This is a genomic window from Gordonia polyisoprenivorans NBRC 16320 = JCM 10675, from assembly GCF_000241325.1.
GTDB classification, from domain to species: domain Bacteria; phylum Actinomycetota; class Actinomycetes; order Mycobacteriales; family Mycobacteriaceae; genus Gordonia; species Gordonia polyisoprenivorans.
The window spans coordinates 1-57,065 of record NZ_BAEI01000064.1 but is presented as its reverse complement, the minus strand read 5'-3'; the positions used below and the strand labels follow the sequence as shown (position 1 = coordinate 57,065).

50 protein-coding genes, 1 tRNA gene and 1 pseudogene are annotated in these 57,065 nt (G+C 66.6%); 29 read left to right on the top strand and 23 right to left on the bottom strand.

Translation table 11 applies throughout. The features are described 5' to 3' along the window. Positions 1-167 precede the first annotated feature (167 nt). From GOPIP_RS29140 to GOPIP_RS16550, 5 genes are all read left to right on the top strand, one after another. The gene (locus tag GOPIP_RS29140) at positions 168-308 is read left to right on the top strand and encodes a hypothetical protein (protein WP_168436289.1); all 141 of its coding nucleotides are present in this window, start codon (positions 168-170) and stop codon (positions 306-308) included. A gap of 629 nt (positions 309-937) precedes the next feature. Then, positions 938-2,083, top strand: a complete 1,146-nt coding sequence (locus tag GOPIP_RS16565; protein ID WP_035728255.1) for a TIGR03364 family FAD-dependent oxidoreductase — start codon at positions 938-940, stop codon at positions 2,081-2,083. Positions 2,084-2,145: 62 nt separating this feature from the next. Beyond that, positions 2,146-2,829 (top strand): phosphonatase-like hydrolase, encoded by a 684-nt coding sequence (locus tag GOPIP_RS16560; RefSeq protein WP_006370888.1) that lies wholly within the window; start codon positions 2,146-2,148, stop codon positions 2,827-2,829. Between the two features lie 380 nt (positions 2,830-3,209). Then, a complete protein-coding gene (locus GOPIP_RS16555; RefSeq protein ID WP_006370887.1) occupies positions 3,210-4,586 on the top strand; it encodes an MFS transporter in 1,377 nt (458 codons plus the stop codon). A gap of 88 nt (positions 4,587-4,674) precedes the next feature. Next, positions 4,675-5,424: a GntR family transcriptional regulator gene (locus GOPIP_RS16550; RefSeq protein WP_170320222.1), complete on the top strand. Its 750-nt coding sequence runs from the start codon at positions 4,675-4,677 to the stop codon at positions 5,422-5,424. 22 nt (positions 5,425-5,446) lie between these two features. Here GOPIP_RS16550 and GOPIP_RS16545 read toward each other — a convergent pair whose 3' ends face one another. Further along, the gene (locus GOPIP_RS16545; RefSeq protein ID WP_035728253.1) at positions 5,447-6,604 is read right to left on the bottom strand and encodes a nucleoside triphosphate pyrophosphohydrolase; all 1,158 of its coding nucleotides are present in this window, start codon (positions 6,602-6,604) and stop codon (positions 5,447-5,449) included. Between the two features lie 304 nt (positions 6,605-6,908). Here GOPIP_RS16545 and GOPIP_RS16540 point away from each other — a divergent pair, with 304 nt between their 5' ends. Beyond that, a complete protein-coding gene (locus GOPIP_RS16540) occupies positions 6,909-8,051 on the top strand; it encodes a M48 family metallopeptidase (protein ID WP_035728234.1) in 1,143 nt (380 codons plus the stop codon). Here the strand turns inward: GOPIP_RS16540 and mfd are convergent. Continuing rightward, entirely contained in the window at positions 8,048-11,623 is a 3,576-nt protein-coding gene (mfd, locus tag GOPIP_RS16535; RefSeq protein WP_006370883.1) for a transcription-repair coupling factor, read from the bottom strand. The two genes, GOPIP_RS16540 and mfd, sit on opposite strands and share 4 nt — an antisense overlap. A gap of 90 nt (positions 11,624-11,713) precedes the next feature. Here mfd and GOPIP_RS16530 point away from each other — a divergent pair, with 90 nt between their 5' ends. Beyond that, entirely contained in the window at positions 11,714-12,508 is a 795-nt protein-coding gene (locus tag GOPIP_RS16530) for a dioxygenase family protein (protein ID WP_035728232.1), read from the top strand. Between the two features lie 176 nt (positions 12,509-12,684). Here the strand turns inward: GOPIP_RS16530 and GOPIP_RS16525 are convergent, their stop codons facing one another. Continuing rightward, positions 12,685-13,380: a TetR/AcrR family transcriptional regulator gene (locus GOPIP_RS16525; protein WP_006370881.1), complete on the bottom strand. Its 696-nt coding sequence runs from the start codon at positions 13,378-13,380 to the stop codon at positions 12,685-12,687. Between the two features lie 281 nt (positions 13,381-13,661). Here GOPIP_RS16525 and GOPIP_RS16520 point away from each other — a divergent pair, with 281 nt between their 5' ends. Genes GOPIP_RS16520 through GOPIP_RS16505 form a run of 4 tightly spaced genes read left to right on the top strand, consistent with a single transcriptional unit; the run spans position 13,662 to position 17,414 of the window. Then, positions 13,662-14,306, top strand: a complete 645-nt coding sequence (locus GOPIP_RS16520) for an ABC transporter permease (protein WP_006370880.1) — start codon at positions 13,662-13,664, stop codon at positions 14,304-14,306. Further along, positions 14,303-15,610: an ABC transporter ATP-binding protein gene (locus GOPIP_RS16515; protein ID WP_006370879.1), complete on the top strand. Its 1,308-nt coding sequence runs from the start codon at positions 14,303-14,305 to the stop codon at positions 15,608-15,610. Before GOPIP_RS16520 ends, GOPIP_RS16515 begins: the two co-directional genes overlap by 4 nt. Beyond that, positions 15,607-16,410 carry an ABC transporter permease gene (locus tag GOPIP_RS16510; RefSeq protein WP_006370878.1) on the top strand — a complete coding sequence of 268 codons (804 nt, stop codon included), beginning with the start codon at positions 15,607-15,609 and terminating at the stop codon, positions 16,408-16,410. Before GOPIP_RS16515 ends, GOPIP_RS16510 begins: the two co-directional genes overlap by 4 nt. After that, on the top strand, positions 16,410-17,414 hold the full coding sequence (locus GOPIP_RS16505) for a glycine betaine ABC transporter substrate-binding protein (protein ID WP_006370877.1): 1,005 nt from the start codon (positions 16,410-16,412) through the stop codon (positions 17,412-17,414). The genes GOPIP_RS16510 and GOPIP_RS16505 overlap by 1 nt, the downstream gene beginning before the upstream one ends. A gap of 12 nt (positions 17,415-17,426) precedes the next feature. Here GOPIP_RS16505 and GOPIP_RS16500 read toward each other — a convergent pair whose 3' ends face one another. After that, entirely contained in the window at positions 17,427-18,104 is a 678-nt protein-coding gene (locus tag GOPIP_RS16500) for a TetR/AcrR family transcriptional regulator (protein WP_006370876.1), read from the bottom strand. 99 nt (positions 18,105-18,203) lie between these two features. Here GOPIP_RS16500 and GOPIP_RS16495 point away from each other — a divergent pair, with 99 nt between their 5' ends. Both GOPIP_RS16495 and GOPIP_RS16490 read left to right on the top strand, forming a co-directional pair. Beyond that, entirely contained in the window at positions 18,204-19,727 is a 1,524-nt protein-coding gene (locus tag GOPIP_RS16495) for an MFS transporter (RefSeq protein WP_006370875.1), read from the top strand. A 327-nt stretch (positions 19,728-20,054) separates the two neighbouring features. Then, the gene (locus GOPIP_RS16490; RefSeq protein ID WP_006370874.1) at positions 20,055-21,266 is read left to right on the top strand and encodes a serine/threonine-protein kinase; all 1,212 of its coding nucleotides are present in this window, start codon (positions 20,055-20,057) and stop codon (positions 21,264-21,266) included. 27 nt (positions 21,267-21,293) lie between these two features. Here the strand turns inward: GOPIP_RS16490 and GOPIP_RS16485 are convergent, their stop codons facing one another. From GOPIP_RS16485 to GOPIP_RS16455, 7 genes are all read right to left on the bottom strand, one after another. Continuing rightward, positions 21,294-21,578 carry a hypothetical protein gene (locus GOPIP_RS16485; RefSeq protein ID WP_006370873.1) on the bottom strand — a complete coding sequence of 95 codons (285 nt, stop codon included), beginning with the start codon at positions 21,576-21,578 and terminating at the stop codon, positions 21,294-21,296. 159 nt (positions 21,579-21,737) lie between these two features. Then, on the bottom strand, positions 21,738-22,184 hold the full coding sequence (locus GOPIP_RS16480; protein WP_006370872.1) for an SRPBCC family protein: 447 nt from the start codon (positions 22,182-22,184) through the stop codon (positions 21,738-21,740). A gap of 87 nt (positions 22,185-22,271) precedes the next feature. Next, complete coding sequence (locus GOPIP_RS16475) at positions 22,272-22,940, bottom strand: O-methyltransferase (RefSeq protein ID WP_035728251.1); 669 nt, start codon at positions 22,938-22,940, stop codon at positions 22,272-22,274. 67 nt (positions 22,941-23,007) lie between these two features. Then, a complete protein-coding gene (locus tag GOPIP_RS16470; RefSeq protein ID WP_006370870.1) occupies positions 23,008-25,644 on the bottom strand; it encodes an ABC transporter ATP-binding protein/permease in 2,637 nt (878 codons plus the stop codon). Continuing rightward, entirely contained in the window at positions 25,641-26,606 is a 966-nt protein-coding gene (locus GOPIP_RS16465; RefSeq protein ID WP_006370869.1) for an ABC transporter permease, read from the bottom strand. The genes GOPIP_RS16470 and GOPIP_RS16465 overlap by 4 nt, the downstream gene beginning before the upstream one ends. Continuing rightward, complete coding sequence (locus GOPIP_RS16460) at positions 26,603-28,210, bottom strand: ABC transporter substrate-binding protein (protein ID WP_035728249.1); 1,608 nt, start codon at positions 28,208-28,210, stop codon at positions 26,603-26,605. Before GOPIP_RS16460 ends, GOPIP_RS16465 begins: the two co-directional genes overlap by 4 nt. Before the next feature lie 122 nt (positions 28,211-28,332). Then, the gene (locus GOPIP_RS16455; RefSeq protein ID WP_006370867.1) at positions 28,333-29,223 is read right to left on the bottom strand and encodes a LysR family transcriptional regulator; all 891 of its coding nucleotides are present in this window, start codon (positions 29,221-29,223) and stop codon (positions 28,333-28,335) included. An 83-nt stretch (positions 29,224-29,306) separates the two neighbouring features. Here GOPIP_RS16455 and mqo point away from each other — a divergent pair, with 83 nt between their 5' ends. Then, positions 29,307-30,809, top strand: coding sequence for a malate dehydrogenase (quinone) (gene mqo, locus GOPIP_RS16450; RefSeq protein WP_006370866.1), 1,503 nt, complete (start codon positions 29,307-29,309; stop codon positions 30,807-30,809). A gap of 24 nt (positions 30,810-30,833) precedes the next feature. Here the strand turns inward: mqo and GOPIP_RS16445 are convergent, their stop codons facing one another. Continuing rightward, positions 30,834-31,097: a hypothetical protein gene (locus GOPIP_RS16445; protein WP_006370865.1), complete on the bottom strand. Its 264-nt coding sequence runs from the start codon at positions 31,095-31,097 to the stop codon at positions 30,834-30,836. A gap of 225 nt (positions 31,098-31,322) precedes the next feature. Between GOPIP_RS16445 and GOPIP_RS16440 the strand changes: the two genes are divergently transcribed. Then, positions 31,323-32,183 carry an HpcH/HpaI aldolase/citrate lyase family protein gene (locus GOPIP_RS16440; protein WP_035728248.1) on the top strand — a complete coding sequence of 287 codons (861 nt, stop codon included), beginning with the start codon at positions 31,323-31,325 and terminating at the stop codon, positions 32,181-32,183. A 93-nt stretch (positions 32,184-32,276) separates the two neighbouring features. Here the strand turns inward: GOPIP_RS16440 and GOPIP_RS16435 are convergent, their stop codons facing one another. Genes GOPIP_RS16435 through GOPIP_RS16425 form a run of 3 tightly spaced genes read right to left on the bottom strand, consistent with a single transcriptional unit; the run spans position 32,277 to position 35,799 of the window. Then, on the bottom strand, positions 32,277-33,656 hold the full coding sequence (locus tag GOPIP_RS16435; RefSeq protein WP_244421165.1) for an MFS transporter: 1,380 nt from the start codon (positions 33,654-33,656) through the stop codon (positions 32,277-32,279). A 50-nt stretch (positions 33,657-33,706) separates the two neighbouring features. Then, on the bottom strand, positions 33,707-34,675 hold the full coding sequence (locus GOPIP_RS16430; RefSeq protein WP_006370862.1) for a PDR/VanB family oxidoreductase: 969 nt from the start codon (positions 34,673-34,675) through the stop codon (positions 33,707-33,709). After that, positions 34,672-35,799, bottom strand: a complete 1,128-nt coding sequence (locus GOPIP_RS16425) for an aromatic ring-hydroxylating dioxygenase subunit alpha (protein WP_006370861.1) — start codon at positions 35,797-35,799, stop codon at positions 34,672-34,674. The genes GOPIP_RS16430 and GOPIP_RS16425 overlap by 4 nt, the downstream gene beginning before the upstream one ends. Positions 35,800-36,023: 224 nt before the next feature. On the opposite strand from GOPIP_RS16425, the gene GOPIP_RS16420 reads away from it, so the two are divergent. Further along, the gene (locus GOPIP_RS16420; RefSeq protein WP_006370860.1) at positions 36,024-36,734 is read left to right on the top strand and encodes a hypothetical protein; all 711 of its coding nucleotides are present in this window, start codon (positions 36,024-36,026) and stop codon (positions 36,732-36,734) included. A gap of 355 nt (positions 36,735-37,089) precedes the next feature. Here GOPIP_RS16420 and GOPIP_RS16415 read toward each other — a convergent pair. Beyond that, positions 37,090-37,161 (bottom strand) — tRNA-Gln (locus tag GOPIP_RS16415). A gap of 126 nt (positions 37,162-37,287) precedes the next feature. Further along, entirely contained in the window at positions 37,288-38,043 is a 756-nt protein-coding gene (locus GOPIP_RS16410; protein ID WP_006370858.1) for an SDR family oxidoreductase, read from the bottom strand. Positions 38,044-38,253: 210 nt separating this feature from the next. Here GOPIP_RS16410 and glmU point away from each other — a divergent pair, with 210 nt between their 5' ends. The 5 genes from glmU (at position 38,254) to asnB (ending at position 44,424) form a co-directional block, all read left to right on the top strand. Further along, on the top strand, positions 38,254-39,756 hold the full coding sequence (gene glmU, locus GOPIP_RS16405; protein WP_006370857.1) for a bifunctional UDP-N-acetylglucosamine diphosphorylase/glucosamine-1-phosphate N-acetyltransferase GlmU: 1,503 nt from the start codon (positions 38,254-38,256) through the stop codon (positions 39,754-39,756). 78 nt (positions 39,757-39,834) lie between these two features. Further along, the gene (locus GOPIP_RS16400) at positions 39,835-40,812 is read left to right on the top strand and encodes a ribose-phosphate diphosphokinase (protein ID WP_006370856.1); all 978 of its coding nucleotides are present in this window, start codon (positions 39,835-39,837) and stop codon (positions 40,810-40,812) included. A gap of 118 nt (positions 40,813-40,930) precedes the next feature. Next, positions 40,931-42,184 (top strand): MFS transporter, encoded by a 1,254-nt coding sequence (locus GOPIP_RS16395; RefSeq protein WP_006370855.1) that lies wholly within the window; start codon positions 40,931-40,933, stop codon positions 42,182-42,184. Beyond that, entirely contained in the window at positions 42,117-42,458 is a 342-nt protein-coding gene (arsC, locus tag GOPIP_RS16390; RefSeq protein ID WP_035728230.1) for an arsenate reductase (glutaredoxin), read from the top strand. Before GOPIP_RS16395 ends, arsC begins: the two co-directional genes overlap by 68 nt. Positions 42,459-42,582: 124 nt before the next feature. Then, the gene (asnB, locus tag GOPIP_RS16385; RefSeq protein ID WP_006370853.1) at positions 42,583-44,424 is read left to right on the top strand and encodes an asparagine synthase (glutamine-hydrolyzing); all 1,842 of its coding nucleotides are present in this window, start codon (positions 42,583-42,585) and stop codon (positions 44,422-44,424) included. A gap of 28 nt (positions 44,425-44,452) precedes the next feature. Here asnB and GOPIP_RS16380 read toward each other — a convergent pair whose 3' ends face one another. From GOPIP_RS16380 to GOPIP_RS16370, 3 genes are read right to left on the bottom strand one after another with little or no spacing between them, the layout of a single operon-like run. Next, the gene (locus tag GOPIP_RS16380; protein ID WP_006370852.1) at positions 44,453-44,863 is read right to left on the bottom strand and encodes a DUF2752 domain-containing protein; all 411 of its coding nucleotides are present in this window, start codon (positions 44,861-44,863) and stop codon (positions 44,453-44,455) included. Between the two features lie 39 nt (positions 44,864-44,902). After that, the gene (locus GOPIP_RS16375; RefSeq protein ID WP_006370851.1) at positions 44,903-45,325 is read right to left on the bottom strand and encodes a TM2 domain-containing protein; all 423 of its coding nucleotides are present in this window, start codon (positions 45,323-45,325) and stop codon (positions 44,903-44,905) included. Positions 45,326-45,352: 27 nt separating this feature from the next. Then, positions 45,353-45,808 carry a limonene-1,2-epoxide hydrolase family protein gene (locus GOPIP_RS16370; protein WP_006370850.1) on the bottom strand — a complete coding sequence of 152 codons (456 nt, stop codon included), beginning with the start codon at positions 45,806-45,808 and terminating at the stop codon, positions 45,353-45,355. 269 nt (positions 45,809-46,077) lie between these two features. Between GOPIP_RS16370 and GOPIP_RS16365 the strand changes: the two genes are divergently transcribed. From GOPIP_RS16365 to GOPIP_RS16355, 3 genes are all read left to right on the top strand, one after another. Further along, a complete protein-coding gene (locus GOPIP_RS16365) occupies positions 46,078-46,704 on the top strand; it encodes a 50S ribosomal protein L25/general stress protein Ctc (RefSeq protein ID WP_035728247.1) in 627 nt (208 codons plus the stop codon). 9 nt (positions 46,705-46,713) lie between these two features. After that, the gene (gene pth, locus GOPIP_RS16360; protein ID WP_006370848.1) at positions 46,714-47,280 is read left to right on the top strand and encodes an aminoacyl-tRNA hydrolase; all 567 of its coding nucleotides are present in this window, start codon (positions 46,714-46,716) and stop codon (positions 47,278-47,280) included. Positions 47,281-47,355: 75 nt separating this feature from the next. Next, a complete protein-coding gene (locus GOPIP_RS16355) occupies positions 47,356-48,426 on the top strand; it encodes a beta-ketoacyl-ACP synthase 3 (protein WP_006370847.1) in 1,071 nt (356 codons plus the stop codon). An 83-nt stretch (positions 48,427-48,509) separates the two neighbouring features. Here GOPIP_RS16355 and GOPIP_RS16350 read toward each other — a convergent pair whose 3' ends face one another. Then, entirely contained in the window at positions 48,510-48,878 is a 369-nt protein-coding gene (locus GOPIP_RS16350) for a hypothetical protein (protein ID WP_244421164.1), read from the bottom strand. Positions 48,879-49,126: 248 nt separating this feature from the next. On the opposite strand from GOPIP_RS16350, the gene GOPIP_RS29710 reads away from it, so the two are divergent. Continuing rightward, complete coding sequence (locus GOPIP_RS29710; protein ID WP_280110122.1) at positions 49,127-50,842, top strand: PQQ-binding-like beta-propeller repeat protein; 1,716 nt, start codon at positions 49,127-49,129, stop codon at positions 50,840-50,842. A 49-nt stretch (positions 50,843-50,891) separates the two neighbouring features. Here the strand turns inward: GOPIP_RS29710 and GOPIP_RS16340 are convergent, their stop codons facing one another. Together GOPIP_RS16340 and GOPIP_RS16335 are read right to left on the bottom strand one after the other, a co-directional pair. Further along, the gene (locus GOPIP_RS16340) at positions 50,892-51,653 is read right to left on the bottom strand and encodes an ABC transporter permease (protein ID WP_006370844.1); all 762 of its coding nucleotides are present in this window, start codon (positions 51,651-51,653) and stop codon (positions 50,892-50,894) included. After that, a complete protein-coding gene (locus tag GOPIP_RS16335) occupies positions 51,650-52,663 on the bottom strand; it encodes a daunorubicin resistance protein DrrA family ABC transporter ATP-binding protein (protein ID WP_006370843.1) in 1,014 nt (337 codons plus the stop codon). Before GOPIP_RS16335 ends, GOPIP_RS16340 begins: the two co-directional genes overlap by 4 nt. Before the next feature lie 259 nt (positions 52,664-52,922). Between GOPIP_RS16335 and GOPIP_RS16330 the strand changes: the two genes are divergently transcribed. The 4 genes and pseudogenes from GOPIP_RS16330 to GOPIP_RS16310 form a co-directional block, all read left to right on the top strand. Beyond that, positions 52,923-53,939 carry a beta-ketoacyl-ACP synthase III gene (locus GOPIP_RS16330; protein WP_014359290.1) on the top strand — a complete coding sequence of 339 codons (1,017 nt, stop codon included), beginning with the start codon at positions 52,923-52,925 and terminating at the stop codon, positions 53,937-53,939. An 85-nt stretch (positions 53,940-54,024) separates the two neighbouring features. Further along, a complete protein-coding gene (locus GOPIP_RS16325; RefSeq protein WP_006370841.1) occupies positions 54,025-55,635 on the top strand; it encodes a peptide chain release factor 3 in 1,611 nt (536 codons plus the stop codon). 9 nt (positions 55,636-55,644) lie between these two features. Further along, on the top strand, positions 55,645-56,319 hold the full coding sequence (locus tag GOPIP_RS16320; protein ID WP_035728228.1) for a hypothetical protein: 675 nt from the start codon (positions 55,645-55,647) through the stop codon (positions 56,317-56,319). Positions 56,320-56,737: 418 nt separating this feature from the next. After that, a pseudogene (locus GOPIP_RS16310) lies at positions 56,738-57,065 on the top strand (HNH endonuclease); the annotation flags it as partial.

The following is a 57,065-nucleotide window of genomic DNA, read 5'->3' as shown; positions in this document are numbered from 1 at the left end:
ATGCGCTCGCCGCCTTCGCCCGATTCGCCCACCGCACCTGAGCTCTCGATGCCTGAGCACTCCGTGTCCGGGGTCCGGCACCCAGGATCGTCGATGTCCACGCGCACGCACTGCCCGACTGATACGTCCAGACGACCATCGCCTCGGGACACCGTGTCCCCGATGCGATGCCGGGTTGGCCGGACTGGTCACCGCGTGCGCATCTGGACATGATGGAGTCGGTCGGCATCGGCCGGTCGGTGCTGTCGATCTCGTCACCCGGTGTGCATTTCGGCGACGACGCGCAGGCCCGTGACCTGGCCTGGTAGGTCGGTGACTTCATGGCTCCGCTGCATGCCGAACACCCCGACCGATTCGATTACTTCGCGTCTTTGCCGTTGCCCGATGTGGGTACGGCGATCGCTGAGACCCGCCACACCGCCGGCCTCGACGGCTGTGCGGGCGTGTGCATCGAAACCAATGCGCACGGAACCTATCTGGATGATCCGGGCCCGTTGCCGCTACGGAACGAGCTCGACCGCCGCCGGAGTGTGGTGTTCATTCACCCCACCTCGCCTGCGGGTTTCGATCCGACGCAGATGGGGATGCCCAAGCCGCTACTGGAGTTCCTGTTCGATTCGACCCGGACCGTTATCGCACTGGCCGCTCGACGCCGTTCGCTGAGCCCTCACTCCCTCACCACGTGCGGTGCGCCTGCGCGGCCGTATCGTCGACGACGGCCTCTACGGCGACGACCGTCCGGAGCCGCACCGCCGCTACCCCGATCTCAAAGCCTGACTGGGCGTCGGCTCCTCCTGACACGTCCGCCGTCCAGCGACGGATGTTCCCGATCTCGTAACCCCACGCTTACCGCATGTAGCCCCGCCGAAACGTTAGTTGTATACCTTTCTTCTCAGTAAGTATTGACATCGCAGGGCACCAGCGGGAAGCTATGACCATGATCACACCACGCACCTCCTACGACGTCGTTGTCGTCGGAGCCGGCATCGTCGGCCTCGCCCACGCTTATCACGCACTACGACGCGGGCTCTCGGTCGCCGTCGTCGAGCACAATGATCGAATCGCAGGCGCGTCGGTCCGCAACTTCGGTCACGCATGCATGACCGCCCAGTCCGGGCAAGCACTGGACTACGCGCGTGCCGGACGCCGCCACTGGCTCGACCTCGCCGGGAAGGCCGGATTCTGGGCGGCGCCGACCGGCACCACCGTCCTGGCCCGGCACGCCGACGAACTGGCCGTGATGAATGAGTTCGCACAGGCACGCGGGGAGTCCGCAGCGGTGCTCCTCGACCGCGACACGGTCCTCGACCGGGTTCCGGCCGCCGCCAACGGCGTGGTCGGCGGCATGCACCTGCCGGCAGATCTCCAGGTCGACCCACGTACCGCCGCCCCACAACTCGCCGCATGGCTCGAGACGCAGGGCGTCAGCTTCTTCTGGCGCACCGCAGCAACCTCTTTCGACACCGGACTGGTCCGCACCTCCCGGGGTGAACTGCGCGCCGGTACCACCTTCATCACGGTGAATCACGACATCGATCGACTCTTCCCCGAGGTCGCCGAAGACATCAACCTGCAACGGTGCCGCCTGCACATGATCAAAGCCGCTGTGCCGACCCGCTTCCCGCTGACCACGCCCCTGTTCACCGGGTGGTCGCTGTTGCGCTACAGCGGTTTCGAGACCATGCCGTCGCTGCACCGGGTCGCCCAACGGCTGCACACCGCCCACCCCGAATACACCGCACTCGACCTCCACCAGATGTACACGCCCCAACCCGACGGCACCCTGTTGATCGGCGACACCCACCTCCGCGAGGTCACCGAATCGCCGTTCCAGGGCGAGGACGGATTCACATGCCTCCTCGAGGTCACCCGAGAGTTGTTCGGGGTCAACAGCATCGACGTGATCGAGCGCTGGCAGGGTGTGTATGCGAGCGCACCCGGCCGCGAATTCCTGCTGCGCGAACCACTTCCCGGCACCCACATCGTCACCGTCACCACCGGAATCGGCATGACCACCTGCATGGGTCTCGCCGAGTCCAGCGTCACCGCCGCATTCGATCCGTCGACCAGTTTCGCCGTCTGAGCCTCAGCACCGACCACGACCGGCACTTCGCCGGCCCTCGAAAACAAAGGAGCAATACCCACATGTCCACTCTCCCCACCGAACTCATCGTCTTCGACATGGCGGGCACCACCGTCGCCGACGAAGGACTCGTGATCGCGAGCTTCCGCGCCGCCGACGAGCACGCCGGGCTGTCGCGCACCGACGCGGACCGCGCGGCGATGCTCGACTACGTCTCCGAGACCATGGGGCAGTCGAAAATCACCGTGTTCCGCCACCTCACCAAGGGCAACGAGGAACAGGCGCAGTCGGCGAACAAGGAGTTCGAACGGACCTATGCCCAGCTCGTCGGCGAGGGCCGGTGTTCACCGATGCCCGGCGCCGAGGAACTGTTCTCACAGTGCCGTGAGATCGGCGTGAAGATCGCTCTCACCACCGGTTTCGCGCAGCAGACCCAGGAAGCCATCCTCGAGGCACTCGGCTGGAACGACATCGCCGACGTCGTCCTCTGCCCCGGCGAGGAACTCCGTGGCCGCCCCCACCCCGACATGCCGCTGGCCGCCCTGATCAAGACCCGCACCAGCGCCGTCGAGGCCATGATGGTGGTCGGCGACACCGCGTCCGACGTCACGACCGGACTCCGCGCCGGCGCCGGCCTCGTCGTCGGAGTGCTCTCCGGGGCCCACGACGCCGAGGCACTGCGAGCCGCGGGCGCGCACGAAGTCGTCGACAGCGTCGCCGATCTGGGAGGTCTGATCCGCCGGTAACACCTCGACGCTTCGCAGAAGCACGCAGACCCTCCCGACGACCTGTCGTCGGGCTTCCCCAACCAGTTCCGAGTTTGACCGCCTGGACCACGAGTCCACGAAGGGTGTTCCCTTCCTTGATCGGGCCGCCTACCGCGGCCGGGATCCCGAGGGCGGGTTCGCGGTTTCCCGCCGACGAACCCGCCCGGGACATCCATCCCACGCCGGTCTGATCGCCGCCCGTCCGCGCGGCATCCCGGCCCACCCACGGCACCTGTCGACGCATCGTCGTCGCTGCGTCGATATCGCGCACAGCGCATCTCCCGATTTCTCACGCGTTCAGCGTGCCACCCACCTTGGCGTGCGCACCATGTGTTCGCCCCGTCCACCCGAAGGACGCCATGTCTCCCACCCCACGCTCGACCACCACCGGATCACAGTCTGTGGCCGACACCACGATCACCGCAACCACCGACATCACCGGAAGCTACCGGCGTTGGCGCATCCAGATCTTCGCGATCACTTGGATCATCTACGCCGGGTTCTATTTCACCCGCCAGGCGTTCTCGGTCGCCAAACTCGGCATCCTCGAGGACCCGATTCTCTCGACGAGTCTGTCCAAGGAGGTACTGGCCAACCTCGACGCGGTGTATCTCACTGCCTACGCCTGCGGCCAATTCGTCTGGGGCGCCTTGTCGGATCGCATCGGCCCGCGTCGTGTGCTACTCGGCGGACTCGTCGCCTCGGCGTTCGCCGCCGTCTTCATGGGACTGCTTCCGGCGCTGCTGTTCCTCGTGCCGTTGATGGTCATGCAGGGTCTGGCGCAATCGACCGGTTGGTCGGGAACCCTGACCAACATGGCCAAGTTCTTCACCATCGCCGAGCGCGGACGGATTCTCGGATTGTGGTCCACCAACTACGCTTTCGGCGGTCTGGCCGCGGCACCGTTCCTGGGGTGGATCGCCTACAGCATCTTCGACAGTTGGCGGGTGGCGTTCTTCGCCGGCGCGGTGGTCGTCCTCATCGTCGCCGTGGCAACCTGGCGGCTGCAGCGCAACGCGCCGTCGGAGGTGGGACTGCCCGAGATCGAGGAATTCCGCTCCGCCATGGGAGAACCCGCCCCGGTCGGTGAAGTCACCGACGACGAACACGAGATGGCGCGGGAGATCTCCTCGTCGGGATGGCAGAACTACCGCGCCGTGCTCGGCAACTCGATGGTGCTCACCCTCGGCGCCACCTACTTCCTACTCAAGCCCGCTCGGTACGCAATCCTGTTGTGGGGCCCGGTGATCGTCGCCGAGCGCCTGACCCACGCGTCCAACCTGGAGGCCATCACCATCCCCGTCGCCTTCGGGGTTGCCGGTGTCGCGGCGCCGATCCTGTTCGGATTCCTCTCCGACCGGGTCTTCCACGCCAAGCGAATTCCGGCCTGCGTGCTGTCGCTGTGCATCCTGATCGCCGCGCTGGTCCTGTTCACCCCGCTCACGGCCACCGGGAACGTGTGGATCATGGTCGCCGTGCTCGCCGTCATCGGCCTGACCCTCTACGGCGCCGACGCCATGGTGTCGTGTGTCTCGGCCGTCGACTTCGGCACGTCCAAGCATGCCGGGGCCGCAACCGGGATCATCAACGGATGCGGTTCGGTGGGCGCCATCTTCGGCGGCCTGTTACCCGGGTACCTCGGGACGACGGCACTGTTCTACGGATTCGCCGGCGCTGCCGCGATCGCGGCGGTCATCCTGGCTCGGCACTGGAATCGCGTTCCCAGCAACGAGTGATCCGTCGGGGCCGCCGCCGCATACCGCAATCCCGAAAATAAGGTAGGTACACAAGTCGAGAAGTAGTACAGTGCCCAGGAACGGTGCAGTGTGGTCACAAGCGGAGGTGGCGGTGTCCCCGAGATATCAAGAGATCTACGAGGCGCTGCGCCACCAGATCGTTGACGGCACCTATCAACCCGGCGACGAGTTGCCGCCGGAGACCGTTCTGATGGATCAATGGCAGGTCTCGCGCGGCCCGATTCGGCAGGCGCTCTACAAGTTACGGACCGAGGGGTTCATCTACACGACCCGCGGACGACCGGCGCGCGTACGACGACCGCACTCCCCGACGCAGACATTGTCGTCGTTCACCCCGTTCTCGCAATGGGCGCTGACCACCGGCCGGGAACCGGGTAACCACACGATCAGTGTGGCCCGCACCCGGGTGACCGCCGAGATCGCCGAGGCGTTGCAGATCGGGGTCGACGACTTCTTGATCGAGGTGGTCCGCCTGCGCACCCTCGACGGCATTCCGGCACTGCTGGAGCGCAGCCGCTTCACCACCGATGTCGGGGCGAGCTTGTTCGACTTCGATCCCGACAAGGGGTCGATCACCGATCATCTCGTGGACGAGGGAGTGCAGTTCGCCTCGATGCGTCACGAACTCGACGCCGTTGCCGCCGATGCCACCGACGCCGAAGCACTCCAGATCGATTCGGGGGCACCGCTCCTGCGAGAGCGGCGCACCAGTTACGACCCGCAGGGCCGACCGTTCGAGTACTCCGACGACCGTTATCGCCCCGACCAGGTGACGTTCTCGATCATGAACACGATGACCGGCGACGAACGCGGGTGAGGCCGGCCGGCGCGCGCGGCGGTCAGTGCGTGGGGGGTTCGGTCGTGTCGACGACCTCGACGTCGATGATCTCCTCCTCGGAGACCTCGACGGCGACGCGCGCACCCGACGGGCCCGATTCATCGGGCGCCACCGATTCACCTACCTCGTCGTCGGCGGACTCGGTCACCACCGGTATCTCGTCGGTGATCTCCGTCCGGGCCTCGGCGGGGGGTTCGCGGCGCGATTCCTGTTCGGCCACATCCGCATCGCCGGATTCCGGTACGGCCGTCCCGTCAAGCCCTGCCGTCTCGTCGAGGACGGCCGCCCAGGAGACCGGGCCGTCGAGGGTCACGCCGTCACGTGCCGCTTGCTCCTCGACAGCGCGAACCTGGGCCATCAGGTCCAGCGTGCGGCGACGCGCCTGGTCCTCGACGCTGTCGTCGCCGGCCGTCACGGTCACCGAGAGTACGGCCGGGTCAATACGCTGCACCGGATATCCGGCGGCGGTGAGCCTTTCGAGGACCTTCTGGGTCAACGCCAGCGCCGGCGCCGTGGTGGCGATCCCGTCGAGTACCGATCCGCGGTTCTTCTCGGCGGCTTTGCGCTCCTCCCACTCGCGGATCTGTGTCTCGAGGTCGGCATGGGCACCGGACAGCACACCGGGCGTGCGGCCGCTGACCTTCTCGGTGAAACTGCGTGCCACCGCATCGATGTCGAAGGGATCGGTGGGATGATCGGCGGCGATCCGGGCATGAAAGAGGACCTGTAGCAACAGGTCTCCCAGCTCCTCCCGCAGGCTCGCCTGATCCCCCGCGTCGATGGCGTCGAGGAGTTCGTAGGCCTCCTCGAGGAGATAGCGTCGCAACGAGGCATGGGTCTGTTGACTCTCCCACGGACCGTTGCGGCGCAACGTGTCCATCAGTGCGACCGCGGGCAGCAGGTCGCTGCCGCTCGGGATCGTCGCGGCGATCACCTGGTCTCCCTGCGCGATTCGCGCGGCCACCAGTGGATGGTGCCGATCCGTGGACAGCAGCGTCCCGGCGATCTCGTCCTCGGTGAACACCGGCTCGAAGTGATCGAGGTCCCACAGCACGGTGGTCGGGACGTCCTCGGTGACGTAGACGGTGCCGGACAGGTGGGCGCGGGCGCGTACGGGGATCATGTCCGGGCGGAGCGGATCGAGCAGGACCACCGTCATCTCCAGGTGCCTTTCGTCTGCGGGCTGCGACAACAGCACACGGTAGGGAACAACATCGCGGTAGCTCACCGACAACATCACAACGGTAATCGCTGCACAAGCGACATCGTGGGACGTCACCGAGCGGGTCTCGCAGGACGACGACAGTCGTTTGCGCCCACCGAGGTAACCGCTCGATCAGCTCCATCCCCGCAGTCGTCCGACCACATGAATGTCACGCGCCATTGCCGATGATCAATAGCTGATTCGCTACCCTATACCCTGTCCGAATCGTCGGAGATCCGTGTCGTGGGAGGGAAGCCACATGTCGAGTTCCACCGAGGTCGTCGCGTCGCGAGCGCAGTTCCCCGGGATCAGTTCGCGCACCTGGGAGCACCCGTCCGACCGCACCGCGCTGACGGCGCTGCGCAAGCTCAAGGGATTCGACCAGGTCCTCAAGACGCTGTCGGGGCTGCTACGAGAGCGTCAGCATCGGCTCCTGTACCTGGCCACGTCGGCGCGCGCAAGCGACAAGCAGTTCGCCGACCTCGATACGCTGCTCGGTGAGTGCGTTGCCACGCTCGATGCCCCGACGACACCCGAACTGTTCGTCACACAGTCGCCGATCGTGAACGCCTACTGCATCGGCATGGACACGCCGTTCATCGTGGTGACCTCGGCGATGTACGAGCTGATGGATCACGACGAGATGCGCTTTGTGATCGGACACGAACTCGGACACGCACTTTCCGGCCATGCGGTGTACCGCACGATGCTCATGCACCTCACCCGGCTCGCCGCGTCCATCGGTTTCATCCCGATCGGTGGATGGGCCCTGCGCGCGGTGGTCGCCGCGTTGATGGAATGGCAACGCAAGTCCGAGCTCTCCGGAGATCGCGCCGGCCTTTTGTGTTGCCAGGACCTCGACGTCGCGCTACGGGTCGAGCTCAAGCTCGCGGGTGGCAAGCACCTCGAGCAGATGGACACCCAGGCCTTCGTGGCGCAGGCCCGGGAGTACGAGCGCACCGGGGACCTGCGCGACGGCGTGCTCAAACTGTTGAATCTCGAGTTGGCGACCCATCCCTTCTCGGTGCTGCGCGCAGCCGAACTCACCCGCTGGGTCGACCGCGGCGAGTACGGCCGAATCGTCTCCGGCACATACCCGTTGCGCACCGATGACGACACCGCAAAGTTCTCCGACGACGCCGGGGAGGCCGCCCGCACCTATCGCGACAACTTCGACGAGTCGCAGGACCCACTGGTCAAGGGGCTGCGCGACGGACTCTCCGGCGTGGTCGACGGCGTCGGGCAGGCCGCGGCCGACGTCGCGGTCACCGTCAACCGCAAGTTCTCCCAGTGGCGGACGAACGCCCAGCAGAAGTACGACGAGACCAACCAAACCCCGCCGGCCCCCGACTCTGAGGCCACCGACTCTGACACCCCCGACTCTGACGCCACCGACTCCTAGGCTGCCGGCGTGGGCTTGAGCTGAGTCAGGAACGTCGTCAGGTAGTCGATGAGTTCGTTGTCGCGCAGACGCGCGGATCCGACCCCACCGGTGCGCGGGATCGGCAGCGTCACGACCGACGTGGTGGCGCGGTAGGACGCCGCCGAATACAGCCGCTTGAGTCGGACCTGTTCACTGTCGAGCAGATGCAGCGGCGAGATCTTGACGTTGGTGCCGACCGCACCGATCTCGGCGACACCCCGTTCTCGGCACCGCAGACGGAGTTTCGCGATCGCGGCGAGTCGCCGGGTTTCCTCCGGCGGTTCGCCGTACCGGTCGAGCAACTCCGCGAGCACCGCAGACACCTCGTCGTCGTCGGTGGCCGAGGCGAGTTTGCGATACGCCTCGAGACGCAGACGATCGGAGTCGACGTATTCGACCGGGATGTGGGCGTCGACCGGGAGATCGATGCGCACCTCCGTCGATTCCTCGGTGGTGACCGGTGTGCCGTCGGCCGCGGCCCGGTAGGCCTCCACCGCCTCGCCGACCAGACGGACGTACAGATCGAAACCGACGCCCGCGACGTGTCCGGATTGCTCTGCGCCGAGGACGTTTCCGGCCCCGCGCAGCTCGAGGTCCTTGAGCGCCACCGCCATTCCGGCGCCGAGCTCATTGTTCTGCGCGATGGTCGCCAGGCGGTCGTAGGCCGTCTCGGTGAGCGGTTTCTCGGGACTGTAGAGCAGATAGGCGTATCCGCGTTCACGACTGCGGCCGACGCGTCCACGCAACTGATGCAGCTGCGACAGGCCGAGATTCTCGGCGCGGTCGACGATCAGGGTGTTCGCGTTGGAGATGTCGAGTCCGGTCTCGATGATGGTGGTACACACCAGCACGTCGTATTCGCGGTTCCAGAATCCGGACACGGTGCGCTCGAGCTGATCCTCGTTCATCTGTCCGTGTGCGACCACCACCCGCGCCTCGGGCACCATGTCGGCGATGTCCTTGGCGGTCTTGTCGATGGTCGAGACCCGATTGTGGACGTAGAAGATCTGCCCGTCACGCAACAGTTCTCGGCGAATCGCCGCGGCAACCTGCTTGCGCGCGTAGGCGCCGACATAGGTCAGCACCGGGTGACGTTCCTCGGGCGGGGTGAGGATCGTCGACATCTCGCGGATGCCCGCCATCGACATCTCCAGGGTGCGCGGGATCGGCGTCGCCGACATCGTCAGCACGTCGACATGGGTGCGCAGCGATTTGATGTGTTCCTTGTGCTCGACCCCGAAGCGCTGCTCCTCGTCGACGATCACCAGACCGAGGTCCTTCCAGACGATCCCGGTCTGCAGCAGGCGATGGGTGCCGATGACGACGTCGACCGAACCCTGTGCCATCTGCTCGATGATCTCCTTGGACTCCTTGGCGTCGGTGAAGCGCGACAGGCCACGCACCCGCACCGGGAACCCGGCCATCCGTTCGGTGAAGGTCTGCAGATGTTGTTGCGCCAGAATGGTTGTCGGGACCAGCACGGCAACCTGCTTGCCGTCCTGGACGGCCTTGAACGCCGCGCGCACCGCGATCTCGGTCTTGCCATAGCCGACGTCACCGACGATGACGCGGTCCATCGGGACCGCCTTTTCCATGTCGTCCTTGACCTCGCCGATCACCGTCATCTGGTCGACGGTCTCGGTGAAGTCGAAGGCGTCCTCCATCTCACGCTGCCACGGCGTGTCGGGACTGAAGGCGTAGCCCGGGGCGGCGTGGCGGGCGGCGTACAGTTGCACGAGCTCACCGGCGATCTCGCGAACCGCCTTGCGCGCCTTGCGTTTGGTGTTCTGCCAATCCGACCCGCCGAGTTTCGACAGGGACGGTTGCTCACCGCCGACGTAGCGGGAGAGCTGGTCGAGGGCATCCATCGGCACGTAGAGCCGGTCGCCGGGTTGCCCGCGTTTGCCCGCCGCGTATTCGAGCACGAGGTACTCCCGCCGCGCACCCGAGACGGTGCGTTCGATCATCTCGACGAACTTGCCGATGCCATGCTGGTCGTGCACCACGAGATCACCGGCGGTCAGCGCGAGCGGATCAACCTGGTTGCGCCGCTTGGCCGGGAGCCGTCGCCCGTCACGCACGGCCGCGACCCGCGCTCCGGTCAGGTCGCTCTCGGTGACGATCACCAGTCCGGCCGACGGCGCGATCACGCCGCGCCGCAGGGTGCCGCAGTACACGCTCACCTCCCCGGCGACCGGTGGCGCGCCGGCGTCGGCGAGCTTGTGCGGAACCTCGGCGTCCGACAGCCGTTCGGCGATGCGGGTTGCGGTTCCCTTGCCCGCCACCACGATCGCCGCGGGTTTGCCGGTGGCGACGTGCGCGCGGAGCATCGCGAACGTCTGCGCGATCTCGTCGTCGCTGCCGTGCGGAGTGGGCCCCGGGGTCAGGTCGAGGTCGAATTCGGCGTCGAAACCCGACGACAGCGGGCTCATCGTCCACCAGGACCGCCCGGCCTCGACCGTGGTGTCGAGAACCTCGTCGAGCGGCCGATACGCGCTGGCCTGCAAGTCGATTCCGGCGGAACCGCCGCGGGTGTCGACCGGCGCCGAGGCACCCAGTGCGGCGGCGTTCCAGGACGCCTCGAGGAACTCCGCACCGGTGGCGGCGAGGTCGGCGGCGCGGGTCCGGACCTTCTCCGGATCGAGGATCAACACCCGCGACCCGTCGGGCAGGACCTCGGTGAGCAACTGCATCCGTCCGTCGACCAGCGCCGGGATGAGGGCCTCCATCCCCTCCACCGGAATGCCCTCGGAGAGTTTGGTCAGCATCTCCGACAACGCCTGATCTGCGGAATGTTCGGCGGCGAGATCGGCCGCCCGGTTGCGCACCTGATCGGTCAGCACGAGTTCACGGCACGGGTGGATCTGTACCACCGAGGCGTCGACCTCGGGCTGGCTGCGCTGATCGGCCACCGAGAACGCCCGCATCTCGGTGATCTCGTCGCCCCAGAACTCCACTCGGACCGGATAGTCCGCAGTCGTCGGGAACACGTCGAGGATGCCTCCACGGACCGCGAACTCACCCCGACGACCGACCATGTCGACGCGCTCGTAGGCCATCTCGACGAGGTCGGCGAGCAGCTTGTCGAAATCGATCTCGATGTTCTCGCGCAGCGTGATGGTGCGGACCTCACCGAGCCCCGGCGCCATGGGCTGGACCAGCGAGCGCACCGTCGTCACGATCACCCGTAGCGGCGTCTTTCCCGGCTCGGCGAGTCGATGCAACACCGCGAGACGGCGACCGACGGTGTCGGCGCTCGGTGAGAGGCGTTCGTGCGGCAGGGTCTCCCACGACGGGAACTGCGCGACCGCGTCGGGATCGTCGAGCAGTTCGGCCAGTTCGGCGGTCAGGTCGTCGGCTTCGCGACCGTTGGCCGAGACCACCAGCAGCGGCGCGGTGCCGTGCGCGAGGGCGGCCACCACGAAGGGGCGCGCGGCGTCGGGTCCGGTGATGTCGAGACGGGGGGTGTCGCCCTTCTCGCGCAGGGCGGACAGCGATGCGTCCGAGCACGTGACCGCGGCGAGCCCGGCGAGGGCAGGTGAAGAGGACACTCGTGTGATTGTAGGTCGTGTGCCGGAGGCCACCATCGCGCGGGCGGATCGCCGCGAAATGAAACGGACCGCGGTTCTGTTTCGTATCGTATGACCATGTCAGAAGTACCGTCGCGTGCGCCCGTCCTGTTCTTGAGCCACGGCGCCCCGCCACTCGTCGACAGCGCGCTGTGGGTGGAGCAGTTGCGTGCGCTGGCGGGGCGACTCCCCCGACCGCGCGCGATCCTCGTCGTGTCGGCGCATTGGGAGGCCGCGCCGCTGACGATCGGCTCCACCGACTCGCGCACGCCGCTGACCTACGACTTCTGGGGATTCGACGAGCGCTTCTACCGCACCACCTACGACTCGCCGGGCGCTCCTGACCTCGCCGCCCGGGTCGAGGCACTGATGCCCGACGGCACCCCGGTCGCCCACGACGCCCGCCGACGTCTCGATCACGGCGCCTACGTTCCGTTGACCGTGATGTACCCCGACGCGCAGATCCCCGTCCTGCAGGTGTCACTGCCGACGCTCGAACCCGAGGCACTGCTGGCGCTCGGCAGGCGACTGGCCCCCTTGCGTGACGAGGGCGTGCTCGTCATCGGCTCCGGCTTCACCACTCACGGGCTGCCGTACCTGACCGATCGGCGTCCCGACGCGGCGGCGCCGACGTGGTCGGCCGAGTTCGACGCATGGGCGCATGAGTGTTTCGCCGCCGGGGATGTGGAGTCGCTCATCGACTTTCGGCGCCGGGCCCCGGGAATGCCCTACGCGCACCCCACCATCGAGCACTTCGCACCGCTGTTCGTCGCACTCGGCGCGGGCGACGATCCCGAACAGCGGCCCGACGAGGCGATCGACGGTTTCTGGATGGGACTGGCCAAACGCAGCGTCGTGCTGACCTAGGGCGTGTCTCCCAATTCCTCTGCGATGGATTTGCGAGGTCGATGGTTTCCTGGCAAGGCGGAGGAGGGAGCGATAGCGGAGCTATCGTGACCGACGACAACGCCGCCAGGGGGCCATCGAGCCGCAAAGACGCGCAAAGGGAATTGGGAGACATGCCCTAGCGAACCTGGCGGTTCTCAGTCCGCCTCGGGGGTGCGGTGATCGGGTTCGACGTAGTCGGGTCCGACGAGTTCGGGATGCGGGTCGAGGCGGGTCAGCCCGTTCCAGCACAGATTCACCAGATGGGCGGCGACCACCTCTTTCGACGGCTCGCGCACGTCGAGCCACCACTGCGCGGTCACCGAGACCATGCCGACGAGCGCCTGCGCATAGAGGGGCGCGAGCGTCGGCTCGAAGCCGCGCCGCTCGAAGTCGCCGGCCAGGATGTGTTCGACCTGGCTGATGGCGTCGTTGAGCAGGCTGGAGTAGGTCGCCGTCTCGCTGCTGTTGGTGGAGTCGCCGCGCACCAGGATCCGAAATCCGTCGGTGCGCTCCTCCATGTAGGTCAACAGCGCCAGCGCCACCTGCTGGATGCGATACAGCGAGCGGTTCTTGCTCAGTGACGAGGTGACCATCTCCAGGAGTGTCTCCATCTCCCGGTCCACCACGACGGCATACAGCCCCTCCTTGCCGCCGAAATGCTCGTAGACGATCGGTTTGGACACCCCGGCGCGCTGCGCGATCTCCTCGATCGAGGTGGCCTCGAAACCACGCTCGGCGAACAATCCTCGCGCCACCTCGATGAGTTGCAGCCGCCGCTGCGCACCGGTCATCCGGGCCCGCGGAGCGCGCTGGACCTCGTCGGACTTGTCGGTGGGACGACTGACTGCCATGCCGACCAGCTTACGACCTCGATGAAACCCAGGGCATCCGCCGAACGGACCCCGGGTGACCCGCCGCCCCCACCTGCGACACCGTCGATCCGATCATCGGGAATCTTTGTGACCTCATCGATATCTATGCAGGTCAGCGGCGGCGTACGGAGACCGATTCGACGACCCGGGGAGACCTTTGCGCGCGAATTGCGCCACCGCGCCGCACATTCCGCCGTAAGGTGATCCAAGGTCGATTGCGTCTACCGCGCAAGTGCCCCATGCGTGAAGGGATGTCGGACGTGCACCTTTGGGACTACATCTCGCAGCACGCAAGCACTCTGACGTTCCTGACGTACCAACACGCCTCCCTGGCTTTTCAAACCGTCCTGGTGGGAACGGCGATCGCCATCGTCGTCGCCGTTCTGGTGTACCGGCTGCCACTGGCCTCGGCGCTGACCCTGACGTCGAGCCGCGTGGCCCTGACGATTCCGTCACTGGCCCTGTTGGCGCTGCTGATCGTGCCCTTCGGACTCGGTGTGGTGCCCTCGTTCCTCATGCTCGCGTTCTTCGCGACGATGCCGGTGATCGGCAACGCCGTCGTCGGACTGCGCTCGGTACCGGGCACAGTCGTCGAAGCCGCTCGCGGAATCGGGTTGTCGCGGTGGCGAATACTGCTCACCGTCGAGCTGCCGATCGCGTGGCCGGTGATCCTCACCGGTATCCGGGTCTCGACCCAGATGATCGTCGGTGTCGCCGCGATCGTCGCCTACGTACTCGGTCCCGGTCTGGGATCGCTCATCTTCAGCGGGCTTTCGCGCCTCGGCGGCGCGAACGCATTGGAAATGGCTCTCACCGGAACGATTCTCATCGTCATCGTCGCCCTGGTCTTCGATGCCCTACTCGTTCTGCTCGGCCGACTCACCATCTCGAGGGGACTGAAATGACCCAGCCAGCCGACGCCACCGTCTCGGCGGCCGCCAGCGACCGCACCGTCACCGGCGCGTCGATCACCCTCGAGGGTGTCGTCAAAAGGTATCGGGGACAGGACAAACCCGCTGTGGAGCGTCTCGACCTCGACATCGATGCCGGGCACATCGTGGCGTTCGTCGGGCCGTCCGGATGCGGCAAGACGACGACCCTGAAGATGATCAACCGACTGATCGAGCCGACCGAGGGTCGGATCTACATCGGTGGCCGCGATGTCACCAAGGAGAACCCCGACAAGCTGCGGCAGTCGATCGGATACGTCATCCAGTCCGGCGGGCTGTTCCCGCACTGGGACGTCGCCAAGAACATCGGGGCGATTCCCCGGGTCCTCGGCTGGAACAAGAAACGCATCGCCGAGCGCACCGAATACCTACTCGATCTCGTCGGCCTCGACGCCGACGCATTCGCCCACCGGCTCCCCAAGGACATGTCCGGCGGTCAGCAGCAGCGCGTCGGTGTGGCCCGCGCGCTCGCCGCCGACCCGCCCGTCCTGCTCATGGACGAGCCCTTCGGCGCGGTCGATCCGATCACCCGGGTCCGCTTGCAGGACAGCCTGATCGGCATCCAGAAGGAACTCGGCAAGACGATCGTGATCGTCACCCACGATTTCGAGGAGGCCACCAAACTCGGTGACAAGGTGCTCATCCTGTCGCAGGGCGGCCACGTCGAGCAGTACGCCACCCCCGAGGAGATCCTCGCCAACCCGGCCACACCCTTCGTCGAGGAGTTCATCGGATCCGGTGCGACACTGGCTCATCTGACGCTGTCACGGGTCCGCGACGTCGCCCACGACGAGGTGACGACCGTCCACGTGGGCGAACCGGCCGCCGACGCCCTCACCCGGGCCCGCGCAGCCGGCCACAAATGGGTGGTCGTCGTCGACCAGGCGGGCCACCCACGTGCGTGGCCGTCGCTGGAGGAACTCGCGAGCAAGAAAACCGTGTCGGACTATGTCGACCAACGACTTCCGGTGGTGGCATCCTCGTCGACCCTCAACGACGCACTCGACACGATGCTCGCCGCGAGTCAGGGCGGAACACTGGTGACCGATCGACGGGGCGCGGTGATCGGGTCCCTGGGCATCAAATCGGTCATGGACATCATCCAGGCCCAGCTCGCCGAGGCGAGAGAGGAAGAGTCGCACACCTCCTACATCGAACACGCCGACGGTACCGGGCCCATCGAGACACCGATCGTGGCCGCCACCGACGACGGTGAGGACGACGTGGACGCCGGCGAGCGAACGGCGTCGGGCGCATGACGAGCGTCGAGGCGGCCGGCGCCACCGGGATCGCGGCCGAGCGGCCCGGGGCGATGAGTTCGGCGCTGCAACGGTTTCGGCGGTTCCCGATGGACGTGTGGTTGGAGCCGCTGCTCATCGTCGTCATCGGTGTCGGCTACATCATCTGGTATCAGTCCACGACGTTCACCGAGACCGAGAGCGCCGCGCTGTCGTGGTCGACCCTGCAGACCACGATCCTCGATCACATCAAACTGACCCTGGTGGCGACGGTGATCGTGGTGGTCATCGCCATCCCCCTGGGCATCCTGCTGACCCGCCCGTCGATGCGCTGGCTCAACCCGATCGCGGTGAACATCGCCAATATCGGTCAGGCCGCCCCCGCCGTGGGCCTACTCGTGCTGTTCACCTTCTGGCTCGGGACCGGATTCCGTACTGCGGTGGTCGGTTTGGTCGTGTACGCGATCCTGCCGATCCTGCAGAACACCATCGTCGGTCTGCAACAGGTGGACCGCCGCACGATCGAGGCCTCGCGAGGCATCGGCATGTCCGCGGCCCGCACGCTCGTGCTCGTCGAACTGCCGCTGGCCGTGCCGGTGATCCTCAACGGCGTGCGCACGGCGCTAGTCATCCTGGTCGGTACCGCAACCCTGAGTACCTTCATCGGTGCCACCAGCCTGGGGACACTCATCACCACCGGTATCACGTTGTTCTTGCCGAAACTGCTGATCTCCGGAGCGATCCTGGTGGGTCTGCTGGCCCTGATCATCGATTGGCTCGGCCGGCTCGTCGAGCTGGTGGCCACACCGCGAGGGATCTGATGTCGACCCTGAATCGTTCGAACCGCTCCGGACGCCGCCCGCTCTCGGCGCTGCTGATCCTCGCCGTGAGCGTCCTGGTCATCGCCGGGTGCGGCTTGGTCAGCTCGTCGGGCACCTTCCACAAATCCTCGCTGCCCGACGGCAAGACACCACTCGCCGGGGCCGAGATCACGGTCACGTCCAAGAATTTCACCGAGAGCATCCTGCTGGGCAAGATCGCCGCCACCTATCTCGCGGCGGCCGGCGCCGATGTCACCGACCTCACCAACGCACCCGGGTCGGCCTCGAGCCGCCAGGCGATGCTCAACGGCGCCGCGGATCTGGCGTGGGAGTACACCGGTACCGCGTGGGTGACCTACCTGCACGAGACCAAGGTCATCCCCGACCCCCAACAGTTGTGGCAGCAGGTCCACGACGTCGAACTCGCCCAGAATCATCTGGCGTGGTTGCCGCCCGCGAATTTCAACGACACCTACGCGTTCGCGGCGTCGTCGTCGACGGCCAAGCGGCTCAACGTCACCACGATGTCGGACATCGCCCGCCTGCCCGTCGATCAGCGCACCTTCTGTGTCAACGACGAGTTCTTCTCGCGCCCAGACGGATTCCTGCCCATGCTCAAGACCTACGACATGCCCTACAACGCGCCCAACGGGGTGCCGTCGGGCAACGTCACGCAGATGGATTCCGGCGTGGTCTACACCTCCACCGCCAAGAGTTCACCGTGCAATTTCGGCATGGTGTACACCACCGACGGCCGCATCAAGAATCTCGACCTCAAGGTGCTCGTCGACGACAAGAAGTACTTCCTGCCCTACAGCGGGACCGTCGTGGTCCGTGAATCCGTCCTGAAGGCGCATCCGGAGATCGCGCCGCTGATGGCCACGATCTCGGAGCGTCTGACCGACGAACTCATGCAGGAGCTCAACGGCCGCGTCGACATCGACGGTCAGGATCCCTCCGACGTTGCCTACGACTGGCTCAAGAGCGAGAAACTCATCACCTAGTCGCCCGGGTCCTCACCGTCCGGCCTTGTGCGCCTTCTGCATCTCGCGGATCTGCTCCGGGGTCATCGGCGGCGCACCGAGCGTGGTGCGGGACGGTTCGGCGCTGACGGCGTCGAGGATGAGGTCGAGGTAGCGACGCCAGGTGCCCGGCGCGCACTGCTCGGTGACCTCGGAGACCGCCTTGAGCATGGTGAACAGCGCGTAGAAATCGGTGGGGGTCAGATCCGGCCGGAGCACACCCGCGGCCATCGCGCGGTCGAAGATCTTCTCGATGCGCTCGGACAGGGTGGCCTTGAGGGCCTCGATCTCGGGATTGCTGTGGTCGATCGTCATGATGATCGCGGCCAGACCCCGATCCTCCGACATCACCTGACACATCCAGGTCATCAACCCCACCACGGCATTCCACGGGTCCTCGTCGTCGATCGCCTCACCGGTCCGGGCGACCACCGATTTCAGGTGTTCCAGGAAAACGCCGAACACCAGGTCGTCGCGATTGGCGAAGCGCCGGTACACGGTGCCCACCCCTACGCCGGCGGCCTCGGCGACGTCGTCGAGCGACACGTCGAGTCCACGCTCGGCGAAGAGCCCCCGCGCCGCGGAGATGATCCGCAGCCGGTTGCGTTCGGCGTCCGCGCGCAGCGGTTTACCCGACGAAGCGGACGTATCCGACGCAGATGCAGTGGTCATGGTCACAGATTAGCAAACGGAGGAATCATCTCCAGTTGGGTGCCGTTGTCACCCAGGTAACCGGAGGCATGTCCTCCACCTAGTCCACAGGGAGTCCCCATGACAACAACTCTCGAAAAGTCCGGAGACGGCGAACTCGCGGTTCCCGCCGAGTCGGCAGCCGACCGGCACCATCGCCTGCGGTGGGTCATTCTCGGCGTGCTCGGCCTCGCCCAGCTGATGGTCGTGCTCGACGCCACCATCGTCAACATCGCACTGCCGCACGCACAAACCGCCCTGCAGTTCGGCGACGCCGACCGGCAGTGGATCGTCACCGCCTATGCCCTCGCCTTCGGCAGCCTGCTGCTACTCGGCGGCCGCCTCTCCGACCTGCTGGGCAGGCGGACCACCTTCATCATCGGCCTCGTAGGATTCGCGGTCATGTCGGCGGTCGGCGGTGCCGCGGTCAACTTCGACATGTTGGTCGCCGCACGTGCCGGTCAGGGTGTCTTCGGCGCACTGCTGGCTCCGGCCGCTCTGTCGCTGCTCACCACGACGTTCACCGATCCGTCCGAGCGCGGCAAGGCCTTCGGCATCTTCGGAGCGATCGCCGGCGGCGGTGGCGCCCTGGGCCTGCTGCTCGGCGGCATGCTCACCGAGTGGGCCGACTGGCGCTGGTGCCTCTACGTCAATCTGGTGATCGCCGCGATCGCGCTGGTCGGTGCCGTCCTGTTCATCGGTCCGCATCGCGCCGAGGTCCGGCCCAAGCTGGATCTCCCCGGCGTCGTCACGGTATCGGCCGCCCTGTTCTCCATCGTCTACGGCTTCTCCAACGCCGAGACCAACGGCTGGAATGACTGGGCGACCATCACCTGGCTGGTGGCCGGTGCCGCCCTGCTGGCCCTGTTCGTGTGGCTGCAGTCGCGCACCCCGCACGCCCTGCTCCCCCTGCGCGTGATCCTCGACCGCACTCGCGGTGGCTCCTACCTCGCGGTGTTCATCGTCGGTATCGGGATGTTCGGCATCTTCCTGTTCCTCACCTACTACCTGCAGCAGAACCTGCAGTTCAGCCCGGTCCGCACCGGCCTGGCGTTCCTGCCGATGATCGGCGCCCTGATCGTCACCGCGACGACCTCGACCGCGGTGCTGCTGCCCCGCTTCGGCCCGCGCTGGTTGATGACCATCGGTTTGTCGATCGCAGCGGTCGGCATGGTGTTCCTCACCCAGCTCGACGACTCGAGCACCTATGCGGCCAACATCCTGCCCGGCCTGCTGATCATGGGCGTCGGCCTCGGCGCCTCGATGGCGCCGGCCATGCAGGGCGCGATCTCGGGGGTCTCACCCGAGGACGCGGGCGTCGCGTCGGCCACGGTCAACACCATGCAGCAGGTCGGCGGTTCGGTGGGGACAGCCCTGCTGAGCACCATCGCCTCGAGTGCCGCAGCCTCCTATGCGACGTCGAACGCCGCTCACGCAACGAGCCTCGAGCAGCTCAAGATGATGGCCGCCGTGCACTCCTACACCGTGGCCTTCTGGGTGGCGGCCGGCGTGTTCGCGCTCGGCGCGCTGATCGCAGCGGTCGTCATCCGCAGCGGACCGCTGCCGGTGACCGAGGGTGATGAGGTCATGGTGGCCGCCCACTAGGAGTGCGACTCGAGCCGTAGCGGCTCGATGCGCCGTCCACACCCGGCCCGGTCCCCCGTCAGGGGTGGCCGGGCCGTCTGTATGACCGACCCCGCCTCCCCGCACGGATTCGGCCGGTGCGATCGACGGGTCCCGACGAATGATGTTGGCGCCCTGCGAGTTCGGACCCGATTGGAGGACCGGACGAAACACCCGGAACGGCGGTTGGGCGCTGGTTGCGCGAGTCCTGCCCGCGGCCGCGACACCGAACGGGTAGCGTACCGCGAGAAGACGTCCCGCCGGAACGAATCCGCTCGGCGCCCGGGCGAGCAGGAGGACCACCGCAGCATGCACGACCCCGCCGACCGCAGCGGCTCCGTTCTGGGTGACTACACCCTGCAACGGTTGCTGGGCCGTGGTGCCATGGGCGAGGTCTACGAGGCCCGCGACTCCCGTCGCGGGCGCACCGTCGCATTGAAGTTGCTGTCTCCGCAGTTCGCCGGCGATTCCCTGTTCCGCGAGCGGTTCCTGCGCGAATCGCGGATGGCGGCGCAGTTGAGCGATCCCCACGTGATCCCCATCCACGACTGGGGCGAGATCGACGGATTCCTGTTCCTGGACATGCGAATCGTGGCCGGCGGCAGCGATCTGCGCAAGCTTCTCGGCGCGGGCCCGCTGGCACCCGACCGCGCCGTGTCGATCATCGAGCAGATCGCCCACGCCCTCGACACCGCGCATGCGGCCGGACTCGTGCACCGCGACGTCAAACCCGACAACATCCTCATCGACAGCAACGATTTCGCCTATCTCGTCGATTTCGGGTTGGCCCAGACCACCACCGATCCGCGGCTCACCGACACCGGCGCAGCAGTCGGATCGTTCGCCTACATGGCACCCGAACGCTTCGGTGCGGGCAACATCGCCACCCCCGCCACCGACATCTACGCGCTGACCTGTGTTCTCGTCGAATGCCTCACCGGCTCGGCGCCTTTCGGCGCCGGCGACCTCCAGGTCCTCGTCGCCGCACACCTCAACACGCCGCCGCCTATGCTGCACAGCCCCTTCGACGCCGTCGTCGCACGTGGGATGGCCAAGAATCCCGCCGAGCGGTTCGTCACCGCAGGCGAACTGGCACAGGCCGCCACCGACGCCCTGGAGGGACGGATCGTAGCGGCACCGCCCATGCCCTCCGCACCGTCGATGCCGAATCCACCGGCGAGCGTCGGAGGGGTCGGAGCCGTGCCGGCCCCACCGGCGGCGGTGAACCCGCACGTCACCATGGGCCGACAACTGCCGCCGGTCACCTACATCCCGCCGGTGGCCGGCGCGACCGGCGCACCGCAGATGGGAGCACCACAGATGGGGGCACCACAGCTGGGCTTTCCGGTTGGGCCGCAGCCGGTTCCGCATCCGCAATCCCAGGCTCAGGCTCAGGCTCAGGCTCAGGCTCAGGTGCCACCGCAGCAGAGCACCGGCACCCGTGTGGCCGTGATCGTGGGTGCGGTGGTCTTCCTCGCCGTCATCGTGATCGTCGTGGCACTGCTGGTCGCGCTGACCTGACGGGCCCTTTCGTCACCGGTAGATACGTCAGTAGAGCGACTTCACGCCACCACAGTTGGCCGGGTACACCGCTGCGGTGCCGAACGGCGGCACCACCGCGAACGACGGATACTGGATTCCGTTGGGGCACTGATAGGTCCCGAATCCGATACCGATCTGATCACCGTAGTTGTGGCAGATCTGGCCGGCACAGTGGATGTTCGGAGCGGCATCGGCCTGGCCGGTTCCGGCGGCGAGGGCGGCTCCCGCCGAGAGCATCACCCCGATACCGATTCCCGAGAGCGTGCGCACCATCGTCCGTCGAGCAGCCATGACATCCTCCCCGGGCGGGGCCCCTCCCCGACCACAGCGCCAGACTGCCACACATATTCGTGATGTTCAATTACTGATGGCGACTATCGCACTGGATAATTGTGCGCGCCCGTTGCGGGTGATGTTGTGCCCGGTTCACGGGCACACCTTCACCCGGAATCATTCGACGAGCGCGGCGAGCCGATCGATCGACGCCCGTAGCCGTTCCGGCGTCGTCGCCCGGGCACGCTCCATGCGTACCGGGTCGTCGAGTTCGGTCCAGTCGTAGGTATGGGTCACCCGCACCGCCGCGTCGTCGATCGGCTCGATCTCCCACCGCCACAGATGGCCGGGGCTCGGCTTGCCCGGCTCGTTGGGCTTCCACGCAATGAGGCGGTTGTCGTCGAATTCGACGATCCGGTTCTCGCGAACCTGACCGTTGGTCAGCCGCATCGAGAACACGTCACCCACGCCGTGGATGCGTGTGCCGTCGACGAGTTCGGCGAGGTTGTCGTTGCCGTCCCAGTCCGGCTGACGCGCGGGGTCGGCGATCAACGCGAAAACCGTTGCGGCGTCGGCGTGGATGTCGCGGGACGCGGACCGGATGCGATCGTCTGCGGAGGTCACCGGTCGAGCCTAGCGTGGCCGCCGCGTCGGCGACACCGCTTCGATGGCGCTGGCCTCGCCGTGCCGTGCCGTGCCGTGAAGATCGGGTCAGAGTCGACAACTGAGTTCGACGGTGTCGTCGTGCTTGGCGGGCAGCCCGACGCCGACGTAGTCGCCGGAGTTGCGGACACGGTCGAGGTAGCTCGCCGACTCGGCGTGGGAGGTGTTGTCCGCCAGGATCATCGCGCCCGGTGCCAGCTTCGGCTCGAGGAGATCGAGGACCGGGACATAGAGGTCCTTCCAGCCGTCGAGGAGGACGAACCCGATCGGACCGGACACCGATTCGAGCGTGTCGCGGGCGTCGCCGGCCAGGATGGTGATCAGATCGGCGAGTTGCGCCTCGGCGAAGGTCTTCTCGGCGGCCAAGACCTTCTTGGCACTGAGCTCGGTGGTGTAGAGATGTCCGGCCGCTGCCGGGTCGGCCAGGGCGTTGTCGCGCAGCGCCGCGGCGAGAAAGAGCGCCGAGATGCCGTAGGACATACCGAACTCCACCACGACTGCCGGGCGCGCCGAGCGGATCAGGGAGTACGCCAGGATGCCCGTGTCCCGTGCGATCGCCATGTAGCGGTCCTCGGCGGCGTCGGCTTTCGCCTGTGGCGAGACCTCGGCGGGCGGACCCGCGGATCGCGGACCCGACGGACGCCCGCCCTGTGCGGCCTGCTCGTAGAGTCGGTCGAGAATTGCGGAGACAGGTGGGCTGGTCAACGTCGAGGTCATGAGTTCACGGTAGGCGCCGAACCTGGGCATGTCTGCGTCTCTCGGTCAGCACCTTCCCGGCCGATTCTCAGGCGCGCTGCGGTGTCTCCGGCGGGATCGCCGCGAGCAGCTTGCGGGTGTACTCGGTTTCGGGATCGTGCAGAATCCGCGACGCCGGGCCGTGTTCGACGACGCGACCGTCCTGCATGACCGCCACCGTATCGCTGATCTGCTCGACGACGGCGAGGTCGTGCGCGATGAACAGGTAGGTCAGATTCTTCTCCCGCTGTAGTTGCGCCAGGAGATCGAGTACCGCCGACTGCACCGACACGTCGAGGGAGGCGGTGGATTCGTCGAGGATCAACACCTGCGGGTCGGAGGCGAGAGCCCTTGCCAGACACACTCGTTGGCGCTGCCCGCCGGACATCTCGTGCGGGTAGCGACGCAGGAACGAGGAGTCGAGGCTGACGTCGGCGAGGAGTTGTTCGGCACGCGTACGCAGCGCTTCACGCCCGGACACGAGTCCGTGTGTGCGCAGCGGTTCGGCGATCGAGGCCAGCGCGGTCATTCGCGGATCGAGCGAGGCACCCGGGTCCTGGAACACCATCGCCACCTGCCGGCGCAGAAGCGCGGCGTCGGCGCCCCGGACCCCGACGGCGTTGATGGTACGTCCGTCGACGTCGACCTCGATGCTGCCGCGCACGGTGGTGCCCGCACCACTGGTGACGAGTCCGCTGAGCACGCCGGCGATCGTGGATTTGCCCGATCCGGATTCGCCGACGATGCCCAGTGTGGTGCCGGCGGTGACCGCGACGTCGACATCCCGTACCGCGTGCAGGGTTTCGCGTCCGGTGCTGCGTCGCACCGTGAAGTCCACCCCGAGCCCGCGGACCGCGACGATCGGCGATTCCGCAGCCACCGCCTCAGATTCGGGTTCGGCGCGGTCGGCGACCCGGCTGAGCAGCGGTCGCGAATCCAGCAGTGTGCGGGTGTAATCGTTACGCGGGCGCGCGAAGACCTCGGTGACCGAGCCGCTTTCGATCACGGCACCCGATCGCATCACGATGACGCGGTCGGCGATCCGGCCGATGACACCGAGATCGTGGCTGATCCACACCACCGCCATTCCACGCTCTCGCTGCAGGTCGGCGACGAGATCGATGATCTGGGCCTGGGTGGTGACGTCGAGCGCGGTGGTCGCCTCGTCGGCGATGAGAACGTCGGGGTCACAGGCCAGTGCCACTGCGATCATCACGCGCTGACGCTGCCCGCCCGACAACTGGTGCGGGTAGGACCGCAGTCGCGTTTCCGGGTCGGGTAGGTGCACGTCCCGCAGAAGTTTCAGCGCACGCTCGCGGGCCGCCGACCGGCTGAGACCGAGGTGACGTCGGGGCCCCTCGGTCAGTTGTTCTTCGATGGTCAGCAGCGGATTGAGACTCGACGACGGGTCCTGGAACACGAATCCGACACGCGCTCCGTGCACCGACCGCAGGACCGCGTCGGAGGCGCCGATCACTTCGGTGTCGCCGATGCGCGCGCTACCGGTGATGTAGGCACTCGGCGCGTCGAACAGACCCGTGGCCGAGAGCACCGACAAGGACTTGCCCGATCCGGATTCTCCGACGATGCCGAGGGTTTCGCCCTTGGCGACGCTGAAACCGACGCCGTGCACGATCTCCCTGGGGCCCACCCCGACGACGAGGTCGGTGACGGCCAGTACCGGGGCGGACCCGGCATCCTGAGGGCCGGAGTCGGCCGTGTTCGAGTCGTCTCGGCGACCGGCCGGTGGCGACGCGGGTGAGACGGCCGTGCGGCGGCGCGATCGCCGAGACCCGCGGTTGCGCAGCAGGGTTCGCTGACGCGGGTCGAGGACGTCGCGCACACCGTCGCCGATGAGGTTGAACGCGAACACCGTCAGCAGGATCGCCAGGCCGGGGAAGACCCCCATCCACCAGGCGCTGGTGATGAATCCCTGGGCATCGAAGAGCATTCGGCCCCAGGACGGTTCGGGCGGCTGCACCCCCAGTCCGAGGAACGACAGGGCTGCCTCGGAGAGGATCGCGAACGCCAGCGAGATCGACGTCTGCACCACCACCGGCCCCGAGATGTTGGGCAGCACATGGGAGAACAGGGTGCGCGAGGTCGAGACCCCCATCGTCGTGGCCGCGGCGACATACTGCGTCTGTCGCACGCGAAGGGTGTCGGCGCGCGCGACCCGCGCGAAGATCGGAATGTAGACGATGCCGATCGCCACCATGGCCGAGGTGACTCCCGGCCCGAGGATCGCGACGATCGCGAGCGCCAGCAGCATCACCGGGAAGGAGAACATCACGTCGACGATCCGCATCAGGACGGTGTCGACCACGCCGCCGGCGAATCCGGAGAACATGCCGAGGACGACGCCGACGATCAACGAGATGGCCACGGCGACAACGGCTACCCGCATGCTGACCGATGCGGCGAGAACCACTCGGGAAAACATGTCGCGGCCGAGGTCGTCGGTGCCGAACAGGTGCGACAAACTCGGCGCGGACAACGCGTCGGGCACGTTGATGTCGTTCGCGCCGTAGGGCGCGATCAGCGGGCCGAAGATCGCGCACACGATGACCACGACGAGCACGATCACGCCTGCCACCGACGCGCGATTGCGCAGGAACAATCGCCACGCGGAATCCGTCGACACCGGTGTTCCGGTCGGGGCGGCCATGGGCTCGGTCAAGGTCATGAGAGCCGAATCCTCGGGTCGATGATGGCGTAGAGCACGTCGACGACGAGATTGACGATCAGGAAGATCGCCGCGATCAGCAGGATCGCGCCCTGCAGCATCGGGTAGTCGCGGGCGGCGACGGAATCGTAGACGAGTTTGCCCAACCCCGGCCAGGCGAACACCACCTCCACCACGATCACGCCGCCGAGTAGCGCCGCGAGTTGGATACCCGAGATGGTCAGCACCGGTACCAGCGCGTTGCGGCCGATGTGTGCGACCAGGATTCGGCGGCGACTGAGCCCCTTGGACTGTGCGGTGACGACGAAGGGCGCATTGGCCGCCTCGAGCACCGCCGTGCGTACATACCGGGTCATGATGGCGCCGGTGACGGCACCGACGGTGATCGCCGGCAATATGATGTGTTCGAGCCACGGCACCGGCCCCGCCGACAACGGGCGATAGCCCGCCGACGGCAGCCATCCCAGTGCGGTCGAGAAGACGGCGATGAGCAGGATGCCCATCCAGAAGTCGGGGACGGAGATGCCGAACTGCGACAGGACGCGAATACTGTTGTCGGCCATCCGTCCTTCGCGCATCGCCGCCCACGTGCCCAGCGGGATCGAGATCACCAGCGCCACGACGATGGCCGACAGGGCGAGCGCGATCGTGGCCGGCAGTCGTTGCAGCAGTGTGGTGGTCACCGGTTCGTTATCACGAAAGCTCACGCCGAGATCGCCGGTGAACACGTTGCCGATGTAGTGGACGAGTTGGGTCAATGCAGGCTGATCGAGACCCGAGGCGTGCCGCAGGGCGTCATAGGCCTGCGGGGTGTACCGGGTGCCCAATGCGATGCGCACCGGGTCGCCGGGCACCACCTGGATCAGCAAGAACACCACGATGATCACCCCGAGCAGGACGATCGCCGAATAGAGCAGGCGCAGCAGGATGAAACGTACGAGGGGCCAACCGAATCCGTTCATTGTCCGCGGCTCCTGTCCAGGCGCGCGTCGCGGAAGCGGATGGCCTTGTCCGAGCGCACCGTGTAGTCGAGCAATGCCGTGGTGTAGGCCTGGGTGGCCGACGGATTGTAGAGGTAGAGGTAGCTGACGTCGTCGGCGATGCGGGTGGCGGCCTCGGCGTAGATCGACTTGCGCCGGGTGACGTCGAGTTCGGTGCGCCCGGCGTCGAGGAGGCGGTCGACCGCCGGGTTGGAGTACTTCTGAGAATTCGACGTGCCACCCGTGTGGTGTTGGGCGTAGTAATAGTCGTCGGGGTCGATGTTGCCCAGCCACCCGAGGAGCAGCGCGTCGAACTTGCCTTGGGATTGCCTGTCGAGCCACACCCCGAAGTCGAGTTGTTCGATGGTCACGTCGATTCCGACGTCGGCGAGATTGGACGCGACGACCTGGGCGGCGGTGACGGTTTCGGGGTATTCGGTGGTGACCATCAGGCCCATGGGCAGTGAGCGGTGGCCGGCAGCTCGGAGCAATGCGCGCGCCTTGTCCAGGGCCGCATCGCGTGTCAGGCCTGCGGTGTAGCGGTCATACTCGGTGAACCACGGACTCGTCTTGGGGATGGCGAGCTGATTGGGGGTGGCGGTGCCGTAGCCGACGACCTGCGCTATCGACGGCCGGTCGATGGCGTAGGCGACCGCCTGCCGAATCCTGGTGTCGCCGAACGGCGCTTTCGCGAAGTTCATGGTCACATACCAGTAGTCGTTGGCAACCACCGTGCCGACGGTGAGCGCGTCGTCGTTGCGCAGGATGCCGATCTGTTGCGCCGGAATGGAATCGGTCCAGTCCACCTCGCCGGAGCGTACGGCCGAGACCGCGGTGGTGCCCTGGGAGATGAAACTGAAGGCGACGCCGTCCACGTGCGGGCCGCCGGACCAGTGTCCGGGACGAGCCTTCAGGACCAGTGATGTTCCGGGCGAGCCGGATTCGTAGGCAAAGGGGCCGGTGCCGATCGGTCGGGTGGTGATCTCCCCGGATTCCACATTGCGCGGGTTCACGATCGCCATGCCCTTGAACCCACCGATGTTGGCGAGCAGGTTCGGGCTCGGCGATTTGGTGGTGAGGACGACGGTCTGCGCATCCGGTGCCTCGACGGTGGCGACGTTTTCCAATCGCCATGAGCTGGAGAGCTGTTGGTCGATGATCCGGCGATACGAGTACACCACGTCGTTGGCGGTCAGCGGATCACCGTTGTGGAACTGCACCCCGGGCCGCAGGGTGAACGTCCATCGGGTGGCGTCCGGGCTGACCTCCCAACGCTGGGCGAGGGCGGGCACCATCTGCAGTTGCTCGTTCGGCTCGACGAGTGTGTCGAAGATGTTCTCGAGGATTTCGAAGGAGAAATACGAGCTGGTCCTGTGCGGGTCGAGCTGATCGGGCTCCCCTGCGATGGCCGCGCGAATGGTGTTGGGCGAGTCCGCCAATCCCGAACCGGCGCTCGGGGCACACGCCGCCAGAGCTGACGCCCCAACCACTCCCATGCCCGCAGCAGCCGACATCGACAAGAACCGGCGCCTGCTCACCGGGGCCGCGAAAGCCGATGACCTGCACTGTTGGTGCGCATCGGCCATGCGGCACATTCCCTCCCGCGCCCGCCGGGCGCCCGTGGTCAGTGTTTCGCAGTCTGCCCGCCGTCGCCCGACTTGGCAACCCAACGCATTTCATATCGTGGGACGGCAACCCGGTAGCCGCACTACAGCGGGGTGGATCGAAGTGCCTCGCGCAGGAAGTCATGCAGCGTCGTCGTCACTGCGGTCTCGCCGGCCGCTCCCACCACGAGTGCGACATATCGCTCAATTCCCCCGATAGGAGCTATTTCGACCATTCCGGCACCGGCCATACCCCGCGGCAGCAATGAGATCCCCAGGCCGCGTGAGACCAGCTCGACGATCGAGGAGAACTCGGTGATCTCGATCGCGACCTGCGGTTCGAACCCTGCGGTCCGACAGATCTCCTCGGTCATTCGTCGCAGGTGGTAACTCGGTGGGTTGGCAATGAAGGTCTCTCCACTGAGCGCGCTGATGCGCAGACGTCGGTGATGAGCCAGCCGATGGTCGTCGGGAACGACGATCACGATGCTCTGGCGGCCGATCAGTCTGTGCGGCAACTTCTCCGGTGGCGGAATCACCACCGCGAGGTCGAGTTCTCCGGACTGCAGGTCATCCACGAGCGCCTGGCCGTGGGCCTGCTTGAGATGCAGGTGTACGCCCGGGTGCCGACGACGAAACGCGGAAAGGATCTCGGGCATCGTGCCTGATCCCAGCGTCAGCGGGTAACCGAATCGCACTGTCCCGCGGTCGGCGTCGGCCGCCGATACTGTGTCGGCCAACACCCCGGCGAGTTCACCGAGTATCGGCCGCATCCTGGTGGCGAGTTCGCGTGCTCGCGGGGTCATCGCGACGGTCCGCCCCTCTCGAACAACCAGGTCCATGCCGAGCTCCCGCTCGAGAGCGTGGATTCGGCGGCTCATCGATGACTGCGGGATACCCAGCGACGTTGCCGCGCGCGTCATATGTCCGGCCTGCGCCTCGAGTTCGTCGAGAGCCCGAAGGCAGGGCGCGAGCGCCTCAACCAATTCATCCATTTTCGGATCATATCGTGCCGAACAATCATTGGACGCATCGATCAGCTGCGGCCCACACTGAGCCGATACCACGGAAGGACATCATGTTCAGTCACCGATATCGCACCCTCGCGCCGACCGACGTTCTCATGATCGGCGGCGGAATCATGTCGGCCACGCTCGCATCGATGCTCGCAGTTCTCCAACCATCCTGGCGGACAACCATTGTGGAGCGCGGATCGGCCGTGGCACAGGAAAGCAGCAATGCCTGGAACAACGCGGGTACCGGCCACAGCGGATACTGCGAACTCAATTACATGCCGGACCCCACCGACTCCACCAACGCGGTCGGTATCGCAGAGCAATTCCTGGCGACCCGGCAATGGTGGTCGTACCTGGCCGACAATGGACTCGTCGAACCGTCCCGATTCGTCTCGGCAACACCACATCTCGATGTGGTATTCGGCGAAGACAACATCACCTATCTGCGGCGCAGGTACGAAACCCTGAAGCGGCAAGCATGTTTCGCCGATGTCGAGTACAGCGAAGACCGCGCACAGATCGCCCGGTGGGCGCCCTTGGTGATGGCCGACCGCCACTCCGAGGAAACCGTCGCGGCAACGCGGGTCGCCGACGGCACCGACGTCGACTTCGGCGCGTTGACCCGCGAGATGTTCGCCGTGAGCACGCGCACCGGCGGCACGGTGCTTTGTGATCACGAGATCAGGACGCTGCGTCGGAATTCCCAGGGCGGGTGGGTCGCTCGCGGACAGACCTCTGACGGTGAACGATTCGAGATCACCGCGCGATTCGTCTTCGTCGGCGCGGGCGGAAAGGCACTGACGTTGCTGCAGCGCGCACACGTTGACGAGGTCCGCGGCTACGGAGTGTTACCGGTCGGCGCGGCGTTCTTCCGGTGCGCGAACCCGGCGGTGGTTCAACAGCATCGGGCCAAGGTGTACGGCCAAGCACCGCTCGGCGCCCCGCCGATGTCGGTTCCCCATCTGGACGCACGCGTCGTGGACGGCACGCCCTATCTGCTGTTCGGCCCGTACGCCACCTTCAGCACCAAGCTTCTCGCGCACGGTACTTGGACCGACTTCTTCGCGACACTGCGGTGGCACAACCTACGAACGCTGAGTGCCGCCGGCCGAGACAATCTCGCGCTGGTGCGATATCTCATATCGCAGCTGATCGCCCGGGAGTCGACCAAATTCGCGCAACTCCAGCGCTTCTATCCCGGAGCCGATCCCGCCGATTGGGACATGATCGCGGCAGGTCAGCGCGCACAGTTGGTCACCCCGGATGCGGATCGGGGCGGAGTACTGCGGACCGGCACCGAACTCGTCGTCAGCGCGGATCGATCGATCGCGGGTTTACTCGGCGCTTCTCCCGGGGCGTCGACCGCCGTGCCGATCATGATCGAGGTATTGCGGCGTGCGTTCCCCGACCTCTGGCTCGAGCAGTGGCAACAGGTGATGACCGCCGCCGTTCCCGCACAGTCGAATCCGCCGCGGACTATCGACGGAGTCCACGATGCACTTGCGGCCACCGCCCGATCTCTGGGTCTCGATGGGCCAGGTGCTCAGCCCTCTGTGTCAGCGTGAGTCTCGGGACACAGCACGCGGCACTCAGCCGATCAGCCAGGCGACGATGGCAACCGCACCGAGGTAGAACAGGACGACGCCGACCGCGAGCACCAGCGCGAACACCGTCGCCACCGGCATCGCGCCCCACCGCTGTGACCACGTCCCGAGGTCGCCGGTGTGCGCGAGTGCTGCCGCGAGAAGCCCGCACCCGGCAACGAACAGCACCGTCCGGACGAGGTATGCCCACGCCCCGGTGATCCGTGCCGATCCGATCGACACCTCCACACGTCTGTGTCCCCACTTCACGATTGCCCACCTCCCCTTGCCTGCACTTTCGGCAATCAGGGGGTTAGTCGACCGGATTGCCGGGATGGGCACGCGAAAGTGACCGAGGTCTCATCTGGAAGTCCGTTCGGCCACGAGCGAATCGACACAATCGGCGTGGATACGGACGCTGAACACAATGACAACAACCTTGGCCGACAGCCGTCGACGCGCAACCATGGGCACGTCAACGGAAAGGCAGGACACATGGCGTTCGACACCACCGCTTCGACCCTCGACCCGACAGCCCGCCCCGATCTCGACATCGCCCGCAGCTGGCTGCTGACCCCGGCAGCACCCGACCAGCCCGAGCTGATCGACGTCGCACTGCGATCCGACGCCGACGCGGTCATCCTCGATCTCGAGGACGGCCTGGCCCCCGCACTCAAGCAGGCAGGACGGAGGGCGGTCCGCCGATTCCTCGGCTCGACAAGCGCCTGGGTGCGTGTGGCCCAGACGGGAACCCCGGACTGGGCTGCCGACATGGCCGCTCTCGCCGGGGCATCCGGGCTGCGCGGCGTCGTGCTCGCCAAATGTGAGAGTCGCAACGACGTGGCCGCGACGGCAGGCCGTCTCGGTGCCGGGGTTCCGGTTGTCGCGCTGATCGAGTCGGCAGCCGGGGTGGAAGATGCCACCCTTATCGCCCGGCACCCGTCGTGTGTGCGCCTGGCCTTCGGGTCCGGCGACTTCCGCCGCGATACCGGTATGGCCGATGATCCGATCGCCCTTGCCTACCCGAGAGCTCGCTTGGTGATCGCATCTCGGGTGGCTGGGCTACCGGGACCGATCGACGGGCCCACGCGGGCCGCCGACGCCGACGACCTGCACGCCGACACGGTGCATGCGGCGTCGATGGGCATGACCGGCCGCTTGTGCCTTCGTCCCGACCATGCCGGGGTCATCAACACCGTGTTGAGTCCCAGCGACAGCGAACTCGCACACGCTCGTCGCCTCATCGACCATCTCGGTGATGGACAACACGTCACCGACGGCAGCGACCTTCCGAATCTGGTGCGAGCCAAGGCATTGGTGGAGCGCGCCGAGCGCCTCGGCATAGCTGTGCTCTGACGCTGCACCGCCACGCGGAGGACCTCACCGGCACAGGCGTCTCGAGGTTTGGCGCCGGCGCGCTCCTCTCACCTCGACCAGTGGCAAGAGGCTTCAGGCGGGTTCCGCGGATCTCGTATCCACCGCGGGCAGCGCCTCGTCGGTCATCGCCCGGTCGGCGTCGCGCATCGGCAGGGCGAACAGCAGTACCAGGGCGACAAGCGATCCCAGCCCCATGATCCCGGATACCTGGAGCAGACTCTGGTCGCCGAGGACCTGGAACATCAAGCCCGCGAGCAACGGCGAGCTCGCCGCACCCAATCGCCCGACTCCCAGGGCGATTCCGGTGCCGGTCGCTCGGGCGTATGCCGGGAAGCACCGTGCGAACGCCGAGTAATAGCCCACCATGGCCGCATTGGTGAACATCCCGGCGAGCAGCGCGCCGACCTGCCAGCCGAGCAGGGTATCCTTGCCCATGCCGAAGGCAAAGACCAGCAATGCGCCGAGAATCAGGGACAGTGCCAGCGGGATCTTGATGTCCCACCAGCGCATGGCGATTCCGAAGATGAGACAGCCGATCGCTCCACCCACGTTGGCCCAGGTGAGTACGCCGGCCGCCTGTGCGGGCGAGTACCCGAGGTCGGCGACGATCTGGGTGGCCCACTTCAACACGTAATAGAAGGTGATGGTGTGGAAGGTGTAGCCGAGCGCGAGCAACACGGTGGTGCGTCGTAGACCGGGCTTGCGCAGCAGATCCAGAACCCGTGGCTTCTCGGCTGCGGTAACGCGTTTGGGCAGAGCGTCGATGAGCGGAAGCTGCAGCGCTTTGAGGCTCCGGTTGATCTTGCGCACCGCGTCGTCGGGGCGTCGTGCCGCATAGTAGGCGGGGGTCTCGGGCACGAGCAGTAGCACCAGCGGGATCATCACCGCAGACACGATGGCACCGAACACGAAGACCGAACGCCAGTCGAAGGCCACCAGCAACCAGTGTTGCGCCACCAGACCACCGATCACCGCGCCCACCGGGTAGCCGACGACCATCGCCGACATGGCGATGCTGCGGCCCTTGGCGCTCGACGTCTCGGCGGTCACCGCGTTGATCGCGGCGAGCATGCCGCCGATACCGAGGCCGGTGATCAGCCGGACCGCCACCAAGAAGGCGACCCCGTCGGCGGTTGCCGCGAGGAACATGCCGACCGACATCACGCTCAGACACAACAGGATTGCCGGTTTGCGGCCGAGTCGGTCGGCGAGTCCGCCGAGCACGACAGACCCGATGCCCATACCTATCAGCTCTGCGGACAGGATGACGCCGAGCTCACCTCGAGCGATCCCCCAGTCCTTGGCGATGCCCGGCGCCGCGAAAGCGCTGGCGAGGACGTCGAATCCGTCGAGCGCATTCAGGACGACCATGAGCGCCACGCAGATCCATTGTCGAGATCTCATGGGGTGTTGTTCGACGACGAGTCGGGGGTCGAGGGTCACAGAAGACATGACTGTTCTCCATCGGTCGTGGTGGGCGAAAAGGGTTCCAGGCCCTGGCGTCAGGGTTTCTCGAGGGTGAGGATCGGCGTCGATCCGCCACCTACGACCCGGGATACACATGCGCACAATCGTTTTGCGTCGGTCTTCTGCTTCTCGCTGTAGAAGACGTCGCGGTGGTCGATCCGGCCGGACACCTCGACAACCGATAACTCGCACAGGCCGCATTCGCCGCGTCGGCAGTCCGACATGACGTCGAGTCCGGCGCGCTCGAGGGCACCGAGGATGGTCTCGGAGGTACCGACGGTGGTGCGGAAGTCGAGGCTCGGGATGGCGACCTCGAAGGGTTCGGGATCGAACCAGCCACTGTTGCCGAAGGTTTCGTACCGCAGGTTCGCCGGTGGGAGTCGGCGGGCGAGCCAACGGCGGCGGGTGTCGTCCATGAGTCGAATGGGTCCGCACATGTAGAGTTCGGCGCTCTCGTCGAGATCGTCGACGATGTCGGCGACGTCGAGGTGAGCGCCTTCGTCGTTGGCGTACACCGTGATCCGATCGCCGTGGAGCACCTGTAGCTCGTCGAGAAAAGCCATCACCCGGCGACTTCGGCCGACGTAATGGATCTCGTATTCGGCGCCGAGTCGGGCCAGTACCGCGGCCATCCCCGCCATCGCGGTGATCCCGATGCCGCCGGCGAGGAGCACATAACGTTGCGCGCCGACGCGCAGCGGAAAGTTCTGCAGGGGTGCGGTGATGTCGACCTCGTCGCCGGCACGTAGGCCGTGCATGTACTGCGAGCCGCCACGTGAGGTCGGTGACCGCCGGACGCCGAGCGTCACCGATGTTCCGTCGGGCGAGCCGTGCACGATCGAGTAGGAGCGGGTGTCGTTGTCGGGCAGCCGGATGTCGAGGTGCGCCCCCGGCGGCGCGTGATGTGGCCGGTCGGTGGCAATCTCGATTCGCGCAATACCTTCGGCCGCAGGAACGTTCGCCACCACTCGGCCGCGCAGCCATTCGATCTGGTTGTCCGTCATCGTCGTGGCCCCGCGGTGGCGGTGAGCGCATCGATGTTGGTGATGGCGCTGCGTTCCTGCTCGATCATCCGGGCAACGATGCGACGCGCCCACATCCCGCCCGCGTCGATGTTGAGGTTGTAGAACTCGTGGTCGGGGTTGGCCTCGATGGCCGCCTGTTGCGCGGTGAGCATCTCCTCGTCCTCGCCGAAGACACCGTGCACGCCGTCGCGTAGTTGGGTGGTGATGAGCTGGCTGTCGAGGCGGTAGTTGCGCATGAAGGCCCAGAAGTAGATCGCCCTCCGCTCGTCGACCGGGCTGATGGTGTTCATGACGAATCCGTTGACGCCCTGACTGCGATCACCTTCCGGAGCCCCGGTGCCCGCCTTGGCGACTCCGACGTCGATGCGGATCGTGCCCGGCGCCTGGAATTCGATGATCTGCCAACGATCGACCTTGCCGGTGAATCCGGGGAACTTGTCGCGCATGTTCTTCAGCCAGAACGGCGGGGCGTCGATGTTGTGCATCCACCGGGTCACGGTGACCGTGTTCTCGTCGTGGGTGGTGATGAACTCGGATTCGCTGAGTTCATCCTGCCCGATCGAGGACGAGTGGACGAACTCCTCGTGCGTGAGATCCATCAGATTGTCCACCACGAGTTGGTAATTGGCTCGTACGTCGATGGTCAGACCGTCGCCGGCCCACTCCGGCGAATCCATCTGGAACATGTCCGGGATCGTCGACGGGTCGGCCAGGGTCGGGTCACCGGGCCACACCCACAGGTACCGGTGGCGCTCCTCGATCGGATACGACGCGACCATCGCCGACGGATTGATGGTCTCCTGGGCGGGCATCCGCGTGCAGCGACCGGCGGCGTTGTACTGCAGTCCGTGATACGGGCATCGGATCTCTTCGGCTCCGATCCGTTTACCCATCGACAGCGGCGCCAGGCGGTGCCAACACGCATCGGCCAACGCGACGGGGCGTCCGGAATCCGTGCGGTAGAGCGCCAACGGTTTGCCCGCGATCGTGCGGGCCAGGATCTGCGTCGAGCCGACCTCGTGATCCCAGGCGGCTGCGTACCAGGCGTTGAGTGGAAACTGCATGTTCTTCGCGGTGGCTCCCGCGGGGCCGAGATCGGTCATGGCGTGTCCTTCGTGCGATGGGCTGCATCGCGGGTGCGAACTATCTATGTATGTAGATAGTTGGTGACGTGGAGCACACGGTAATCCATATCCGTAGAGATTGTCAACGGTTTCAGCATTCACCGACCTTGGGTTGTGGATGAGGCGCAGCAGATCAAAGAAGGTGCATCACTCGCACGACTTGGCTCGCTGCCCACCGGGTCCTGTCTCGCTACCCTGAATGCGTGTCATCCGCCGACGACGAGATCCGGTTCATTCGCGACGGGTATCGGTTGCTCAAGCAGAACGTGGCAGCAGAAGTGTGGTCGCGAGGGTGGGCTGTCACAGACCTGGATGTAGGCGACAACGAACCCTTGGAGTGGTTCTGGCCACCGACTGCGCCCGTCGGATACGGTGGCCTACCGGACTGGGGCAGTGAGTTCATGCAGCTGCGACCTCAGATGTTCGGACCACGCCACACTCCGTGGCTGAGCCCGACTCGGATCACCACAACCGCCGCCGGTTGGCGAGTCGACTACGGCGAGGCGATCGCCCAGAAGCCGGACGCGTCCTCCGAGTTCTCGGACGCTGCGACCCTGCTTGAAGAGTTGGAACGCATCGAGTGGTGGCCGATGACGATTGCGGAGGTTCTCCGACTCCGAGCGGACCGAGTTCTTCAATCAACGGTCGCTCGGGCGCACGGCGATCACGAGCTCGGCGTTTATCCAACCGAGCCGTATTCGGGTCAGCGCGATGCCATCCTCGATCACATCGTCGCCGAAGCAGCACCCGAGCGCCGGAGAGGCACTCAGCCACCGGGCTTTCCGCGCCAGCACGGCGATCTCCACGCCCAGCTGATGCTCGTTGACGCCGACGCGTGGGTATCCGCGGTCAGGACCGCCCGCGCCGGCGGCGACGGATGGGGACCACACGGACCCGAGGCGGCGGACCGCTAGGGTCATGGTCAATCGCCGGTGGCGGCAGAGTACGAGGTGGATCCATCGTCGCGGATGTTGGTGAAGGCCATCAAAATGCTTTCGTGACAGCATATTTGGATGCACTTCGGCACGGGCGTCGGTTGCTCCACGACCGGCCCCGGCTCGCGATACACACTGGTCGCCTCCGACCTCGGCAAATGCGACGGCGTTCGGGCCTATCGCAAGCTCAAGATCGCTAGCAACACCTCGCCGACCGACATCTGTCGATGAGCGAACGACGGCGGATTTCGGCGCTGTCGGCGAAGTGGTGGGCGCTGTCGGCGCGGGGCAGGGCGCGGTGGGCGGAATAGAGAGCGCTGTCGGCGGTGAAGGGCTCCCCCACCAGGACTCGAACCTGGAATGCCTGAACCAAAATCAGAAGTGTTGCCGATTACACCATGGGGGAATAACGCGGACCTGATTGTGCCACAGGGCGGCGCGTGGGTCCGCATCGATTCCCGCTAGTCCGTTTCCCTCCCGCTCGATCAGGTCGACGCGCGGGAAGGAAACGGAGCGGCGGGAGGCTCGGAGGTCAGTCCTTGGGGCCGCCGGCGACGTAGATGACCTGACCGGAGACGAATCCGGCGCCTTCGCTGACGAAGAACGACGCGGTGTGGGCGATGTCCTCGGGCACACCGGTGCGGTTGACCGGGATCTGGGAGGCGCTGAGCTTCTTGAACTCCTCGAAGTCCATGCCGACGCGGGCCGCGGTGGCAGCGGTCATGTCGGTCTCGATGAAGCCCGGCGCAATGGCGTTGGCGGTGACGCCGAACTTGCCGAGCTCGATCGCGAGGGTCTTGGTGAAGCCCTGCATGCCCGCCTTGGCCGCCGAGTAGTTGGCCTGGCCGCGGTTGCCGAGCGCCGAGGTGCTCGACAGGTTCACGATGCGACCCCAGCCGGCGTCGACCATGTACTTCTGGGCGGCCTTGGTGACGTTGAACGCACCGCGCAGGTGAACGGCCAGCACGGTGTCCCAGTCGTCGACACTCATCTTGAACAGCAGGTTGTCGCGGAGCACGCCGGCGTTGTTGACGACGACGGTCGGGGCGCCCAATTCGGCGACGACCTTGTCGACCGCCGCGGCAACCGACGCCTCGTCGGCCACGTTCGCACCGACGGCGATGGCCTTGCCACCGGCTTCGGTGATGGCGTTGACGGTGTCGGCGCAGTTCGCCTCGTCGAGGTCGAGGACCGCCACGGCCAGTCCGTCGGCGGCCAGTCGCTTGGCGACGGCTGCACCGATCCCGCGTGCCGAACCGGTCACGATTGCTGTCTTCTGGGTGCTCATCGGCTTCCCTTCATTGCTGATCATCGGGTGTGATGTGGGTCCCTTTGGTTCTATCAGGCAGCATTCCTGCCGGGGACGCCGGTCGGCGGCCGCGAACCGGTCAGTACTATCGGGCCGTTGCCGTGCGGCGGGGCCGGCGCCGGATCGTCTCGACGCGCGACTCCCGCCCGACGCCAACCCACCCACAGACCAGCTCCATCGGAGGTCGACATGACACAGACGTCCCCCACGACGACCGCCGTCATCGTCCTCGCCGCCGGTGCCGGTACCCGTATGCGGTCCAAGACCCCGAAGATCCTGCACACCATCGCCGGTCGCAGCCTGCTCGGGCACGCCCTGCACGCGGCCGCCGACCTCGGCGCCGCGCACGTCATCGCCGTCGTCGGACACGAACGTGAGCGGGTGACCACGGCGGTGGAATCCATCTCGCAGTCGCTCGGCGTCCCGGTCTCGGTCGCCGTCCAGGACCAACCGCTCGGCACCGGCGACGCCGCCCGGGCCGGCCTTCAAGCGCTGCCCGACGACTTCACCGGCACCGTCGTGGTCACCGCCGCCGACGTACCCCTGCTCGACGGGCCGACGCTGCGTGCCCTCGTCGAGACCCATTCCGCCGACGGTGGCGCCGCGGTCACGGTCACCGGGTTCCACGCCGGCGACCCGACCGGCTACGGACGCATCGTCCGCGACGACGACGGCGGGGTCCACGCGATCGTCGAACACAAGGACGCCTCCCCCGAACAGTTGGCGATCACCGAGGTCAATTCCGGGGTCTACGCCTTCGACGCGACCGCGCTGCGCACCGCGCTCGGCGGGCTCTCCACCCACAACGCCCAGGGCGAGTACTACCTCACCGACGTCGTCGAGATCGCCCGTGAATCCGGAAAGTCGGTGCACGGCTTCACTGTTGACGATCCGATGCTCGTCGCCGGTTGCAACGACCGCGCCCAGCTCGCCGAGCTGGCAGCCGAACTGAACCGGCGGATCGTGCGTCGGCATCAGCTCGCCGGGGTGAGCGTCGTCGACCCGGCGACCACGTGGATCGACGTCGACGTCACGATCGCCGAAGACGTGCGGATCGAGCCGGGAACCCAACTGCACGGCGCGACCACGATCGGCGAGGACGCCGTCATCGGACCGGACTGCACGCTCACCGACGTCGTCGTCGGACGCGGTGCGCAGGTCATCCGCACCCACGGCAGCAGCGCGGCCATCGGCGACAACGCGCTGGTCGGCCCCTTCGCCTACCTGCGGCCGGGCACGGTCCTCGGGGTCGGCGGCAAGATCGGCACCTTCGTCGAGACCAAGAACGCGGTCATCGGTGCGGGCAGCAAGATCCCCCACCTCACCTACGTCGGGGACGCGCGAATCGGCGACGACTCCAACATCGGCGCCTCGAGCGTCTTCGTCAATTACGACGGGGTGAACAAGCATCAAACGGTGATCGGTTCGAACTGCCGGACCGGTTCTGACAATATGTTCGTCGCACCTGTACAGATCGGTGACGGCGCGTACACCGGTGCGGGTACCGTCGTGCGCGACGATGTCCCGCCCGGCGCCCTCGCGGTCTCGGCAGGCGCACAACGCAACATCGAGGACTGGGTGGTCCGCAAGCGGCCGGACACGGCCGCCGCGCAGGCCGCTCGCGCGGCCGCCGAGACGCCCTCGGCACCCACCATCGACGAGACCACCACCGGCGAGGCCATGCGCCCGTAGGCGACATTGCCTGCGGCTCAGACCACCCGACAGAACACCATCGAGTCCCGACCACCAGCCCCGAGTAGAAGAGTTTCCATGACCTGGACGACCGACAACCAGAAGAACCTGATGCTGTTCGCGGGGCGTGCGCACCCCGAGCTCGCGCAGGCCGTTGCCGACGAACTCGGCATCAAGCTGACGCCGCAGACCGCACGCAACTTCGCCAACGGCGAGTTGTTCGTGCGCTTCGAGGAGTCGGTGCGCGGGTCGGATGCCTTCGTGCTGCAGAGCTGCCCGGCCCCGCTCAACGAGTGGGTGATGGAAGCGCTCATCATGATCGACGCCCTCAAGCGCGGATCGGCCAAGCGGATCAGCGTGATCCTGCCGTTCTATCCGTATGCCCGTCAGGACAAGAAGCACCGTGGCCGCGAACCCATCTCGGCTCGCCTGATCGCCGACCTGATGAAGACCGCGGGCGCCGACCGCATCATCACCGTCGACCTGCACACCGATCAGATCCAGGGCTTCTTCGACGGGCCGGTCGATCACATGCACGCCCTCGGGCAGCTCTCGGAGTACGTCCGCGAGAAGTACGGCACCGACAACATCGCCATCGTCTCCCCCGACTCCGGTCGCGTGCGGGTGGCCGAGAAGTGGGCCGACGCCCTCGGTGGCGCCCCGGTGGCGTTCATCCACAAGACCCGCGACCCGATGGTCGCCAATCAGGTTGTCGCACACCGTGTTGTCGGCGAGGTCGAGGGCCGCACCTGTGTGCTGATCGACGACATGATCGACACCGGCGGCACGATCGCCGGCGCCGTCAGCAAGCTCAAGGACGCCGGTGCCGGCGACGTCGTCATCGCCACCACACACGCCGTGTTCTCCGACCCGGCCGCCGAGCGCCTCGCCAACTGCGGGGCGACCGAGGTCATCGCCACCGACACCCTGCCGATCCCGCCCGAGAAGCACTTCGAACAGCTCACCGTGCTCTCGATCGCCCCGCTGCTGGCCCAGACCATCCGCGAGGTTTTCGAAAATGGTTCGGTGACAAGCCTTTTCGACGGCATTGCCTGACCGGTAGCGCCGGCACCGCGCCTTCGTCCTGCGACTGCGGGCCGCCACGATCATGATGGTCGAGGCGGCCCGCAGTCGTGTCACCCCTCCCCGCCCAAACCGCGAGACAGGAGCGCCCGTGACCGACCGCGTCAGCGCCCGCACCTGGGCCGCTGTCGGCGCACTCGGCCTGGGCGTGTTCACCGTCACGACCACCGAGATCATGCCGATCGGCCTGTTGCAGTCGATGGCCGCCGATCTCGGGGTCTCCGACGGTTCGGTCGGCTTGGTGGTCACCGCGGTCGCTTTTGTCGCTGCGATCGCTGCGCCCACGTTGTCGACGACGACCCGGCGGGTGGATCGGCGACTCCTGCTGATCGCGGTGATGACGGTCTTCACCCTGGGCAACGCGCTCACCGCGATGGCCCCGGGTTTCGCGACGCTCATCGTCGTGCGGGTGCTGATCGGCGGCGCCCTCGGGCTGTTGTGGACGATCGTGGCGCCGACCACCCTGCTGCTCGTGCCCCCGCGATATGCGGTGCGCGCCACCACGATCACCTTCTCCGGGGTGTCGATCGCCTCGGTGCTGGGCGTGCCGTTGGGCACCCTGGCCGGCCAGCAACTCGGCTGGCGGGCCGCCTTCTGGGCGCTGGCCGGGTTGTCGGTGCTGACCCTCGTGGCACTCGCAGTGCTGCTCGGGCCGACCCGGCCGGCCGGCGGGGTCGCGTTGCGACGGTTGCCGTCGATGCTGCGCAACCGCGACCTGCGGGTCACGGTCGTCATCACCGCCGTCGTGATCACCGGGGCGTATGCCGCCTACACCTACGTGACACCGCTGATCGTCGACGGCATCGGTATCGACGTCGACCTGGTCAGTGCCGTGCTCCTGGTGATGGGGGCTGCGGGCGTCGCCGGCAACTTCGCCGCCGGAGCCCTGCTCACCCGCCTCACCTCCGCACGCGCGGGCCTCGCGGCGGTGATCGGGGTTCTCGCGGTGGCACTGTGGCTGGTGGCGGTGACCACCACCATCACGCCCCTTGCCCTGGTGGCGCTGATGGTGTGGGCCGTCGGCTACGCCGCCATCCCCATCGGGTTGCAGACGACCGTGCTACGGACCGCGCCCGCCCACCGCGAGGCCGCGACCACGGTGTATTCGACAGCCTTCAACCTGGCCATCGGCGTGGGTGCGCTCGTCGGCGCGCAGGCGATCGACAGGGCGGGCGTGCTGGCCCCGATCGTCGTCGGCGCTCTGTGCGCGACGGTCGCCCTGGCGCTGACCGTACGGCTGCCCGGACGAGCCGGCGCGCTGGAATATGGTGGGTCGGGTGAACGCGACGATCTACCACAATCCACGCTGCTCGACGTCCCGCAAGGCCCTGGACAAGCTCCGTGAGGCCGGCATCGAGCCGACCGTCGTCAAGTACCTCGACGAGCCGTACACGCGGGCCCAACTCGAGACACTCTTCGCCGACGCAGGCCTGACCGCACACCAGGCGGCACGCAAGCGTGAATCGCTCTACAAGGACCTCGATCTCGCCTCGGCGTCGGAGTCCGAGGTGCTCGACGCGATGGTCGAACACCCGATCCTCGTCGAGCGGCCGTTCGTCGTCACCGACAAGGGCACCCGTCTCGCCCGCCCCCTCGACACGATCGACGAAATCCTCTGAGCCGTCGGGCATATCCGGCAACACCGACATCTCACCACGCCTTCTCGACGTCTTCGGAACCTCGTGTTACAACGGGTTTACGAAGATAGTTAGTTTCACTAATGAAAATCGAGAGGTGCTTTCTATGTGCGGTATCACCGGATGGGTGGGATTCGACCACGATCTACGGCGCGAGGGCCACGTCGTCGAAGCGATGACCTCGACGATGGCGCTCCGTGGCCCCGACGACGTCGGCACGTATCTCGAGCCGCACGTCGGGCTGGGACACCGACGCCTGGCCATCATCGACCTCCCCCTTGGCCATCAGCCGATGACGGTGCAGACCCCGGCGGGCACCGTGGCGATCGTCTACAGCGGTGAGACCTACAATTTTCGTGAGCTTCGCACCGAATTGCGCTCCCTCGGACACGAATTCGTCACCGACTCGGACACCGAGGTGGTGTTGCGGGGCTTCGTGCAGTGGGGCGCCGAGGTGGCCGATCGCCTCAACGGTATGTATGCCTTCGCCATCTGGGACGGGCGGACCGAGGAACTGACCATGGTGCGTGATCGCCTGGGCATCAAGCCCTTCTACTTCTCCCGCACCAACGACGGCGTCGTGTTCGGCTCCGAACCCAAGGCCATCCTCGCCAACCCGCTGGTCCCCCACACCGTCGATCTCGACGGCCTGCGGGAACTGTTCGCGATGACCAAGGCACCCGGATGGTCGTTGTGGCGCAACATCTCCGAGGTGGAGCCGGGCACCATCGTCACCGTCGGGCGTGACGGCCTGCGCACCCGCACCTACTGGTCGTTGCCCGCGCACGGCCACGACGACGACCTCGAGACGTCGGTCGCGACGGTTCGCGAGTTGCTCACCGACATCGTCGATCGACAGCTCGTCGCCGACGTCCCGCGCTGCGTACTGCTCTCCGGCGGCCTGGACTCCAGCGCACTGACCGGTTTGGCCGCCGCTCGTCTGGGCTCCGAAGGCCAACGCGTGCACAGCTATTCGGTGGACTTCGCCGAACAGGAAGAGAACTTCACCCCGGACGAGATGCGCGACACCCCGGACTCGCCGTTCGTGCGCGACGTCGCCGCGCATGTCGGATCGATGCACCGCGACGTCGTGTTGAACCCGGCCGACCTCACCGACCCGGAGGTCCGGCGTGCGGTGATCGGCGCCCGCGACATCCCCGCCGGGCTCGGCGACATGGACACCTCGCTCTACCTGCTGTTCCGCGCGATCCGCTCGGAGTCGACGGTCGCCCTGTCGGGCGAGTCGGCCGACGAGGTGTTCGGCGGGTACCGCTGGTTCTTCGACGAGAACGCCCGCGCCGCAGACACTTTCCCGTGGCTGGCCTTCTCCTCGGCGATGACGCGCGATCGCCACGCGATGCTCTCCGGCGATCTTCAGCGGCGTCTCGACGTCGAGAACTACATCGCCGACCAGTATGCCAGTGCGCTCGCCACCATCCCCGTCGTCGACGGTGAATCCGACGACGAACGGCGGATGCGCCGGTTCAGTCATCTCCACCTGACGCGATTCGTCCGAATGCTGTTGGACCGCAAGGATCGTGCGTCGATGGCCGTGGGGCTCGAGGTCCGCGTCCCATTCTGCGACCACCGGCTCGTCGAGTACGTCTACAACACCCCGTGGTCGATGAAGACCTTCGACGGCCGGGAGAAGAGCCTACTGCGCCACGCGACGTCACATGTGTTGCCGCAGTCGGTGATCGACCGCACCAAGAGTCCCTATCCGTCAACGCAGGACACCAAGTACACCCAAACGCTGCAGGATCAGCTCACCGACATGATCGGCGAGCGCGATCATGAGGTGTTCGCGCTGGTCGACCGCGCCGCGGTGTCATCGATGATCGCCGCCGATGCGGCAACCTGCGACACGGGGCTGCGCAACCAGATGGATCGGGTGCTCGACCTGTATCACTGGATCGACATGTACTCCCCCGAGCTGGTGCTCGACTGAGCACACGCGCTGCCGGCCCAGCCACGCTTCAGATGACCAGGAGGATCCGCACCACCGAGAAGATCAGCCACGCCGCAACGACCACCTTGGCCACCGGATTCCACAGCAGCCGCTCCAGCCGAGGTGGTCGGCGGCGGGTCACCCGAGCGATCACCACGGTGATCGCGAGCGCGACGATCGCGGCGATCATCGGCAGCCCGAACGGGTGCGCGGCAAAGGATTGCGACCAGTCGCCGTGCACGCCGTAGACCCAGGACCGCGTCAAACCGCATCCGGGGCAGGGCAATCCGGTGACCAGCCGGAACGGACACAGGATCGGCCCGTGTTCGATTCCCGCGGGGCTCAACGCGCACGCCACACCGACACCGGCGACCCCCACGACGGCGGCGATCTCACTCGCCGCGAGTCTCGGGGTGCGGGTGTCGGTGTGCGCGGTCATGTCATGTCCTGGTGAGGCGGTGCTGGTGAGGCGGGGCGATCAGTCGGCCAGCGGCCGGCCGTCGGAGTCGGTCACCTTGCCGACGAGCATCATGATGCCATCGATCAGCGGCCAGATCGCACCGAGACCGCAGGTCAGCCACGTCACTGCGATCTGCGCGATCGCGATGCCGACGTGACCGGTGTAGAAGCGACCCACGCCGAAACTGCCCAGGAAGATCTGCAACAACCCTGCGGTGAGCTTGCTCTTGTCGGAGAACAACCCGGGGATCTGTCCGGCCGGGAACGGGTTGGGCGCCTCGGCGGCGCGGATGTAGGTGCTGCTCTTGAGCTGACCCGAGAGCGCCATGTGCTGCAGATCGGTGATACCGAGCGGCCCGTGCTCCTGGCCGAGGACGTTGACGTAGAACATGCCGCCCGCCGGTTGTCCGAAACCGTAGGCGGGTGGTTGCTGGTAGCTCATGGGCAGCAATGCTAGGCGCTCACACCATCACTCGGCGAGGGCGCGTCCGACCTTCGATCGACCGTTCAGCGGACGCACAGCCGCCGGGACGAGCACCCCGACCACTCCGCGCAGAAACGCCTTGGTGATGTCGAAGTAGTCGAAGTAATCCCGCCACAGCGTGATCTGACCGTCGACCACCTCGAACCGCCCGCACACCCAGAACTGCACGTGCAATCGGCCGACACTGATCTGGTCGACACGTTCGGTCAGCACGACGGTGTCGTCGGAGGACACGTTGACCATCCGGTAGTCGAAGGAGACCGGCGAGGAATCCATCGAGCCAAAGATCTTGGTGACCGGTCTGCGCCCGCGAATGGTCGCCAGCGACACGTTCGTATAGACGACGGTGTCGGCGAGATCGAGGCAGGCGGCGGCGCTGTCACCACGCGCGAGCCCGTCGAGGAAGCCGGTGACGATGTCGATCGGGGTGCGTGAGGTCATGGCCGCCAGTATGCCCGGCACCGGTGACGGGCACAGCCGATCGCGCCGGGCGGGCCCTTGCGACGCGATATGACATCGGCGCAGCTCATCGGCTAGTCTGTTCGGGTTGTCTCGGCGAGGGTGAGTGATCACCGTTATCGGCGCGACCATCGCACGTCTTCTCCGGTGCCCTCGTGCGCACCGACGGGGCCGTGGTGTTGGGCGCCGTCGCGCCGGGAAGCACCACCGACGACCGGCCGACCGGTCCCGCCACCCGAGGAGAACGTCTCATGGCCACTCAAGCCAACGCTCTGACCGTCACCACCCGCACCGCCAAGGGCAAGGGCGCCGCACGTCGTGCCCGCCGCGAGGGCCAGGTGCCCGCTGTGCTCTACGGCCACGGCTCTGACCCGCAGCACCTGAACCTCCCGGCCCGCGACTTCGCCGCGATCCTGCGCAACAACGGCATCAACGCCGTCATCGATCTCGACATCGAGGGCACCAAGCAGCTCGCCCTGACCAAGCAGGTCGACGTCCACCCGATCCGCAACTACATCGAGCACGCCGACCTGCTCGTCATCAAGCGCGGCGAGAAGGTCAGCGTCGAGGTCAACATCGTCGTCGAGGGTGACGCCGCTCCCGGCACCCTGGTCACCCAGGACGCCAACACCATCGAGATCGAGGCCGACGTGCTCTCGATCCCCGAGCAGATCGTCGTCGACGTCGAGGGCAAGGAAGCCGGCATCGCGATCCACGCCTCGGATCTCACGCTGCCCGAGCGCGTCACGCTGGTCACCGATCCGGAGACCCTCATCGTCGCCGTGAACGAGGCCCCGAGCGCCGCCGACCTCGAGGCCGAGGCCGTCGACGCCGGCGCCGAGGTGCCCAGCGAGGAATCCGACGACGAGTCCGAGTGACCCTGACACGTGAAACTCATCGTCGGACTGGGTAATCCGGGTCCGAAGTACGAGAAGACACGCCATAACATCGGCGCCATGGTCGCCGATCATCTGGTCACCTCCGCCGGTGGGCGGTATTCGGTGCACAAGCGCTCCGGCGCCGAGGTCGCATCGATACCGCTCGCCGGCGGTTCGGTGTTGGTGGCCAAGGCGCGGACCTACATGAACACCGTCGGTCGTCAGATCGGGCCGCTGGCCAAGTTCTATTCGGTCACACCGGACGACCTGATCGTGCTGCACGACGAACTCGACATCGACTTCGGTCTGGTGCGGCTCAAACGCGGCGGCGGCGAAGGCGGTCACAACGGGCTGCGCTCGGTGAGCCAGTCCGTCGGCACCCGCGACTACCTGCGGGTCCGGCTGGGCATCGGGCGGCCACCGGGTCGGCAGGATCCGGCCGACTTCGTGCTGAAACCGTTCCCCTCGGCCGCACGTGCCGAGGTCGATCTGCTGATCGAACACGGCGCCGACGCCGTCGAACTGTTGCTCACTGCCGGTCTGGAAGCAGCGCAGAACACCGTGCACGCCTGGTGATCGCCGCGTCGGCGCCAAGGCGTGAGAGCGCAAGCACATAGAATCTCTCCCGGCGCAACCCGAAGGGAACGACACGTGGCGAAACTCGCAGCGAACACCGGACACCGTAACGTCGCGATGCTGGGCATCGGCGCGTACCGGCCGAGGCGGCTGGTCAGCAACGACGAGGTGTGCGAGGTCCTCGACAGCACCGACGAATGGATCTACGAGCGCAGCGGTATTCGTAACCGCCGCTGGATCAGCGGCGACGAGAGCGCCCGCTCGATGGCCGCGGCCGCCGCCGAACGCGCGATCAGCAACTCCGGGGTGGCCAAGGAGGAGATCGGTGCGCTGATCCTGGCGACCAACAGCTGGAAGACCAAGATCCCGCACGGCGGCCCCATCGTCGCCTTCGACATCGGCCTCAACGGCATCCCCGCGTACGACATCGCCGCCGGCTGCGGCGGGTTCGGGTACGCGCTGGGTGTGGCGGCCGATACGGTGCGGGCCGGGTCGGCGCGGTACGTGCTGGTGGTCGGGGTGGAGACGATGTCGGTGGTCATGGAACCCACCGACCGCAACACCGCCTTCATCTTCGGCGACGGTGCCGGCGCCGTCGTCGTCGGGCCGAGCGAGGAGAACGGCATCTCCCCTACCGTGTGGGGCTCCGACGGCGAGAACGCCGAGGCCATCGGGCAGAACTACGACATCCCCGCCTACATGGACCGCGCGCAGGAGTACCAGCACAAGGATCCGGAGAGCGACCCCGTCGGCCGGATGGTCGTGACGATGCAGGGCCCGCGCGTGTTCCGCTGGGCGGCGATCACCCTGCCCAAGGCGTTGGCCGCGGTCATCGAGACCTCCGGGGTGGGCATCGAGGACATCGAGGTGTTCATCCCCCATCAGGCGAACGCCCGCATCAACGAGCTCATGAAGAAGAACCTCGGATTCCCCGACGACCTCCCCATGGCCAACGACATCGAGAACACCGGCAACACCTCGGCGGCGTCGATTCCGCTGGCCATGGAGGAGATGCTCGCGACCGGCAAGGCCCGCGGCGGCCAGACCGCGATGCTGCTCGGTTTCGGTGCGGGGCTCTCCTACGCGGGCGCGATCGTCACTCTCCCACCGGCGCCGGCGATCACGAGTTTCGACGACCTCGGCTGAGGCCTGCCGCTGAGCTGTTTCGTTCCCGCGTGGCGAATTCGTTGCGCGGGAACGAAATCGACTAGCGGAAATGTCGTGAGCAGTCACGCGGCGACAAGGCCGAGAGGCGCGAGTCTGCGATGCAACCTGGGAATGAACGCATCCCTTTCAAGGTCGTTCCAGGTCCAGCGGACGACCCGTGGTCCGGTGTCGCGGATCTCGTCCTCGCGCAACTTCTCTCGGATCACCGCATCGGCAATCGATTCACCGGGCCTGCGCAGACGACCGTACTTGATCATGCCGTCGAACTCGCCGACCACCAGCCACTCCCAATCGATATCGATGACGTAGGTCGATCCGGACGCGACCCGGATTGAGCCGGTGCAACTTCTGGGCACCGCCATGCCCGTCGAAATCCGCACCGGGTTCGACGTTGACGCCCGGAATGAGTGAATCAACTGGCCCGCTTTCACGTCGTTGGCGCGGCAACTGTCCGAAATGCCGCGCCTCAGAGCGGCATCCCTACGGATGAGCCCGTAGCGGTCATGTGGATATGCAGTCATGCACGGTTGGACGCAGCCGGCGTCGGTGCGGTTCCCGTCGACACCGAGTTGATGCTCACGCTGGTCGTTTTCCCTCCCGCGCAACGAACTCGGCGCGCAAGAAGGGAATCGACCAGCGGGAGTCAACGAGCGATGTGCGATCGGCTAGGGTCTTCGGCGTGACGACGCCCGTGGACCCACCGGAACACCCTGCTGTGCCCGACCAACCGGCGACCGACCAACCGGCGACCGACCAACCGGCGACCGACCAACCGGCACCCGGATATCCGCAGCCCGGGTATCCACCGCAGCCATATCCGGGACCGGGATACGCGGGACCCGGTAACGCGGCGCAAGGCCATCCGGCGCAGGGATACCAGACATCGGCATACCCGGCATCGGCATATCAGGCACCGACACATCAGGCACCGGGCTACCCGTGGCCCGCGCCCCCGGCCCCCGGCGGCCCCACGCCCACCGGGTCCTCGGGACGAACCTGGCTGTGGGTCGCACTGGGGTCGGTGGTCTTCGTCGTCGTCATCGCAATCGTGGCGGTGATCGTCGTCGCCGGATCGGACGGCGGCAGCGACTCCGCCACGGCCGCACTCGCTTCCGGCGACGATACCGTGCACGCAGAGGAGATCGGGTCCATCCCGCGTCCACCATCGAACGACGTGGCCTCGATGCCCGCCGAACCGTCCATCACATGGTCCTCGGGACCCGCGCTGCCCGGGTGGTGGGGCGCGAGCACGACCGCTCTGGTGCTCGGAAGTCGGGAGTACTCACCCTCGGTGACGGTGATCGACGCCGCCACCGGACGCTCACGATTCGTTCACGCGCTACCGCCCGGCCGGTTCGTCGACCTGTGCGCGGCCACCGACACCCGGATCGCCTGTGCCACAGCAACCAAGGACGCACCGTCGGAAACCCTCACAGTGCTCGATGCGCGCACCGGCGCGCGCATCGCCGACACCCCGTTGCCGCCCGGGCCCAACGGCGTGCAAAGTATGCACGCCGTCGGCGATCGATTCGTGATGACGTATGGCTCGTCGACCTCGCCCGGAGCGATGATCGCCACCGATAGCGACGGCACGGTGACCTGGTCGGGTCGGGGTTCGGGCGTCGCCGCCGACCAGCCGATCATCGTCCAAGCCGACTCTCCGCCGCCCAATTCCGATGAGGTCTCGCTGCTGCGTGCTTCTGACGGCAAACAGATCGTCTCGCTGAGCCGATCGTCGATCCCCCGGTTTCCCACGGTCCCGTTCACCGTCTATCAGGGCGGTGTGGCCGTGATCAATCCCCAGGGCACCGGCACCGACTTCTACTCGCTCGACGGCACCAAGACGGGTTCGTTGCAGGGTTGGGCACCGGCGGCGCAGAACGACGACACCGGTGCGCCCGCACCGCCGGCCCCTATCCTGGGGCGCATCGCGGCCGACCTCGGGAAGACCTCGCACATCGTCGGGGCCGCCAATCCCAGGACCGGCCATATCATCTGGCGCCGAACCGGTTCCGAGTTCAACGCGGTCCAGCTGTCGGCGGTGATGGCCGGTGATCTGTTGGGCCTTCGCCTCCGTCAAGGTGGCGGGTCGACCGCACCGAGCACCAACGACGGCAACCCGAATCCCGATGGCCCGGTGCAATTGTTCGACCCGTTGACCGGTGCAGTCCGCTCGGTGCCCATCACGATCGGTATGACGCAGACGACGACCGACGTCCTGAGCACCGACGGGACACGTCTGATCACGAGTCGGGGAGCCACCCTGACTGCCTACGACCTCGCCACCGGGGCACAGGCCTGGCAGTTGCAGAGCGACGGACAGTCGCTGCGCAGCGCGGGTTCCCACGTCTTCGGCACAGGCGGTTCCGACGGCATCTCGTCGATCGGCCCGTGACCCAAGACCTCCCGCGAGCCTTCAGAACGGAACGTGACCGGTCCTCTCGTCAGGCATTCTCCTTCCGGAACACCGATGTCCCCCACCAGGTCCCGAGTGCCGCGAGAATCGCCGCGGCGAGCACCGACCACAGCACCGCCATCGTCGCAATGTCACCGCCGAAGGTGTCGCGGACGCCGTCGACGATCCAGCGGAAGGGCATGAAGTCGCTGAGCCGCTGCAACCAGGCCGGGCCGAGGGTCATCGGTAGCAGGATGCCCGAGAGCAGCAGCACCGGCATCAACACCATGTTGATCACCGGCGCCATCACGTCTTCACTCTTGGTGGTGAGCGCCAACGCATTCGACGCCGCCGCGCAGGCCCCGCCGATGAGCAGCGTGATGACGATGCCGACGATCACCCCGATCACCGAACCGCGCATCCCCATCGCCCAGCCGAGCAGCACCAGGATCAGCGCCTGCACGAACAGTTGCAGGAGGTCGCGCATCAACCGGCCGGTGAGCAGCGCGGTACGGCTCGCCGGAGTTACCCGCTCGGCCTCGATGACGCCTTCTCGCCATTCGCCGATGAGGCTGAACCCGGCGAACATCGCCCCGAACATGCCGAGCTGCACGAGCAGGCCGGGCACCAGGAAGGTGTAGGGATTGTCTGCGCCACCGGGGAATTGGGCTACCAAGGGTTTGAGCAGCGGTCCGAACAGCACGAGATAGAGCACCGGCTGCAGGACCCCGATGACCACCCAGGCGGGATTGCGCAGGTTCATCCGGATCTGGCGGCGGAAGACGATGTGGGATTCGCGCAGAAAGGTCATCGCAGTACTCCTTCGTTCTCGATCTCGGTCTCCGCGGCGTTCTCCGTCGCGGCTTCGGCGTCGCGCAGCGATCTGCCGGTCATGGTGAGGAAGACGTCGTCGAGGGTTGGTCGGATGATCTCGATGGAGTCCAATTCGATGGATTCCGAGGTCAATTCACGGAGCAACGACGGGATGTGACGGCCGGCGTGCTGCACCCGACCGCGAACGTGGCGGTCGAGGGTCTCCACCGAGCCCGCGATGGTCGCCAGTTTGGCAGCCGCGGTGGACACCTGGGCGGCGTCGGAGATCTCGAGGTCGACGAGATCACCGGAGACCCGCGACTTGAGGTTGTCGGCGGTGTCGGCCGCCACGATCCGGCCGTTGTCGATGATGAGGATGCGATCGGAGAGTTCGTCGGCCTCGTCGAGGTAGTGCGTCGTCAAGAAGATCGTCGCCCCGTGTTCGGTGCGCAGCCGCCGGATGTGCTCCCACAGGTTGGCCCGGGCCTGCGGGTCGAGGCCGGTGGTCGGCTCGTCGAGGAACACCAGGGTCGGGTCGTGAACGAGTCCCATGGCGATGTCGAGGCGTCGCTTTTGCCCACCGGACATGTTCTTGGGCATGCGTTCCCAGAGTCCGTCGAGTTGTAGCTGCTCGAAGAGCGCCTTGCCACGTCGGGTGGCGTCGGCGCGCGACATGCCGTAGAGCATGCCGTGATCGACGACCTCATCCCCGGCCTGCGCCTGGCTGAACGTTCCGCCGGCCTGCGACACGTAGCCGATGCTGCGCCGCACCATCACCGCGTCGCGCACCACGTCGTAGCCGTTGACCGTCGCGGTGCCCGCGGTGGGCCGCAGCAGCGTGGTCAGCATTCGCAGCGTCGTCGTCTTGCCGGCACCGTTGGGTCCGAGGAAGCCGACGACCTCACCCTCGGCGATGTCGAGGTCGACCCCGTCGACCGCGCGGACCTCTCGTTTCTGTTTCCCGCGTCCGGTGTGGAAGGTCTGCACGAGACCTCGTGCATGGATCATGGCTTCCCTCTCCTCGGCTGATGTGACCATTCTCGGGGCCTTCATCTCTGCTGTCGGTGGATCTGTCGGATTTCCGACGCCCCGCACATGTACAGACCCGCGTACCGACGAGAATTCACCGAATCGCGGACAGCCACCGTCCGTGAATCCGCAACGTGTGAGAAGAGCGGCCGACGACCTGGCCCCACACGTCTACTTCCCAGTAGCGGCGACATGTGAGACGGTCTATGGCGAGTCGCATAGCGGAAGGAACCCACTTATGACCGTGATCGCCGACAAGACCGGTGTGAACAACATCGGAATGCTCGGAATCGGCGCGTACCGCCCCGAGCGCGTCGTGACCAACGACGAGATCTGCGAGCACATCGATTCCTCCGACGAGTGGATCTACACCCGCACCGGCATCAAGACCCGCCGATTCGCGCGGCGCGACGAAGACGTCACCCAGATGTCGGTCGCGGCCGGCCGCACGGCGATCGCCAACGCGCTGCTGTCGGGGTCCGACATCGACGCGGTGATCCTCGCGACCAACACCCACCTGCTGCTGACGCCGGCCGGCGCGACCAAGGTCGCCACCGAGCTCGGCTGCAACGGTGTCCCGGCCTTCGACGTCACCGTCGGCTGCGCCGGTTTCGGCTACGCGATGGCGCTGGCATCGGACATGGTGCGCGGCGGAAGTGCGACCCACGTGCTGGTCATCGGTGCCGAGCAGCTGTCGGTGACGCTGGACATGACCGACCGCGGCAACTGCTTCATCTTTGGCGACGGCGCCGGCGCCGTGGTCGTCGGACCGACCGAGGACCAGCAGCTCGGCCCGGTCATCTGGGGTAGCGACGGTTCGCAATACGACGCGATCCGGCAGGACATCGACTGGGTCACCTTCCTCGACGGCGACCGCGTTCAGCGCCCCTACGTGCGACTTCAGGGCACCGCTGTCTTCCGGTGGGCCGCGTTCGAGATGGGCAAGGCTGCCCAGCGCGCCCTCGAGGCCGCCAAGATCGGCACCGAGGACCTCGACGTCTTCGTTCCGCATCAGGCGAACTCGCGGATCAACGAACTGCTCGCCAAGAGCTTGCACCTGCCCGAGCGCACCGTCGTCGCCAACGACATCGAGTACACCGGCAACACCTCGGCGGCGTCGATCCCGCTCGCCATGGAGGATCTGCTCTCCACCGGCAAGGCCAAACCAGGCGACACCGCACTGCTGCTCGGATTCGGCGCAGGCCTGAGCTACGCGGCCCAGGTCGTCAAGATGCCGCCGGTGCCGTTCGAGTAGTCGAGGCGGTCGAGGGATCGCGGCGGCCGAGCGGTCCGGGCTCGTGGGTTTGGGACGCCGCGGCCTGGCCCGATAGCCTCAACAGGTGAGTTCTTCCGTTGCCGACGAGGTCCGCCGGCGTCGTACCTTCGCCATCATCTCCCACCCGGACGCCGGTAAGTCGACCATGACCGAGGCGCTGGCGCTGCACGCCCGCATGATCAGCGAGGCCGGCGCCATCCACGGCAAGGCCGGCCGCAAATCGACGGTGTCGGACTGGATGGAGATGGAGAAGGCGCGCGGCATCTCGGTCAGCTCGACCGCATTGCAGTTCAACTATCTGCCCGCCACCGCCGAACCCGACGACGAACCCGCCGTCATCAACCTCGTCGACACCCCCGGTCACGCCGACTTCTCCGAGGACACCTATCGGGTGCTGACCGCGGTTGACGCGGCGGTCATGCTCATCGACGCCGCCAAGGGGCTCGAGCCGCAGACCCTCAAGCTCTTCCAGGTGTGTCGTCATCGCGGCATCCCGGTGATCACCGTCATCAACAAGTGGGACCGGCCGGGGCGCACGCCGCTGGAACTGATCGACGAGATCAGTGAACGCATCGGCCTGCTGCCGACACCGCTGTTCTTTCCCGTCGGCATCGCAGGCGACTTCCGCGGATTGCTCGATCGCCGAACGGGCCGCTACATCCATTTCACCCGCACCGCCGGTGGCGCCACCATCGCTCCCGAGGAGCTGATGGATGCCGACGCCGCGAGCGCGCGCGAGGAGCAGGCGTGGACCGAGGCCGTCGAGGAGAGTGAGTTGCTCACCGAGATGGGGCAGGATCACGATCAGGAACTCTTCCTCGGTGGGCAGACCTCGCCGATGATCTTCGCCTCGGCGATGCTGAATTTCGGTGTGCGCCAACTACTCGAGACCCTCGTCGAGCTCGCACCGTCGCCGGTCGCACGCGCCGGGATCGACGGCGAGGTCCGCGAGCCCACCGATCCGTTCAGCGCCGTGGTGTTCAAGGTGCAGGCCGGCATGGATTCGAGCCACCGGGATCGATTGGCGTTCATGCGGATCGTGTCCGGCGAATTCGAACGCGGCATGGTCGTGACGCACGCGCAAACCGGAAAACCGTTCGCCACCAAGTACGCCCAGGCGGTCTTCGGCCGTGATCGCTCGACCGTCGACACCGCCTTCCCCGGAGACGTCGTGGGTCTGGTCAACGCGACCGCGCTGGCGCCCGGCGACACACTGTACGACGACCCGCGCATTCAGTTCCCGCCCATCCCCTCGTTTGCGCCCGAGCACTTCTCGTCGTTGCGTGCCACCACCGCCGACAAGTACAAGCAGTTCCGCAAGGGTATGGACCAGCTCGACAGTGAAGGCGTCGTGCAGGTGTTGCGCAACGAGTTGCGCGGCGACGCCTCACCGGTTCTTGCCGCCGTCGGTCCGATGCAGTTCGAGGTCGTCACCGCCCGCATGAAGGCCGAGTACAACGTCGACACCGTCATCGAACCGCTCGGCTACACCCTGGCGCGACGCACCGACGCCGACAGCGCCGACGAGCTCAACCGTCAGCGCGGCGTCGAGGTGTTCACCCGGAGCAGCGACGGGGTGCTCCTCGCACTGTTCAGTGACAAGTGGCGCCTGCAGTACATCGAGAAGGAACACCCCGATCTCCTCCTGGAACCGCTTGTCGCAGCCGCTGATTGACAGATCACGGTGACCGCCTCTCGTCGGTGGGGTGCACTCTGCGTGCTGGCCGTCATCGCAACGATCTGCGGGTGTGACACCGCGACGCCTCCCAGCAGGATGTCGGCGTCGTCGGTGCAGCGTGAGTCGCTCCGGCTCGATCCGCGCGAGTGCGCACGGACGCCGCCGACGGGTGCGATCGATCGCGTCGCCTACGATCTTCGATTCACCCGGGGCCGCATGCTTGTTGCGGTCAGCCCGTCCGGGGGCACCGGACGCTGCTACTCGTTTGCGAAGTCGGGCAACGCAAGCCCCGAGGTGCCGCCGGACTCTTTGCTCTTCACCTTCTCCGGACCAGGCACCGATGGTGCTCAGTTGGAGTTCCTTGCAGGCGATCTCACCGGCGGCGGGCCACCTCCGGTCGCCGGTACGCCGGCTCCCGGTCCGCTGACCGGCCCGATCACTTCTCTCGTCGGAGTTTCGGTGCACGGGGTGTACAGCTCTTCAGCCACCTGCCGGCTGGCCGTGACCGCCATGTCATCCACCCTTGCCGCCGGACACTTCACCTGCCCCGACGCCACTGCATCACCCGCAAATCCTTTCTCCCCCAACGACGAAGGACCATTCGACGGGCCATCGGCACCGGCGACGCCGTCAGACGCGGACGCCGCAACCCTCTCCGGCTGGTTCGAGCTGACCCCGTAACTCCTCCCCCGGTGGTCACACCTCCCTCCTCCCGACGATCGCGCCACCCACCTCCCGACGATCGCGACACCCACCTCCCCACGGTCGCGACACCCCCCCCCCCACGATCGACACCCCGACGATCGCAACCCTCCCCCCGACGATCGAGACCCTCCCCCGATGGTCGAGGTGCACGGCGCCCCAGGCGCCGGGCCTCGAGACCCGGCAAGACAACAAGCCTCCCAACCACATCGAGCATCGACAGCGATGCCCGCACCCCTACCACACCCCACCGACAGAAAACCTCAGCCAGCCCATCCCCGAAACCCGTTGTCCACAAGCACCTTTCCCTCCACACACTCGTCGAACACCCTTGCCTTAATCCATATGTTCGAGTACGATGGAGCCATCTCACCGATCAGCCACCGGGGAGGGGCCCATGATCGACACCACCGAAGCTCTTGACGCCGAAGCAGTCTTCGCCGCGATCGTCACCCAACTCAGCGACGTGCAATGGAATCCGGAGATGACCGGGCCGCAAGCCTTCGGCGCGATGAAACAAGTCCTCTTGCTGCGGAACCTGGTTGATCATCACGCCACCACCCTCACCGGCGAGATGGACCGGCTCGGCGTCGCCGACCACAAAACCACCCGACTGCGAGAACTGTTGATCAGCATGGGCTTCGCACCCGCCATCGCAGGTCGGTATGTGCGGGTCGCCGCCACCACCGATGTGGATCTGTTGTTGGCACATGCCGCGGACGGGT

What these genes read in the sequence shown, in the direction of transcription:
- GOPIP_RS16505 (WP_006370877.1), top strand. Translation starts at nt 16,410, where the DNA reads ATGTCGACCCTGAATCGTTCGAACCGCTCCGGACGCCGCCCGCTCTCG.
- GOPIP_RS16425 (WP_006370861.1), bottom strand. Translation starts at nt 35,799, where the DNA reads ATGACCGATCTCGGCCCCGCGGGAGCCACCGCGAAGAACATGCAGTTT.
- GOPIP_RS16540 (WP_035728234.1), top strand. Translation starts at nt 6,909, where the DNA reads ATGTCGAGTTCCACCGAGGTCGTCGCGTCGCGAGCGCAGTTCCCCGGG.
- GOPIP_RS16495 (WP_006370875.1), top strand. Translation starts at nt 18,204, where the DNA reads ATGACAACAACTCTCGAAAAGTCCGGAGACGGCGAACTCGCGGTTCCC.
- GOPIP_RS16500 (WP_006370876.1), bottom strand. Translation starts at nt 18,104, where the DNA reads ATGACCACTGCATCTGCGTCGGATACGTCCGCTTCGTCGGGTAAACCG.
- GOPIP_RS16555 (WP_006370887.1), top strand. Translation starts at nt 3,210, where the DNA reads ATGTCTCCCACCCCACGCTCGACCACCACCGGATCACAGTCTGTGGCC.
- GOPIP_RS16515 (WP_006370879.1), top strand. Translation starts at nt 14,303, where the DNA reads ATGACCCAGCCAGCCGACGCCACCGTCTCGGCGGCCGCCAGCGACCGC.
- GOPIP_RS16530 (WP_035728232.1), top strand. Translation starts at nt 11,714, where the DNA reads ATGACCATGTCAGAAGTACCGTCGCGTGCGCCCGTCCTGTTCTTGAGC.
- GOPIP_RS16410 (WP_006370858.1), bottom strand. Translation starts at nt 38,043, where the DNA reads ATGAGCACCCAGAAGACAGCAATCGTGACCGGTTCGGCACGCGGGATC.
- GOPIP_RS16565 (WP_035728255.1), top strand. Translation starts at nt 938, where the DNA reads ATGATCACACCACGCACCTCCTACGACGTCGTTGTCGTCGGAGCCGGC.
- glmU (WP_006370857.1), top strand. Translation starts at nt 38,254, where the DNA reads ATGACACAGACGTCCCCCACGACGACCGCCGTCATCGTCCTCGCCGCC.
- GOPIP_RS16400 (WP_006370856.1), top strand. Translation starts at nt 39,835, where the DNA reads ATGACCTGGACGACCGACAACCAGAAGAACCTGATGCTGTTCGCGGGG.
- GOPIP_RS16370 (WP_006370850.1), bottom strand. Translation starts at nt 45,808, where the DNA reads ATGACCTCACGCACCCCGATCGACATCGTCACCGGCTTCCTCGACGGG.
- GOPIP_RS16375 (WP_006370851.1), bottom strand. Translation starts at nt 45,325, where the DNA reads ATGAGCTACCAGCAACCACCCGCCTACGGTTTCGGACAACCGGCGGGC.
- GOPIP_RS16490 (WP_006370874.1), top strand. Translation starts at nt 20,055, where the DNA reads ATGCACGACCCCGCCGACCGCAGCGGCTCCGTTCTGGGTGACTACACC.
- GOPIP_RS16335 (WP_006370843.1), bottom strand. Translation starts at nt 52,663, where the DNA reads ATGATCCATGCACGAGGTCTCGTGCAGACCTTCCACACCGGACGCGGG.
- asnB (WP_006370853.1), top strand. Translation starts at nt 42,583, where the DNA reads ATGTGCGGTATCACCGGATGGGTGGGATTCGACCACGATCTACGGCGC.
- GOPIP_RS29140 (WP_168436289.1), top strand. Translation starts at nt 168, where the DNA reads ATGCCGGGTTGGCCGGACTGGTCACCGCGTGCGCATCTGGACATGATG.
- GOPIP_RS16365 (WP_035728247.1), top strand. Translation starts at nt 46,078, where the DNA reads ATGGCCACTCAAGCCAACGCTCTGACCGTCACCACCCGCACCGCCAAG.
- GOPIP_RS16475 (WP_035728251.1), bottom strand. Translation starts at nt 22,940, where the DNA reads ATGACCTCGACGTTGACCAGCCCACCTGTCTCCGCAATTCTCGACCGA.
- GOPIP_RS16430 (WP_006370862.1), bottom strand. Translation starts at nt 34,675, where the DNA reads ATGACGGACAACCAGATCGAATGGCTGCGCGGCCGAGTGGTGGCGAAC.
- GOPIP_RS16340 (WP_006370844.1), bottom strand. Translation starts at nt 51,653, where the DNA reads ATGACCTTTCTGCGCGAATCCCACATCGTCTTCCGCCGCCAGATCCGG.
- GOPIP_RS16470 (WP_006370870.1), bottom strand. Translation starts at nt 25,644, where the DNA reads ATGACCTTGACCGAGCCCATGGCCGCCCCGACCGGAACACCGGTGTCG.
- GOPIP_RS16435 (WP_244421165.1), bottom strand. Translation starts at nt 33,656, where the DNA reads ATGTCTTCTGTGACCCTCGACCCCCGACTCGTCGTCGAACAACACCCC.
- GOPIP_RS16460 (WP_035728249.1), bottom strand. Translation starts at nt 28,210, where the DNA reads ATGGCCGATGCGCACCAACAGTGCAGGTCATCGGCTTTCGCGGCCCCG.
- GOPIP_RS16485 (WP_006370873.1), bottom strand. Translation starts at nt 21,578, where the DNA reads ATGGCTGCTCGACGGACGATGGTGCGCACGCTCTCGGGAATCGGTATC.
- GOPIP_RS16525 (WP_006370881.1), bottom strand. Translation starts at nt 13,380, where the DNA reads ATGGCAGTCAGTCGTCCCACCGACAAGTCCGACGAGGTCCAGCGCGCT.
- GOPIP_RS16455 (WP_006370867.1), bottom strand. Translation starts at nt 29,223, where the DNA reads ATGGATGAATTGGTTGAGGCGCTCGCGCCCTGCCTTCGGGCTCTCGAC.
- GOPIP_RS16545 (WP_035728253.1), bottom strand. Translation starts at nt 6,604, where the DNA reads ATGACGGTGGTCCTGCTCGATCCGCTCCGCCCGGACATGATCCCCGTA.
- GOPIP_RS16465 (WP_006370869.1), bottom strand. Translation starts at nt 26,606, where the DNA reads ATGAACGGATTCGGTTGGCCCCTCGTACGTTTCATCCTGCTGCGCCTG.
- GOPIP_RS16440 (WP_035728248.1), top strand. Translation starts at nt 31,323, where the DNA reads ATGGCGTTCGACACCACCGCTTCGACCCTCGACCCGACAGCCCGCCCC.
- GOPIP_RS16510 (WP_006370878.1), top strand. Translation starts at nt 15,607, where the DNA reads ATGACGAGCGTCGAGGCGGCCGGCGCCACCGGGATCGCGGCCGAGCGG.
- mqo (WP_006370866.1), top strand. Translation starts at nt 29,307, where the DNA reads ATGTTCAGTCACCGATATCGCACCCTCGCGCCGACCGACGTTCTCATG.
- GOPIP_RS16330 (WP_014359290.1), top strand. Translation starts at nt 52,923, where the DNA reads ATGACCGTGATCGCCGACAAGACCGGTGTGAACAACATCGGAATGCTC.
- GOPIP_RS16560 (WP_006370888.1), top strand. Translation starts at nt 2,146, where the DNA reads ATGTCCACTCTCCCCACCGAACTCATCGTCTTCGACATGGCGGGCACC.
- GOPIP_RS16380 (WP_006370852.1), bottom strand. Translation starts at nt 44,863, where the DNA reads ATGACCGCGCACACCGACACCCGCACCCCGAGACTCGCGGCGAGTGAG.